The sequence below is a fragment of the Streptomyces sp. SID12501 genome (assembly GCF_010550245.1).
Classification (GTDB): Bacteria; Actinomycetota; Actinomycetes; order Streptomycetales; family Streptomycetaceae; genus Streptomyces.
The window spans coordinates 172,233-228,370 of the sequence record NZ_JAAGLU010000011.1 but is presented as its reverse complement, the minus strand read 5'-3'; the positions used below and the strand labels follow the sequence as shown (position 1 = coordinate 228,370).

General features: G+C 70.0%; 52 protein-coding genes and 6 tRNA genes (2 of these 58 cut by a window edge). 39 read left to right on the top strand and 19 right to left on the bottom strand.

All coding sequences use genetic code 11. From position 1 onward, the window contains the following. From G3I71_RS15830 to G3I71_RS15800, 7 genes are all read left to right on the top strand, one after another. Positions 1 to 2,062, top strand: the 3' portion of a protein-coding gene (locus G3I71_RS15830; protein ID WP_164315189.1) for an alpha-L-arabinofuranosidase C-terminal domain-containing protein. It extends 416 nt beyond the left edge of the window; only the last 2,062 of its 2,478 coding nucleotides appear in the window; its start codon lies off the left edge, out of view; the stop codon is at positions 2,060 to 2,062. 201 nt (positions 2,063 to 2,263) lie between these two features. After that, positions 2,264 to 2,746: a hypothetical protein gene (locus G3I71_RS15825; RefSeq protein ID WP_164315188.1), complete on the top strand. Its 483-nt coding sequence runs from the start codon at positions 2,264 to 2,266 to the stop codon at positions 2,744 to 2,746. 100 nt (positions 2,747 to 2,846) lie between these two features. Then, a complete protein-coding gene (gene argC, locus G3I71_RS15820) occupies positions 2,847 to 3,875 on the top strand; it encodes an N-acetyl-gamma-glutamyl-phosphate reductase (RefSeq protein ID WP_164315186.1) in 1,029 nt (342 codons plus the stop codon). Beyond that, a complete protein-coding gene (gene argJ / locus G3I71_RS15815; protein WP_164315185.1) occupies positions 3,872 to 5,023 on the top strand; it encodes a bifunctional glutamate N-acetyltransferase/amino-acid acetyltransferase ArgJ in 1,152 nt (383 codons plus the stop codon). The genes argC and argJ overlap by 4 nt, the downstream gene beginning before the upstream one ends. Continuing rightward, positions 5,020 to 5,931, top strand: coding sequence for an acetylglutamate kinase (gene argB, locus G3I71_RS15810; RefSeq protein ID WP_164315183.1), 912 nt, complete (start codon positions 5,020 to 5,022; stop codon positions 5,929 to 5,931). The genes argJ and argB overlap by 4 nt, the downstream gene beginning before the upstream one ends. Next, positions 5,928 to 7,166 carry an acetylornithine transaminase gene (locus tag G3I71_RS15805; protein ID WP_164315181.1) on the top strand — a complete coding sequence of 413 codons (1,239 nt, stop codon included), beginning with the start codon at positions 5,928 to 5,930 and terminating at the stop codon, positions 7,164 to 7,166. Before argB ends, G3I71_RS15805 begins: the two co-directional genes overlap by 4 nt. Positions 7,167 to 7,187: 21 nt before the next feature. Beyond that, a complete protein-coding gene (locus G3I71_RS15800) occupies positions 7,188 to 7,724 on the top strand; it encodes an arginine repressor (RefSeq protein ID WP_164315180.1) in 537 nt (178 codons plus the stop codon). Between the two features lie 96 nt (positions 7,725 to 7,820). Here the strand turns inward: G3I71_RS15800 and G3I71_RS15795 are convergent, their stop codons facing one another. From G3I71_RS15795 to G3I71_RS15770, 6 genes are all read right to left on the bottom strand, one after another. Continuing rightward, on the bottom strand, positions 7,821 to 8,558 hold the full coding sequence (locus tag G3I71_RS15795) for an FAD:protein FMN transferase (protein WP_203730383.1): 738 nt from the start codon (positions 8,556 to 8,558) through the stop codon (positions 7,821 to 7,823). Between the two features lie 43 nt (positions 8,559 to 8,601). Then, positions 8,602 to 9,756: an FMN-binding protein gene (locus G3I71_RS15790; RefSeq protein ID WP_164315176.1), complete on the bottom strand. Its 1,155-nt coding sequence runs from the start codon at positions 9,754 to 9,756 to the stop codon at positions 8,602 to 8,604. A gap of 19 nt (positions 9,757 to 9,775) precedes the next feature. Then, positions 9,776 to 11,158 carry a ferredoxin reductase family protein gene (locus G3I71_RS15785; RefSeq protein ID WP_164315174.1) on the bottom strand — a complete coding sequence of 461 codons (1,383 nt, stop codon included), beginning with the start codon at positions 11,156 to 11,158 and terminating at the stop codon, positions 9,776 to 9,778. A gap of 161 nt (positions 11,159 to 11,319) precedes the next feature. Next, the gene (locus tag G3I71_RS15780) at positions 11,320 to 12,024 is read right to left on the bottom strand and encodes a L,D-transpeptidase (protein ID WP_164315172.1); all 705 of its coding nucleotides are present in this window, start codon (positions 12,022 to 12,024) and stop codon (positions 11,320 to 11,322) included. Positions 12,025 to 12,027: 3 nt separating this feature from the next. After that, a complete protein-coding gene (locus G3I71_RS15775) occupies positions 12,028 to 12,615 on the bottom strand; it encodes a pyridoxamine 5'-phosphate oxidase family protein (RefSeq protein ID WP_164315170.1) in 588 nt (195 codons plus the stop codon). A gap of 148 nt (positions 12,616 to 12,763) precedes the next feature. After that, on the bottom strand, positions 12,764 to 13,615 hold the full coding sequence (locus G3I71_RS15770) for a hypothetical protein (protein WP_164315168.1): 852 nt from the start codon (positions 13,613 to 13,615) through the stop codon (positions 12,764 to 12,766). A gap of 208 nt (positions 13,616 to 13,823) precedes the next feature. Here G3I71_RS15770 and G3I71_RS15765 point away from each other — a divergent pair, with 208 nt between their 5' ends. From G3I71_RS15765 to G3I71_RS15745, 5 genes are all read left to right on the top strand, one after another. Next, the gene (locus G3I71_RS15765; protein ID WP_164315166.1) at positions 13,824 to 15,017 is read left to right on the top strand and encodes an argininosuccinate synthase; all 1,194 of its coding nucleotides are present in this window, start codon (positions 13,824 to 13,826) and stop codon (positions 15,015 to 15,017) included. 87 nt (positions 15,018 to 15,104) lie between these two features. Beyond that, complete coding sequence (argH, locus tag G3I71_RS15760) at positions 15,105 to 16,538, top strand: argininosuccinate lyase (RefSeq protein WP_164315164.1); 1,434 nt, start codon at positions 15,105 to 15,107, stop codon at positions 16,536 to 16,538. A gap of 131 nt (positions 16,539 to 16,669) precedes the next feature. Then, positions 16,670 to 17,647 carry an aldo/keto reductase gene (locus tag G3I71_RS15755; protein ID WP_164315161.1) on the top strand — a complete coding sequence of 326 codons (978 nt, stop codon included), beginning with the start codon at positions 16,670 to 16,672 and terminating at the stop codon, positions 17,645 to 17,647. 81 nt (positions 17,648 to 17,728) lie between these two features. Continuing rightward, positions 17,729 to 18,280, top strand: coding sequence for a TetR/AcrR family transcriptional regulator (locus G3I71_RS15750; protein ID WP_164315159.1), 552 nt, complete (start codon positions 17,729 to 17,731; stop codon positions 18,278 to 18,280). Further along, a complete protein-coding gene (locus G3I71_RS15745; RefSeq protein WP_164315157.1) occupies positions 18,277 to 19,809 on the top strand; it encodes an MFS transporter in 1,533 nt (510 codons plus the stop codon). The genes G3I71_RS15750 and G3I71_RS15745 overlap by 4 nt, the downstream gene beginning before the upstream one ends. A 129-nt stretch (positions 19,810 to 19,938) precedes the next feature. On the opposite strand, the gene G3I71_RS15740 is transcribed toward G3I71_RS15745, so the two are convergent. After that, the gene (locus G3I71_RS15740) at positions 19,939 to 20,610 is read right to left on the bottom strand and encodes a 1-acyl-sn-glycerol-3-phosphate acyltransferase (RefSeq protein ID WP_164315264.1); all 672 of its coding nucleotides are present in this window, start codon (positions 20,608 to 20,610) and stop codon (positions 19,939 to 19,941) included. Between the two features lie 337 nt (positions 20,611 to 20,947). On the opposite strand from G3I71_RS15740, the gene G3I71_RS15735 reads away from it, so the two are divergent. From G3I71_RS15735 to G3I71_RS15725, 3 genes are all read left to right on the top strand, one after another. Then, positions 20,948 to 22,156 (top strand): glycerophosphodiester phosphodiesterase, encoded by a 1,209-nt coding sequence (locus G3I71_RS15735; protein WP_164315155.1) that lies wholly within the window; start codon positions 20,948 to 20,950, stop codon positions 22,154 to 22,156. A gap of 121 nt (positions 22,157 to 22,277) precedes the next feature. Then, the gene (locus G3I71_RS15730) at positions 22,278 to 22,784 is read left to right on the top strand and encodes an RNA polymerase sigma factor (RefSeq protein WP_164315153.1); all 507 of its coding nucleotides are present in this window, start codon (positions 22,278 to 22,280) and stop codon (positions 22,782 to 22,784) included. 45 nt (positions 22,785 to 22,829) lie between these two features. Beyond that, positions 22,830 to 23,327 carry a GNAT family N-acetyltransferase gene (locus G3I71_RS15725; protein WP_164315151.1) on the top strand — a complete coding sequence of 166 codons (498 nt, stop codon included), beginning with the start codon at positions 22,830 to 22,832 and terminating at the stop codon, positions 23,325 to 23,327. Positions 23,328 to 23,416: 89 nt separating this feature from the next. On the opposite strand, the gene G3I71_RS15720 is transcribed toward G3I71_RS15725, so the two are convergent. Together G3I71_RS15720 and G3I71_RS15715 are read right to left on the bottom strand one after the other, a co-directional pair. Further along, entirely contained in the window at positions 23,417 to 23,857 is a 441-nt protein-coding gene (locus G3I71_RS15720) for a hypothetical protein (protein WP_164315148.1), read from the bottom strand. Further along, positions 23,838 to 24,197, bottom strand: a complete 360-nt coding sequence (locus G3I71_RS15715) for a hypothetical protein (protein WP_164315146.1) — start codon at positions 24,195 to 24,197, stop codon at positions 23,838 to 23,840. Before G3I71_RS15715 ends, G3I71_RS15720 begins: the two co-directional genes overlap by 20 nt. A 431-nt stretch (positions 24,198 to 24,628) precedes the next feature. Between G3I71_RS15715 and G3I71_RS15710 the strand changes: the two genes are divergently transcribed. The 8 genes from G3I71_RS15710 (at position 24,629) to G3I71_RS15675 (ending at position 35,850) form a co-directional block, all read left to right on the top strand. After that, a complete protein-coding gene (locus G3I71_RS15710; protein WP_164315144.1) occupies positions 24,629 to 25,672 on the top strand; it encodes an ATP-binding cassette domain-containing protein in 1,044 nt (347 codons plus the stop codon). Next, positions 25,669 to 26,430: a methionine ABC transporter permease gene (locus tag G3I71_RS15705; RefSeq protein ID WP_164315142.1), complete on the top strand. Its 762-nt coding sequence runs from the start codon at positions 25,669 to 25,671 to the stop codon at positions 26,428 to 26,430. Before G3I71_RS15710 ends, G3I71_RS15705 begins: the two co-directional genes overlap by 4 nt. A 101-nt stretch (positions 26,431 to 26,531) precedes the next feature. After that, entirely contained in the window at positions 26,532 to 27,359 is an 828-nt protein-coding gene (locus G3I71_RS15700) for a MetQ/NlpA family ABC transporter substrate-binding protein (protein ID WP_164315140.1), read from the top strand. Positions 27,360 to 27,540: 181 nt separating this feature from the next. Then, positions 27,541 to 28,179 (top strand): GNAT family N-acetyltransferase, encoded by a 639-nt coding sequence (locus G3I71_RS15695; protein ID WP_164315138.1) that lies wholly within the window; start codon positions 27,541 to 27,543, stop codon positions 28,177 to 28,179. A 139-nt stretch (positions 28,180 to 28,318) separates the two neighbouring features. Continuing rightward, positions 28,319 to 29,542, top strand: coding sequence for a precorrin-6y C5,15-methyltransferase (decarboxylating) subunit CbiE (cbiE, locus tag G3I71_RS15690; RefSeq protein WP_164315136.1), 1,224 nt, complete (start codon positions 28,319 to 28,321; stop codon positions 29,540 to 29,542). A gap of 435 nt (positions 29,543 to 29,977) precedes the next feature. Continuing rightward, entirely contained in the window at positions 29,978 to 33,574 is a 3,597-nt protein-coding gene (cobT, locus tag G3I71_RS15685; protein WP_164315134.1) for a nicotinate-nucleotide--dimethylbenzimidazole phosphoribosyltransferase, read from the top strand. Positions 33,575 to 33,724: 150 nt separating this feature from the next. Beyond that, positions 33,725 to 34,957, top strand: coding sequence for a uroporphyrinogen-III C-methyltransferase (cobA, locus tag G3I71_RS15680; RefSeq protein ID WP_164315132.1), 1,233 nt, complete (start codon positions 33,725 to 33,727; stop codon positions 34,955 to 34,957). A gap of 65 nt (positions 34,958 to 35,022) precedes the next feature. Then, positions 35,023 to 35,850 (top strand): RNA methyltransferase, encoded by an 828-nt coding sequence (locus G3I71_RS15675; protein WP_164315130.1) that lies wholly within the window; start codon positions 35,023 to 35,025, stop codon positions 35,848 to 35,850. 48 nt (positions 35,851 to 35,898) lie between these two features. On the opposite strand, the gene G3I71_RS15670 is transcribed toward G3I71_RS15675, so the two are convergent. Further along, positions 35,899 to 37,365 (bottom strand): serine/threonine-protein kinase, encoded by a 1,467-nt coding sequence (locus tag G3I71_RS15670; protein ID WP_164315129.1) that lies wholly within the window; start codon positions 37,363 to 37,365, stop codon positions 35,899 to 35,901. Positions 37,366 to 37,561: 196 nt separating this feature from the next. Here G3I71_RS15670 and G3I71_RS15665 point away from each other — a divergent pair, with 196 nt between their 5' ends. The 4 genes from G3I71_RS15665 to G3I71_RS15645 all read left to right on the top strand — a co-directional run bounded on the left by G3I71_RS15665 (position 37,562) and on the right by G3I71_RS15645 (position 39,951). Beyond that, positions 37,562 to 37,795: a hypothetical protein gene (locus G3I71_RS15665; RefSeq protein WP_164315127.1), complete on the top strand. Its 234-nt coding sequence runs from the start codon at positions 37,562 to 37,564 to the stop codon at positions 37,793 to 37,795. 241 nt (positions 37,796 to 38,036) lie between these two features. Continuing rightward, positions 38,037 to 38,246: a hypothetical protein gene (locus G3I71_RS15660; RefSeq protein ID WP_006375967.1), complete on the top strand. Its 210-nt coding sequence runs from the start codon at positions 38,037 to 38,039 to the stop codon at positions 38,244 to 38,246. Between the two features lie 338 nt (positions 38,247 to 38,584). Continuing rightward, positions 38,585 to 39,544 carry an aminoglycoside phosphotransferase family protein gene (locus tag G3I71_RS15650; RefSeq protein ID WP_164315124.1) on the top strand — a complete coding sequence of 320 codons (960 nt, stop codon included), beginning with the start codon at positions 38,585 to 38,587 and terminating at the stop codon, positions 39,542 to 39,544. Between the two features lie 110 nt (positions 39,545 to 39,654). Beyond that, positions 39,655 to 39,951, top strand: coding sequence for a zf-TFIIB domain-containing protein (locus tag G3I71_RS15645; protein WP_164315122.1), 297 nt, complete (start codon positions 39,655 to 39,657; stop codon positions 39,949 to 39,951). A gap of 83 nt (positions 39,952 to 40,034) precedes the next feature. Here the strand turns inward: G3I71_RS15645 and G3I71_RS15640 are convergent. From G3I71_RS15640 to G3I71_RS15620, 5 genes are all read right to left on the bottom strand, one after another. After that, positions 40,035 to 40,106, bottom strand: a tRNA-Val gene (locus G3I71_RS15640). A 41-nt stretch (positions 40,107 to 40,147) separates the two neighbouring features. Next, positions 40,148 to 40,219, bottom strand: a tRNA-Val gene (locus tag G3I71_RS15635). A 35-nt stretch (positions 40,220 to 40,254) separates the two neighbouring features. After that, positions 40,255 to 40,326 (bottom strand) — tRNA-Val (locus tag G3I71_RS15630). 1 nt (position 40,327) lies between these two features. Next, positions 40,328 to 40,401 (bottom strand) — tRNA-Cys (locus tag G3I71_RS15625). Between the two features lie 39 nt (positions 40,402 to 40,440). Further along, positions 40,441 to 40,513, bottom strand: a tRNA-Gly gene (locus G3I71_RS15620). Positions 40,514 to 40,668: 155 nt separating this feature from the next. Here G3I71_RS15620 and G3I71_RS15615 point away from each other — a divergent pair. The 3 genes from G3I71_RS15615 (at position 40,669) to G3I71_RS15605 (ending at position 43,438) form a co-directional block, all read left to right on the top strand. Further along, complete coding sequence (locus G3I71_RS15615) at positions 40,669 to 41,721, top strand: chorismate-binding protein (protein WP_164315120.1); 1,053 nt, start codon at positions 40,669 to 40,671, stop codon at positions 41,719 to 41,721. Further along, on the top strand, positions 41,718 to 42,539 hold the full coding sequence (locus tag G3I71_RS15610) for an aminodeoxychorismate lyase (protein WP_164315118.1): 822 nt from the start codon (positions 41,718 to 41,720) through the stop codon (positions 42,537 to 42,539). Before G3I71_RS15615 ends, G3I71_RS15610 begins: the two co-directional genes overlap by 4 nt. A 74-nt stretch (positions 42,540 to 42,613) precedes the next feature. Continuing rightward, entirely contained in the window at positions 42,614 to 43,438 is an 825-nt protein-coding gene (locus G3I71_RS15605; protein WP_164315116.1) for an N-acetyltransferase, read from the top strand. A gap of 34 nt (positions 43,439 to 43,472) precedes the next feature. Here the strand turns inward: G3I71_RS15605 and G3I71_RS15600 are convergent, their stop codons facing one another. Beyond that, positions 43,473 to 44,015 carry a DsbA family protein gene (locus G3I71_RS15600; protein ID WP_164315114.1) on the bottom strand — a complete coding sequence of 181 codons (543 nt, stop codon included), beginning with the start codon at positions 44,013 to 44,015 and terminating at the stop codon, positions 43,473 to 43,475. 180 nt (positions 44,016 to 44,195) lie between these two features. Here G3I71_RS15600 and G3I71_RS15595 point away from each other — a divergent pair, with 180 nt between their 5' ends. Further along, positions 44,196 to 44,651: a hypothetical protein gene (locus G3I71_RS15595; RefSeq protein ID WP_164315112.1), complete on the top strand. Its 456-nt coding sequence runs from the start codon at positions 44,196 to 44,198 to the stop codon at positions 44,649 to 44,651. A gap of 187 nt (positions 44,652 to 44,838) precedes the next feature. Next, a complete protein-coding gene (locus G3I71_RS50330; RefSeq protein WP_006375961.1) occupies positions 44,839 to 44,991 on the top strand; it encodes a hypothetical protein in 153 nt (50 codons plus the stop codon). Between the two features lie 86 nt (positions 44,992 to 45,077). Here the strand turns inward: G3I71_RS50330 and G3I71_RS15590 are convergent, their stop codons facing one another. Beyond that, the gene (locus G3I71_RS15590) at positions 45,078 to 45,635 is read right to left on the bottom strand and encodes a CGNR zinc finger domain-containing protein (RefSeq protein WP_164315111.1); all 558 of its coding nucleotides are present in this window, start codon (positions 45,633 to 45,635) and stop codon (positions 45,078 to 45,080) included. 255 nt (positions 45,636 to 45,890) lie between these two features. Further along, on the bottom strand, positions 45,891 to 46,304 hold the full coding sequence (locus G3I71_RS15585; protein ID WP_004002642.1) for an SsgA family sporulation/cell division regulator: 414 nt from the start codon (positions 46,302 to 46,304) through the stop codon (positions 45,891 to 45,893). 191 nt (positions 46,305 to 46,495) lie between these two features. Here G3I71_RS15585 and G3I71_RS15580 point away from each other — a divergent pair, with 191 nt between their 5' ends. The 7 genes from G3I71_RS15580 to G3I71_RS15550 all read left to right on the top strand — a co-directional run bounded on the left by G3I71_RS15580 (position 46,496) and on the right by G3I71_RS15550 (position 54,238). Further along, a complete protein-coding gene (locus G3I71_RS15580; RefSeq protein WP_164315109.1) occupies positions 46,496 to 46,948 on the top strand; it encodes a TIGR02611 family protein in 453 nt (150 codons plus the stop codon). A 54-nt stretch (positions 46,949 to 47,002) separates the two neighbouring features. Then, positions 47,003 to 47,074, top strand: a tRNA-Val gene (locus G3I71_RS15575). 540 nt (positions 47,075 to 47,614) lie between these two features. Further along, complete coding sequence (locus tag G3I71_RS15570; protein ID WP_164315108.1) at positions 47,615 to 48,901, top strand: extracellular solute-binding protein; 1,287 nt, start codon at positions 47,615 to 47,617, stop codon at positions 48,899 to 48,901. Positions 48,902 to 48,915: 14 nt separating this feature from the next. Then, entirely contained in the window at positions 48,916 to 49,872 is a 957-nt protein-coding gene (locus G3I71_RS15565; protein WP_164315106.1) for a carbohydrate ABC transporter permease, read from the top strand. Continuing rightward, positions 49,869 to 50,744: a carbohydrate ABC transporter permease gene (locus G3I71_RS15560; protein WP_164315104.1), complete on the top strand. Its 876-nt coding sequence runs from the start codon at positions 49,869 to 49,871 to the stop codon at positions 50,742 to 50,744. Before G3I71_RS15565 ends, G3I71_RS15560 begins: the two co-directional genes overlap by 4 nt. A 10-nt stretch (positions 50,745 to 50,754) precedes the next feature. Then, positions 50,755 to 51,372 (top strand): hypothetical protein, encoded by a 618-nt coding sequence (locus G3I71_RS15555; protein WP_164315102.1) that lies wholly within the window; start codon positions 50,755 to 50,757, stop codon positions 51,370 to 51,372. A 133-nt stretch (positions 51,373 to 51,505) separates the two neighbouring features. After that, entirely contained in the window at positions 51,506 to 54,238 is a 2,733-nt protein-coding gene (locus G3I71_RS15550) for a Tat pathway signal sequence domain protein (protein WP_164315100.1), read from the top strand. A gap of 7 nt (positions 54,239 to 54,245) precedes the next feature. Here the strand turns inward: G3I71_RS15550 and G3I71_RS15545 are convergent, their stop codons facing one another. After that, positions 54,246 to 56,138, bottom strand: partial view of an SCO7613 C-terminal domain-containing membrane protein gene (locus G3I71_RS15545; RefSeq protein WP_164315098.1) — the 3' portion only. 576 nt of this gene lie beyond the right edge of the window; only the last 1,893 of its 2,469 coding nucleotides appear in the window; its start codon lies off the right edge, out of view; its stop codon occupies positions 54,246 to 54,248.

The window sequence follows — 56,138 nt, the reverse complement described above, 5'->3', positions numbered from 1 at the left end:
GAGCGGCAAGAAGTACGACCTCTCCGTCTGGGCGCGCGCCGATCAGGCCACCGCGCTCACCGTGTCCCTCGCCGACGCGGAGGGCTCCCTCGCCGAGGTCCGCCAGGTCGCGGTGAAGGGCGGCTGGGCCAAGTACCGGGCGCGGTTCACCGCGACCCGCTCCAGCACCGGCGGTCGGCTGACTGTCGCGACGGACAACTCCGTTGCCCTGGACATGGTTTCGCTGCTGCCCAGGGACACCTACAAGGGTCATGGGCTGCGCGAGGACCTCGCCAAGAAGATCGCCGCGCTGGACCCCGGCTTCGTCCGCTTCCCGGGCGGCTGCCTGGTCAACACCGGGTCCATGCAGGACTACAGCGAGGCCTCGAACTGGGAGCGCAAGCGCTCGTACCAGTGGAAGGACACCATCGGGCCGGTCGAGCAGCGTGCGACCAACTCCAACGTCTGGGGCTACAACCAGAGTTACGGACTCGGCTACTACGAGTACTTCCAGCTCTCGGAGGACATCGGCGCCATGCCGCTGCCCGTCGTCCCGGCGCTGGTCACCGGCTGCGGGCAGGACAAGGCCGTCGTCGACGAGGCGCTGCTCAAGCGGCACATCCAGGACACCCTGGATCTCATCGAGTTCGCCAATGGCTCGGTGAAGAGCGAGTGGGGCCGCAAGCGGGCGCAGCTGGGCCACCCCAAGCCCTTCCACCTCACCCATATCGAGGTGGGCAACGAGGAGAACCTGCCCAACGAGTTCTTCGCCCGCTTCACGGAGTTCCGCACCGCTATCGAGGCCAAGTACCCGGACATCACGATCATCTCCAACTCGGGCCCGGACGACAGCGGTTCGACCTTCGACACCGCTTGGAAACTCAATCGGGACGCCGACGTCGACATGGTCGACGAGCACTACTACAACAGCACCAACTGGTTCCTCCAGAACAACGACCGCTACGACTCGTACGACAGGAACGGCCCCAAGGTCTTCCTCGGTGAGTACGCCTCCCGCGGCAACACCTTCAAGAACGCCCTCTCCGAGGCCGCGTTCATGACCGGCCTGGAGCGCAACGCGGACGTCGTCAAGCTCGCCTCGTACGCCCCGCTGCTGTCCAACGAGGACTACGTGCAGTGGAGCCCGGACATGATCTGGTTCAACAACCACGCGTCCTGGGGCTCGCCCTCGTACGAGGTGCAGAAGCTGTTCATGAACAACGTCGGGGACCGCGTGGTGCCCACCACCGCCACCGGCACGCCCTCGGTGAGCGGCCCGATCGCGGGCGCCGTCGGCCTGTCGACGTGGGCGACCACGGCGGCGTACGACGATGTGCAGGTCACCGGCGCGGACGGCACGGCGCTGCTGACCGACGACTTCTCGGGTGACGCCTCCCGGTGGACCCATACCGGTGGCGGGAGTTGGGCGGTCCAGGACGGGCAGTACGTCCAGACGGACGTCGCCGCCGAGAACACCATGGTCTCCGCGGGCGACCCCGCCTGGCACGACTACGACCTGCATGTGAAGGCCACCAAGAAGTCCGGCAAGGAGGGCTTCCTCGTCGCCTTCGGTGTCAAGGACACCGGCAACTACTACTGGTGGAACCTGGGCGGCTGGAACAACACCCTGTCCGCCGTCGAACAGGCCACGGACGGCGGCAAGTCGACGCTCGTGTCCAAGGCCGGCTCGATCGAGATGGGCCGCGCGTACGACATCGACGTCAAGGTGCGGGGCCGCCAGGTCACCCTCTACCTGGACGGCCAGGAGTGGGGCAGCTTCACCGACGACAAGCCGGCCGAGCCGTTCCGTCAGATCGTCACCAAGGACGCGAAGACCGGCGACCTGATCGTCAAGGTCGTCAACGCCCAGGCGGCGCAGGCCCGTACGACGATCGACCTCGGCAAGGTGAGGGTCAGGTCCAGGGCCGCGGTGACCACGCTGGCCGCCGCACCGGACGCGGTGAACAGCGAGACGGCAGCGCCGGTGGCGCCGGTGAGGTCGACGTTCACGGGTGTCGCGAGGAAGTTCACGTACACGTTCCCGGCGAACTCGGTCACCTTCCTGCGGATCAAGAAGGGGTGACGGGGAGAGCGGAGAGCGGCTGACCGGACGGGCGGCTCGGGTGCCGGAGGGCGCCTGGGCCGCCCGTACCGGGTTCAGCTGATCGCCTCTCCCGTCATCGCCACGATCACCCCGTCGGCTCACCGCTGCTCTCGCGTAGCGTGCATGCCGAACGAATGTGGGAGGCAGTGATGACCTGCGCGTATGGGAGGGCGGAGCGGCATGAGTGACCGTGTGGAGTGGCCGGCGGGGCGGGACAGGGACGCCGCGCTGATCATCAGGACGGACTTCGGCGATGAGCCTGCGTGGGCGGCGGTGAAGGCGGCACTGCTGACGACCTGGGGCGAGGATGACGACGTCGAGCCGTACGTCCACATCGTCGATGATCCGAAGTGGGCCGGAATCACGCCCGCCGAGGCGCTCTCCGAGGCATCCCCGCACTCGGAGAGCGGCAATGTCGCCTACCTCGCCGACCACACCTCGATGCGGGACACCCCTGTCACCCTGCTCGCGCTGTCCCTGCTGACCAGGGAGCAGTGTGAGGACGACGAGGAGTTCGCGGCGTACGGTGGCGCGTTCCGCGTGGCGCCGTACGGGATCCACGAGATGAACGCGAACCTGATGATCGCCAACCTGGACTTCGGTGATTTCGCGGACGCGGCCAAGGGTGATCCCGACGGAGTCTTCCGCGGCTTCGCCGGCTGAAGCGCTCGGTCACACCCGCCCCGGCTCCGCATATTGATCCACCGTATTGCATAAACGTGCATTGAAACGTATAGTCATGCCATCAAGGAGGAGGGTTTCCATGGCGGTACGTGTGGCGGTGGCCGGAGCGAGTGGGTACGCGGGCGGGGAACTGCTGCGTCTGCTCCTCGTCCACCCCGAGGTCGAGATCGGCGCCCTGACCGGCAACTCCAACGCCGGACAGCGGCTCGGCGCCCTGCAGCCGCATCTGCTGCCGCTGGCCGGCCGTGTCCTCCAGGAGACCACTCCCGATGTGCTCGCCGGGCACGATGTCGTCTTCCTCGCGCTGCCGCACGGGCAGTCCGCCGCCGTCGCCGAGCAGCTCGGGCCTGACGTCCTCGTCGTCGACATGGGCGCCGACTTCCGGCTCCACGACGCGGCCGACTGGGAGAGGTTCTACGGCTCCGCGCACGCCGGGACCTGGCCCTACGGCCTCCCCGAACTGCCGGGTGCCCGCGCCGCGCTGGAGGGGTCCAGGCGTGTCGCGGTGCCCGGTTGCTATCCGACCGCCGTCTCGCTCGCTCTCTTCCCGGCGTACGCGGCCGGCCTCGCCGAGAGCGAGGCCGTGATCGTCGCCGCCTCCGGGACCTCCGGCGCCGGCAAGGCGGCCAGGACGAACCTGCTGGGCAGCGAGGTCATGGGGTCGATGTCCCCGTACGGGGTCGGCGGCGGCCACCGGCACACGCCCGAGATCGTCCAGAACCTCAGCGGCGCGGCGGGCTCGCCCGTCGCCGTCTCGTTCACGCCGACCCTCGCCCCCATGTCCCGCGGCATCCTCGCCACCTGCACGGCCGCCGCCCGGCCCGGCGTCACCGCCGAGTCCGTGCGCGCCGCCTACGAGAAGGCGTTCGCCGACGAGCCGTTCGTGCACCTCCTCCCGGAGGGGCAGTGGCCCGCCACGGCGTCCGTCTACGGTTCCAACGCCGTTCAGGTGCAGGTCGCGTACGACGAGTCCGTGCGCCGCATCATCGCGATCAGCGCCATCGACAACCTGACCAAGGGCACCGCGGGCGGTGCCGTCCAGAGCATGAACATCGCCCTCGGGCTCGACGAGACCACCGGGCTTTCCACGATCGGAGTAGCACCGTGAGTGTCACGGCAGCCAAGGGGTTCACGGCGGCGGGCATCGCCGCCGGGATCAAGGAGAACGGCAACCCGGACCTGGCCCTCGTGGTCAACAACGGGCCCCGCCTCTCCGCCGCCGGCGTCTTCACCTCCAACCGCGTCAAGGCCGCACCGGTGCTGTGGTCCGAGCAGGTACTGAAGGGCGGCATCGTCTCCGCCGTCGTCCTCAACTCCGGTGGCGCCAACGCCTGTACGGGTCCGAAGGGCTTCCAGGACACCCACGCCACCGCCGAGAAGGTCGCGGGCACCCTCGGTCTGAACGCCGGGGAGGTCGCGGTCGCCTCCACCGGGCTCATCGGCCTGTTGCTGCCGATGGACAAGCTGCTGGCGGGAGTCGAGACCGTGGCCGGTCAACTCTCCGAGCACGGCGGCGAGAAGGCCGCCATCGCCATCAAGACCACCGACTCCGTCCACAAGACGGCCGTCGTCAGCAGGGGCGGCTGGACCGTGGGCGGCATGGCCAAGGGTGCGGGCATGCTCGCCCCCGGCCTCGCCACCATGCTCGTCGTCCTGACGACGGACGCGGATGTCGAAAGCGAGGGCCTGGACAGCGCGCTCCGCGCCGCCACCCGCACCACCTTCGACCGCGTCGACTCGGACGGCTGCATGTCCACCAACGACACCGTGCTGCTGCTCGCCTCCGGCGCCTCCCAGGTCGCCCCGGAACAGGCCGAGTTCGCGGAGGCCGTACGGGCCGTCTGTGACGACCTCGGGCAGCAGCTCATCCGGGACGCCGAGGGCGCCAGCAAGGACATCAAGGTCGAGGTCGTGGGCGCGGCCAGCGAGGACGACGCAGTCGAGGTGGGGCGCTCCATCGCCCGCAACAACCTCCTCAAGTGCGCCATCCACGGCGAGGACCCCAACTGGGGCCGCGTCCTCTCCGCGATCGGCACGACGCGGGCCGCCTTCGAGCCGGACCGGCTCAACGTCGCCATCAACGGCGTCTGGGTCTGCAAGAACGGCGGCGTCGGCGAGGACCGCGACAAGGTCGACATGCGCTACCGCGAGGTCCACATCGTCGCCGACCTCGCCGCCGGCACCGAGACCGCCACCATCTGGACCAACGACCTGACCGCGGACTACGTCCACGAGAACAGCGCGTACTCTTCATGAGCACCACGCGGAAGCACACCGCCCTGCCCAAGGCCAGGATCCTCATCGAAGCGCTGCCCTGGCTGACCCGTCACAACGGCAAGGTCGTCGTCATCAAGTTCGGCGGAAACGCCATGGTGAACGACGAGTTGAAGGGTGCGTTCGCCCAGGACGTCGTCTTCCTGCGTCAGGCCGGCCTCAAGCCCGTCGTCGTGCACGGCGGCGGCCCGCAGATCAGCGCCGCCCTCGACAGGCACGGCATCGTCAGCGAGTTCAAGGCGGGCCTCCGGGTCACCACCGAGGACGCCATGGACGTCGTACGCATGGTGCTGGCCGGGCAGGTCCAGCGGGAGCTGGTCGGGCTGCTGAACCAACACGGGCCGCTCGCCGTCGGGTTGACCGGCGAGGACGCGCACACCATCACCGCCACCAAGCATCTGCCCGAGATCGACGGGGAGTTGGTCGACATCGGGCGGGTGGGCGAGATCACCGCGATCGACACGGGCGCGATCGAGGCACTGCTCGCCGACGGCCGTATCCCGGTCGTCTCGTCGATCGCCCGTAGCCAGGACGACGGACATGTCTACAACGTCAATGCTGATACGGCGGCTGCGGCACTCGCTGCTGCGCTGGGCGCCGAAACCCTCATGGTCCTCACGGACGTCGAGGGCCTCTACGAGGACTGGCCCAACTCCGACGAGGTGATCAGCCGCCTCACCGCTTCCCAACTGGAGAAGCTGCTCCCGGAGTTGAGCTCCGGCATGGTGCCGAAGATGGAGGGCTGCCTGCACGCCGTACGCAACGGCGTGAACACCGCCCGCGTCATCGACGGCCGCGTCCAGCACTCGATCCTGCTGGAGATCTTCACCGACGAGGGCATCGGCACGATGGTCGTGCCCGATGCGGAAGAAGAAGGGGATGCCGCATGAACGCCGGCCAGGAGCTGGACGCCAGTCAGGAACTGGGCGCCGACAGCGCCAATCAGGAACTGACCGCGCGCTGGCAGGGCGCACTCATGAACAACTACGGCACCCCCCGGCTTCCCCTCGTCCGCGGCGCGGGCAGCACGGTGTGGGACGCCGACGGCAAGGCGTACGTCGACTTCGTGGGCGGCATCGCGGTCAACGCGCTCGGCCACGCCCACCCGGCGATCATCGAGGCCGTCTCCACCCAGATCGCCTCCCTCGGCCATGTCTCCAACCTGTTCGTCGCCGAACCGCCCGTCGCGCTCGCCGAACAGTTGCTGCGGCGCTTCGGCCGGGACGGCAAGGTGTTCTTCTGCAACTCGGGCGCAGAGGCCAACGAGGGCGCGTTCAAGATCGGCCGGCTGACCGGACGCGGTCACATGGTGTCCACCGAGGGCGGCTTCCACGGGCGCACCATGGGCGCCCTCGCGCTCACCGGCCAGCCCGGAAAGCGGGAGCCCTTCGTGCCGCTGCCCGGTGACGTCACGTTCGTCCCGTACGGCGACGCGCAGGCGCTGGCCGCCGCCGTCACCGATGAGACAGCCCTCGTCATCATCGAGCCCGTCCAGGGTGAGAACGGTGTCGTGGTCCCGCCCGCCGGCTATCTGAAGGCCGCGCGCGCGATCACCGCCGCGACCGGCGCGCTGCTCGTCCTCGACGAGGTGCAGACCGGCATCGGCCGTACCGGGAACTGGTTCGAGTACCAGGCCCACGAGGGCGTTCTGCCCGACGTCGTCACCCTCGCGAAGGGCCTCGGCGGCGGACTGCCCCTCGGCGCGACCGTCGCCTTCGGCCGCGCCGCCGACCTGCTCCAGCCCGGCCAGCACGGTACGACGTTCGGCGGCAACCCGGTCGCCTGCGCGGCCGGACTCGCCGTACTCGACACCATCGACAACGAGGGGCTGCTGGCGAACGTCAAGCGGCAGAGCGAGAAGTTGCGGGACGGAATCGAGGGTGCGGGCCACCCGTTGATCGATTATGTCCGGGGCGCGGGACTTCTCCTGGGTATCGTGCTCAGCGAGCCCCTCGCGCCCCAGGTGCAGCGGGCGGCTCAGGACGCCGGGTTCCTGGTGAACGCGCCCGCTCCCGATGTCGTACGGCTGATGCCGCCGCTGAACATCGGTGACGCCGAAGTGGACGCGTTCCTCCAGGCACTTCCCGGAGTTCTCGACGCGGTTGCCGTTGACGGGAAGGACTAGCCGGGGAATGAGACGACGACGATGACGCAGGCGCAGGAACACGAGCACGCGGGGCCTGCCGTACCGCAGACCCGCACCGCACGCCACCGCCGGATCGTGGACATCCTCAACCGGCAACCGGTGCGGTCGCAGAGTCAGTTGGCGAAGCTGCTCGCGGACGACGGGCTCACCGTCACGCAGGCGACGCTCTCCAGGGACCTGGACGAACTGAACGCGGTGAAGATCCGTAACAACGACGGCGATCTCATCTACGCGGTGCCGAGCGAGGGCGGGTTCCGTACGCCTCGCGCTCCGCTGGGGGAGTCGGCGAAGGAGGAGCGGATGCGGCGACTGTCCGCGGAGTTGCTGATCTCCGCGGAGGCTTCCGCGAATCTCGTGGTCCTGCGGACCCCTCCGGGGGCCGCGCAGTTCTTGGCGTCGGCGATCGATCAGGCCGAACTGCACGATATCCTCGGGACGATCGCCGGGGACGACACGTTGATGCTGATCAGTCGGGATCCTGCGGGGGGTCAGGCGTTGGCTGATCATTTGTTGGGGTTGGCTCAGAAGGGGCATTGAGCGGTTGAGTTTTGGGTGCGGGTCCGCTGTGGCTTGTCGCGCCCACGCGGCGGAGCCGCAAATTGATACAGCCCCGCGCCTCTGAAAGCACTCCCCTCACCCCAAGCGTCTAGCCAGGCCCCCCGTGCATCTCACCTCGTCGCCCGCCGTGATCAGCAGCGCCTCTACGTCCGGCAGCGACTCCAGCCAGCTCAGCGCCTGTCTTGACCCCATCGCGAACGCCGCCGTCGCCCAGGCGTCCGCCCAGGTCAGCTTCGGGGCGACCACCGTCACCGCCACCAGGTCCGTCACCGCGGACTTGCCGGTGCGGGGGTCGACGATGTGGGTGCCGCGTTCCGCCGTGCCGGAGGTGGCCACCGCCAGTTCGTCGGCGCCCGCCGCCGAGACCACCGCCGCCAGGCCGCCCGGGCGGAGCGGGTCCGACACGCCTACCCGCCAAGGGCGTTGAGGGCCCGGCGCGCCGCACAGCTGGACGTCTCCGGCGCCGTTGACGCTGACGCCGCTCGCCCCGGCCGCCATCAGGGTTCTGGCCGCGCGTTCAGCCGCCCAACCCTTGACCAGGCCGGTCGGGTCGATCTGCCCCTGGTAGGTGTGGCTGAACCAGCCCTCGCTCACCCGCTCCGCCTCGGCGCACAGGTCGAGTACCTCGGCGACCTCCGGGTCGCAGTCGGCGAGGGAGATCTCACCGCGGGCGAGCCGGGAGATCTGGCTGTTCTCGCGATAGGTGCTGAACACCTCGTTGACCTTGTGCAGTCCGGCGATCGCCGCTGCCAGCGCCACCTGGACCGCACGGGGGTCCCCGCCGCGGACGTCGAAAGAGAAGACGGTCCCCATGACCTCCTCCGCATGACGTACCGCTACGGGAGCTTCCGCGGGATCAACCACCGGCCTGGTCCAGGGCCGACTGGAGAGACTTCTTGTAGCCCGCGCTGGTGTAACTGGCGCCCGACACCGCGTCGATGTCGCCGTCGCCCGCCGTCACCGCTTCCTGGTTGAGCTTGGGGATCGCGTCCGCGGAGACCTGGTCGCTCCGGCCGCCGCTGGGCGCCTGGACCGCGGACGCAGAGGTGATTTTGCCCTTGGTCAGCGTGACCCGGACCTGCACCGGGCCGTACTCCGTCTGGACCACGCTCCCGGTGTACGTGCCGCCCCCGTTGGAGGTCGCCCCGCCTGCCGCCGCCCCGCCTGAGCCCGCTGCCGAACTGGGTGTCGGGCTGGGTGTCGGGTCGGCCGGAGCCGCGCCCGCGCCCGTCCCCTTGTCCGCTTCCGCGGCGGGAACCTTGTCCAGGGCCGACTGCAGCGACTTCTTGTAGCCCGCGCTGGTGTAGCTGGCGCCCGAGATCGCGTCGATGTCCGAGGTGCCGGCGGCGACCGCTTCCTGGTTGAGCTTGGGTACGGCGTTGCCGGAGATCGTGGTGCTCTGGCCACCGCTCGGGGCCTTGACGGCCTCCGCCTTGGTGATCTTGCCGCCGCTCACCGTGATCCGGACCTGGACCTGGCCGTACTGGGTGTCGACCGCGTCGCCGGTGACCGTGGCGGCCTGGGCCGCACCGCCGCCGGTGGCGCCCGTACCCGTACCCGCACTGGCCTTGTCCAGGGCGGACTGGAGCGACTTCCCGTAGCCCGCGCTGGTGTAGCTGGCGCCGGAGATCGCGTCGATACTGCCGTCGAGGCCGGCGGTGACCGCTTCCTGGTTGAGCTTGGGGATCGCGTTGCCGGAGATCTGGTCGCTCTGGCCGCCCTTGGGCTGCTGGAGCGCCTCCGCCTTGGTGATCTTGCCGCCGCTCACGGTGACGCGGACCTGGACCGGGCCGTACTGGGTCTGGACGGTGTCGCCGGTGAAGGTGCCGTCCTTGGCGGCGGCGCCGCCCTGGGCCGACTCCTGTGCCGCCGCCGTCTGCTGCGGCAGAGCGCCGGCAGCCTGCGCGGACCCGGGGTCCGACGACGGCTTCAGCGTCAGCAGCAGCACGATTCCGGAAACTGTGGCGGCACTCGCCAGCATGACGCGCCGAAAGGGGTGACTCTTCTTCATCGCTCCTGGCTCCCGTCGCTCACATCTCGAACGACTCGTGGTGGATACGGCGCGCCGGAACACCCGCGCCGCGCAAAGCCTCGTACACACCCTGCGCGAAGCCGGGAGGCCCGCACAGGAAGACGTCGTGGTCGTCGATGTCCGGCAGCTTCCGGCGCAGCGACTCCGGCGAGATGTCCGGGCGCTCTCCGTCGGGGCTGTTCACCGCGTACATGAGACGGGCGCCGCGCTCGTTGGCGATGATCGCCAGCTCGTCCCACAGGGCCAGGTCCTGGGTGCTGTTGGCCCGGTAGAGAAGGGTCAGGTCGCCCGCCGCGCCGGGCAGGGTCTCGAACAGGGCGCGCATCGGGGTGATACCGACACCGCCGGCCACCAGCAGCACCTTGCCCTGGCTGCGCTTGGCGGCGGTCAGGGCGCCGTACGGGCCCTCGGCCCACACCCGGGTTCCGGGCTCCAGCTCGCGCAGGGCCGAGCTGTGGTCGCCGATCGCCTTCACGGTGATGCGCAGCATGTTGGGGCGGGGGGCCGCCGACAGGGAGTACGGGTGCGAGCTGAACCGCATACCGGGGGCCAGGAAGCGCCAGCGGAAGAACTGGCCCGCCTCGGCGCCCATCCGGTGCAGCTTCCGGCCGCTCATCAGGACGGACACGATGCCCGGGGTCTCCTCGATGACCGCCTCGACCCGCAGCCGGTGGCGCATGTTCAGCCGGATCGGCGTGACGATGCGGTACCAGAGGACCAGCGCGGTCACCGAGCCGTACAGCGCGTACCAGGCGGTCTTCGCGGCCGGCTCCACGACGAACTCGTTGCCCGTGGAGAGCTGGTGCCAGAACGTCAGGAACGTGGCCGCGTACGTCAGCAGGTGCACGTGGTACCAGAGGTCGTACGGGATCATCCGCCGTACCGGGCCGATGGAGCTGAGCCCGATGACCACCAGCAGGCCCGTGCCGATGGCAGCCTTGCCCATGTCGGGCAGCTGGTTCACCGAGTCGACCGTCTGCTGGACGATGTCGCCGAACGTCTTCCCGGCCTGGAGGGCGTACCCGTACATGATCAGGACGACGTGCGCCACGACCAGGCAGAGCGTGTACCGGCCGCTCATCGAGTGCCAGCGTGCCACCCGGTCCGAGCCGACCCGGCGCTCCAGCGCGGGCACCCGGGCCATCTGGAGCACCACCAGCGCCATCAGGTAACCGGCGAGCAGACCGGTGATCCGGCCCGCCGCGATGATCTGGGCGGTGGTGTCGGCCAGGGAGGCGGTGTTGTTCCACCACAGCCAGATCACTCCGGCCGCACCCGCCGCCACGACGAGCAGCAGCGGGACGGCGGGCGAGCGGCGAGGTCGGATGCGACGCATCGTCTGGCGCCGCGCGGCACGTCCGCCTTGGATCGTGGTGGTCACGGTTCCTCCGTGGGACGGGGTCTAGTCGAGAGGCTTGGCCCCTTGGCCCTCAGATACGTGCCACGACCGCCGAGTGTTCAGAGACCCGACAAGTCCAGAGTTAAATGCCAGTTAAATGGGGTGACGGCCGGTAACACCCACCGGGCGGCAGTCGGTGGTGCTCAGTAGCGGACGATGGCCGTCGGCCCGCGCGACGTACCGATCGCGATGTGCGGCCGACGGTCCGGATCGGCCCACGCCAGGATCGCCCGCATCGCGTCCGCCGGCACCGACACACAGCCGGCCGTCGCCGCCCGCCCGTTGACGTGCAGGAAGATGCCCGCACCGCGCTGCCGTACCGGCGTGGCGTAGTTGAAGCCGATGACGTACGCCTGCGCGTACTGCTGCGGGTACGCGATCAGGTGCTCGGACTCGGTGGCCCGGCAGTCGGCGGGGCGGGGCTCGGTCCAGCGGTTGTAGGAGCGCGAGTCGTTGTCCTCGCACCACCAGGAGTTCTGCAGCACGGGCCGGTACGTGACCTTGGTGCCGGCCGGCGCCTCCTTGATGCCGAAGGCGTACGGCAGGTCGTACAGCCCGGCGGGAGTGGTGTTCGTGCCCTGTCTGCGGTGGTCACCCTGGACGAGCCCGTTCGCACCGAAGCGCGCGGGCGCGGAACCGGCCTTCGTCCACGTCCCGTCGCGCAGGTCCCACCAGGTCAGCGTGCCCGAGGTCGCCTTGGCGCGCGGCGCCTGAGCCGTGATCAGCTGGGTGCCGCCGCCGGTGTCGGCCAACAGGGCGGGCAGCGGCGGCGCGGCCGTGGCAGGGGCACCGGGGGCGAGCATGAGAAGGGACGCGGACGCGAGGACGACGGCGGCTCCGGGACGCATGGCTCAGAGGGTACTGGGCGGTAGCGGCAACGGCAGCCCCGGGAGTCCGTCCAGGCTCGTCGCGATGTGGTCCTTCTTCTCGAAGTAGGCGCTGAGCGAGGCGTCGTCCTCGCGCGCGAAGCGCCTGCCGTGCAGATCGCGGTCGCTGTCGTACGACATGAGGGGCACCGCGTATCCGCAGCTGTCCCGGACGAGTTCGGCGCGTACGACGATGATCGCGCGCAGACCGTGCGCGGTGGCGTCGATGTCCGGGAAGCGGGCGAGGAGTTCCGGGAAGCGCGGGCCGTCCCGGAAGACGGGCTCACCGCGGCCGTGCACCCGGACGATGTTCGGCGGACCCTCGAAGGCACACCACATGAGAGTGATCCGGCCGTTCTCGCGCAGATGCGCGACGGTCTCGGCGGTGCTCCCCGCGAAGTCGAGATAGGCCACGGTTCGCTCGTCGAGGATCACGAAGGAACCCTTGAGGCCCTTGGGGGAGAGGTTTACCGTTCCGTCGCCGGCCAGTGGGGCGGTCGCGGTGAAGAAGAGGGGCTGCGCCTCGATGAAGGTACGCAGGCGGCCGTCGATGCGCTCGTAGGTTTTTCCCATGACCGGTCATTGTCCGGGAAAGTCGTTCGCCCGTCTAAGGTTTTTGGTGACGCCTCTGCGGCTGTGGAGCTACAGCGCTTCAGGTCTGTACAGGCCCGTGGCCGCCCCGGCCGGCGCTTGCGTCGGGGCGGCCACAGTGCCTGTCACGTCACTTGGTGAACGTGCAGGCGGCCAGCGAGCCCAGGTTGGTCGGCTTGGCAGCGGTGCGGCCGATGGCGATGGCGATGCGGTCGATGGTCGACTCACGCTTGCCGTTGAGCGGGCCGACGATCGCGTTCTGGACGAAGTTCGCACCACCCTGACCCTGGGTGTTCACGAGCCGCGTGTTGGCCTCCGCGATCTGCGTGTTCAGCAGCGCGAGGTTGCGGGTGACCTCGGCCTGCGCCGACGCCGGGATCGCGGGCAGCTGCGAGGCCACGTCCGGGCAGCTGATGGTGCCGGCGCCGGTGTTGCCCGCATTGCCGGTGTTCCCCGTGTTACCGGTGTTCCCCGCGTTGCCGCCCGCCTGCTGGGTCGCCGTCGCGCTCGGTGTGGCGGCAGGCACGACACCGGCCGCGTTCAGGGTGCAGGGCGCCAGCGCGTCGAGGCCGACCGGCTTGGCGGCCGTGCGGCCGATGGCGGTGGCGATGCGGTTGATGGTCGCCACGCGCTTGTCCTTGAGCGGGCCGACGATCGCGTTCTGGATGAAGTTGGGGCCACCCTGACCCTGGGTGTCGACGATGCGCTTGTTGGCCTCGGCGATCTGCGTGTTGAGCAGGGCGAGGTTGCGGGTGACCTCGGCCTGCGCCGACGCCGGGATCGCGGGCAGTCTGTTCGCGACCGCCGGGCAGTTCACCGTCGCGACCGCGGCCTTGGTGGTCGCCTGGGTGGTGGTCTTGTTGTTGGACGTTTCCCCGGCAAGGGCGGAGCCGGCGACGATCGCACCGGACAGAGCCACTGCGGCGGCGCCGCCGATGATGCCCACGCGACGCTTGTTGTACTTCGGAAGAGCCCTGGACATGCGGATGCCTCACTCGGGTCAGGGGTGGCTGTGTGGTTCAACTCGCTGTACAGACGCGGCGCCTGCGTCTGGCGTGAGGTACGGGTAAGCGGTTTCGCGTGTTCAAAGACTCGTCAAACATCCGTAAGAAATTTTCCCGAGATTGACGAATCATGCAGAGTTCTGCATACTCATGCATGTCAGCGAATGCAGTGTGAGGAGAGAATCCGTGACCGAGCGCGTCGTACTCGCCTACTCAGGCGGTCTGGACACCTCCGTCGCCATCGGCTGGATCGCCGAGGAGACGGGCGCCGAGGTCATCGCCGTCGCGGTCGACGTCGGCCAGGGTGGCGAGGACCTGGACGTCATCCGCAAGCGCGCGCTCGCCTGCGGCGCTGTCGAGGCCGAGGTCGCGGACGCCAAGGACGAGTTCGCCGAGGAGTACTGCCTCCCGGCGATCAAGGCCAACGCCCTCTACATGGACCGCTACCCGCTGGTCTCCGCCCTCTCCCGGCCGACGATCGTCAAGCACCTCGTGGCCGCCGCCCAGAAGCACGGCGCCACCACGGTCGCCCACGGCTGCACCGGCAAGGGCAACGACCAGGTGCGGTTCGAGGCCGGCATCGTCGCCCTCGCCCCCGACCTCAAGTGCATCGCCCCGGTCCGTGACTACGCGATGACCCGCGACAAGGCGATCGCCTTCTGCGAGGAGAAGCAGCTCCCGATCGCCACCACCAAGAAGTCCCCGTACTCCATCGACCAGAACGTCTTCGGGCGCGCGGTCGAGACGGGCTTCCTGGAGGACATCTGGAACGCCCCGATCGAGGACATCTACGAGTACACCTCGAACCCGGCCACCCCGCGCGAGGCCGACGAGGTCGTCGTCTCCTTCAAGGAGGGCGTCCCGGTCGCCATCGACGGCAGGCCGGTCTCCGTCCTCCAGGCGATCCAGCAGCTCAACGAGCGCGCCGGCGCCCAGGGCATCGGCCGGATCGACATGGTCGAGGACCGTCTCGTCGGCATCAAGTCCCGTGAGGTGTACGAGGCTCCGGGCGCGATCGCCCTGATCACGGCCCACCAGGAGCTGGAGAGCGTCACGGTCGAGCGTGAACTCGCCCGCTACAAGCGCCAGGTCGAGCAGCGCTGGGGCGAACTGGTCTACGACGGCCAGTGGTTCTCCCCGCTCAAGCGTGCCCTGGACGGTTTCATCAACGAGGCCAACCAGCACGTCAACGGCGACGTCCGGATGACCCTGCACGGTGGTCGCGCGGTCGTCACGGGTCGGCGTTCCGACACCTCGCTGTACGACTTCAACCTCGCCACGTACGACACGGGCGACACCTTCGACCAGGCCGCGGCCAAGGGCTTCATCGACATCTACAGCCTGTCGTCGAAGATCGCGGCCAAGCGCGACCAGGCGTAACCGATACCGTTGCCACCGCCTCCCCTCCCGGGTACGGGCGGGGAGGCGGTCGCACATCAACCCCCTGCTTTTCGAGGAGCAACGCAAGTGAGCAGCAACAGCGGTGACGTACGGCTCTGGGGCGGCCGGTTCGCCGACGGTCCCGCCGAGGCCCTGGCCAAGCTGTCCGCGTCCGTCCACTTCGACTGGCGGCTCGCGCCCTACGACATCGCCGGCTCGCGTGCCCACGCGCGCGTGCTGCACAAGGCGGGCCTGCTCACGGACGACGAGCTGACGCGCATGCTGGGCGGCCTCGACCAGCTCGAAGCGAACCTCGCCGACGGCACCCTTGCCCCCACGATGGCCGACGAGGACATCCACACGGCCCTGGAACGCGGCCTGTTGGAGATCCTCGGCCCCGACCTCGGCGGCAAGCTCCGCGCCGGCCGCTCACGCAACGACCAGGTAGCCACGCTCTTCCGCATGTACCTGAGGGACCACGCCCGGACGATCGGCGGTCTGATCGCCGACCTCCAGGACGCGCTGATCGGCCTCGCGGAAGCCCACCCGGACGTGGCGATGCCCGGGCGCACCCACCTCCAGCACGCCCAGCCGGTCCTGTTCGCCCACCACGTCCTGGCCCACGTCCAGCCCCTGTCGCGGGACGCGGAGCGGCTGCGCCAGTGGGACGAGCGCACGGCGGTCTCCCCGTACGGCTCGGGCGCGCTCGCGGGCAGCAGCCTCGGCCTGGACCCGGAGTCGGTCGCCAAGGACCTCGGCTTCGAGCACGGCAGCGTGGGCAACTCCATTGACGGCACGGCCTCGCGCGACTTCGTCGCCGAGTTCGCCTTCATCACGGCGATGATCGGGATCAACCTCTCCCGGATCGCCGAGGAGATCATCATCTGGAACACGAAGGAGTTCTCCTTCGTGACCCTGCACGACGCCTTCTCCACGGGCTCGTCGATCATGCCGCAGAAGAAGAACCCGGACATCGCGGAGCTGGCGCGCGGCAAGAGCGGCCGTCTGATCGGCAACCTGACGGGCCTCCTGGCCACCCTCAAGGCCCTGCCTCTCGCCTACAACCGCGATCTCCAGGAGGACAAGGAGCCGGTCTTCGACTCCTGCGACCAGCTGGAGGTCCTGCTCCCCGCCTTCACCGGCATGATGGCCACGCTCACCGTCCACCGCGAGCGCATGGAGGAACTGGCCCCGGCCGGCTTCTCCCTCGCGACCGACATCGCCGAGTGGCTGGTCAAGCAGGGCGTCCCCTTCCGGGTCGCCCACGAGGTCGCCGGCGAGTGCGTGAAGGCCGCCGAGGCGGACGGGGTGGAGCTGGACGGCCTCACCGACGACCAGTTCGCGAAGATCAGCGCCCACCTCACCCCCGAGGTCCGCACGGTCCTGAACGTCCACGGCGCCCTGGCCTCCCGCAACGGCCGCGGCGGCACGGCCCCGAGCGCGGTGGCGATCCAGCTGGCAGAGGTCAAGCAGAACGTGGCCGACCAGCACGCTTGGGCAACGGCTCGGCAGCAGGCCTAAAGGGGCGCGGGGCTGTATCGATTTGCGGCTCCGCCGCGTGGGCGCGACCAGCCACGACGGCGCCGCACCCGCCAAAGAATCCGCACAACCCACTCCCGGAGGCGAAGGGCATCCCGCGCTACGTTGTCGGCATGCCCTTCGCCCGACTCGCCACCGCCACCACCCCCACCTGTCACATCGGCCTCGGCCTCGCCGCAGTCGGCCGCCCCGGCTATATCAACCTGGGCCGAGACCACGACCTCGGCCTCGCAGAGCACCGCACGGCAGACGCACTCCGCACCCGAACCCACGAACTCCTCGACGCCGCCTACGCCCAAGGCGTCCGCTACTTCGACGCGGCCCGCTCCTACGGCCGCTCAGAGGAGTTCCTCGCGGACTGGCTCAACAAGACCCCCGGCCGAAACGACGTGGTCATCGGCAGCAAGTGGGGCTACACCTACACCGCCGGCTGGACCACCGACGCCGAGCGGCACGAGGTCAAGGACCACAGTCTCCCGACGTACGAGCGTCAGCGCGCCGAGACCGATCAACTGCTCGGCGCCCGACTGGACCTCTACCAGATCCACTCGCTGACTCCCGACAGCCCGGCCCTGTCGGACAAGCAACTCCACGCCCGTCTCGCCGAGGCCGCCGCGGAGGGCCTGACCGTGGGCTTCTCCACCAGCGGCCCGGCCCAGGCCGACACCGTCCGCGCCGCCCTCGCCGTCACGGTCGACGGCGAGCCCCTCTTCCGTACCGTCCAGTCGACGTACAACGTCCTGGAGACGTCCGCCGGGCCCGCGCTGGCCGAGGCCCACGACGCCGGACTGACGGTGATCGTCAAGGAGGGCATGGCCAACGGCCGCCTCGCCGCCGGGCAGGCGCCGGACGGCGTACGGGCGGTCGCCGAGGAGACGGGCCTCGGCGCGGACGCCGTCGCCCTCGCGGTGGTGCTACGGCAGCCCTGGGCGGGGGTCGTGCTGTCCGGCGCGGCCACGCTGGGCCAGCTCGCCTCGAATCTGCACGCGGCGGCCGTCGACCTCGACGAGGACCACCTGTCGGGCCTGGCCGCGCTGGTGGAGGAGCCGCACGTCTACTGGGAACGCCGAGCGCGGCTGCCCTGGCACTGAGGCACTTCGCTGAACGAGCAGCCCTGATACGCACGTGCCTTGGATGAGACAATCATGTCTCATATGGTCTAGTGTTGTCTCATGGCTGTCGATCGTGAACACGTGCTGCGCAGCGCAGCCGCCCTCCTCACCCGGAAATCCACGTCCACCATGGACGAGGTCGCCAGAACATCCGGGATAAGCCGGGCCACGCTGCACCGCCTCTTCGCCGGGCGTGACGCGCTTGTGCGGGCACTGGAGTCGCTCGGCATCAAGGAGTGCGAGGCGGCGCTCGATGCCGCCCGCCTGGAAGAGGGGGCGGCGAGCGATGCCGTACGGCGCCTCGTGCGTGAGATCGAGCCTGCCGCGGGGCTGCTCAGCTTTCTCTACACGGAGAACCAACTGTTCGAGGGCGAGGAACAGAACGACGGCTGGGCCCGGACCGACGCCCGGATCTCCGCGTTGTTCCGGCGCGGACAGCAGAACGGCGAGTTCCGTATCGACCTGACACCCGCCTGGCTCACTGAAGCCCTGTTCGGCCTGTTGGCCTCCGGGGCCTGGATGGTGCAGAGCGGCAAGGGTGCCCCCAAGGACTTCAACCACATGATCGTCGAGCTGTTGCTCGGCGGCGCGCTACGGAGAGAGGAATCATGACCAGCACCCTGCAGCCGGCCCACGCGACGGAGGAAGGAAAGCGTCCGGGCCGCTGGCTCGCGCTGTCCGTCCTCGTGCTGGCCGTGCTGCTGGTGGCCGTCGACGCGACCGTTCTCGGTCTCGCGACCCCCTACATCAGCGAGGACCTGAAGCCGTCCGGCAACCAGTTGCTGTGGATAGGCGACGTCTACTCGTTCGTCATCGCGGGCCTGCTCGTCTCCATGGGCAGTCTCGGCGACCGCATCGGCCGCAAGCGGCTGCTGCTGTTCGGCGCGACCGCGTTCGGCGCGCTGTCGGTGCTCAACGCCTATGCGACGACACCGGAGTTGCTGATTCTGGCGCGGGCGCTGCTCGGTGTCGCGGGTGCGACCCTGATGCCGGCCACGCTCGCCCTGATCCGCAACCTCTTCCACGACCCGCGCGAACGCAGCCTCGCCATCGGTATCTGGGGCGCGACCGCCTCCGCCGGTACCGCGGTCGGCCCGGTCGTCGGCGGCTTCCTGCTCGAACACTTCTGGTGGGGCTCGGTCTTCCTGATCAACCTGCCCGTGATGGTGGTCCTCGTCCTCGTCGGCATCAAGCTGCTCCCCGAGTCGCGCAACCCGGCGCCGGGCCCGTGGGACCTGCGAAGCGTCGTGCTGTCGCTCGTCGGCATGATCGGCATCGTGTACGGCATCAAGGAGGCGGCGTCACACGGCATCTCGTGGCCGGCGCTGGGCGCGGCAGCCCTGGGCGGCGCGGCTCTGTACGGCTTCGTGCGCCGTCAACTCACGCTCCCCATACCCCTCCTGGACATGCGGCTGTTCCGCGACCGGGGGTTCAGCGGGGCCGTACTCGCCGACCTGTTGACCATCCTCGGACTGTCCGGGCTGGTGTTCTTCCTCTCGCAGTATCTGCAACTGGTGCAGGGCCGGGGGCCGTTGGAAGCGGGCCTCGCCGAACTGCCCGCTGCGATCGGCGCGGTGGTGGCGGGTCTGCTCGCCGGTGCGGCGGCCCGACGCTACTCGGTACGGGCCGTGGTCTCGGGCGGCCTCGCGGCGATCGGCCTGGCCCTGGCGGCGCTCACCGTGGTCGACCGGTCGACCGGCTATCCGCTGCTCGGCACCGCGCTGCTGGTCGTGGGTGTGGGCGCGGGCCTCTCGTTCACCGTGACCTCCGACGTCATCCTGGGCAGCGTTCCCAAGGAGCAGGCGGGTGCTGCGGCGGCGGTGTCGGAGACGGCGTACGAACTGGGCGCCGCCCTCGGCATCGCCCTGCTCGGCTCGATCGTCACCGGCGCCTACCGGAACTTCGACGCCCCGCCGGGCACCCCGCCCGAGGCCCACGAATCACTGGGCGGCGCGGTGGAGACAGCGGCAGGCCTGCCGACGCACACCGCAGAGGCCCTGCTGAACGCGGCCCGCGAGGCCTTCACCGACGGAATCGCCCTGGCAGCGGGCGCGGGCGCGGTGGTCCTCCTGGCAGCGGCGGGCGCGGCCTGGGTACTGCTGAAGGGACAACGGCTGGAGGGCCGGGGCGACCACCCCTGACGGGGCGTTGGTCACGAGGGGCGCCTGGGGCGCCCCTTAGGGGCGCGGGGCTGTATCTATCTGCGGCTCCGCGGCGGGGCGCGACAAGCCACAGCGGACCCGCACCCGACGAACAACCCGCAGCCCCCGTTACGCGGCCTTCGCCTTCGTCGCGTACATATCCACGTACTCCTGCCCGGACAGCAACATGACCTCGGTCATCACCGAGTCGGTCACGGCCCGCAGCACATACCGGTCCCGATCCATCCCCTCGTACCGAGAGAACTCCATCGCCTCACCGAACCGCACCGTGACCCGCCCCGGCCGGGGCATCCCCGCCCCGCCGGGCTGCAGCTTGTCCGTGCCGATCATCGCGAACGGCACGACAGGCGCGCCCGTCATCAGCGTCAGCCGGGCGATGCCGGTGCGGCCCCGGTAGAGGCGGCCGTCGGGGGAGCGCGTGCCCTCGGGGTAGATCCCGAACATGCGGCCCTCCTCCAGCACCCGGCGACCGGTCATCAGCGCCGCGACACCGCCGTTGGCCCCGTCCCGGTCGACCGGGATCATGCCGACACCGGTGAAGAACCAGGCCATGAGGCGACCCTTGAGCCCCGCGCCGGTGACGTACTCGTCCTTGCCGATGAACACGACCTGCCGGTCGCAGACCAGGGGAAGGATCATCGAGTCGATGAAAGTGAGGTGGTTGCCGGCGAGGATCACCGGGCCGTCTCCGGGGATGTGCTCCATGCCCTCCACCCGTGGGCGGAACATCAGGCGCATGATCGGTCCGAGCAGTGCCTTGATGAGCGCGAAGCGGGACAACAGGCCCTCCGGTGTCAAGGGATAGGTATAAGTCTGTGCAGGTGAGGACGATACTCGCGCCTCGGGGGGTAACGCACATCGGGTTCACCGACTGCTTACGTACTGTTGACCCGCGTTTACCTGCGGTGGCGCGGTGTTGCGGGCAGGTGACGGTCCGCCACGAATGTGACGGAGATCGCGCGAGTCGACAGGACACACCGACCGGGTACCCACCGCGCCCGAGTCGATGCGGACATCCAGCGTGACCCGCGTGTTCCGTCCCAGGTCTCCCTGTCGACATGTACACGCACCTACGATCGGTCCGTTTGGACAGATCGGTGCGGCAGGAGAGGCGCTCATGGGCACGCTGGAGTCGAACGGACATACGCAGGGGGAGTCGGCGGGGACGGGGCGGCGGACGCTGCTCGGAGCCGCGATGCTCGGTGCGGGCGGCGCGGTCGTCGGGTTGCCCGGCGCGGCGAGAGCCGACGCCCAGGACGCCGGGCAGGCCGTGCACCGGGACGCGAAGCATGGAGGCGGTGGCTTGAAGAGCCTGCCCGTACCGACGATCATCGGCCACCGGGGTGCCAGCGGTTACCGCCCGGAGCACACCTTCGGGTCGTACCAACTCGCCCTCGACCTGGGCGCGGACATCGTCGAGGCCGGTGACCTGGTCCCCACCAAGGACGGTCACCTCGTCTGCCGCCACGAACCCGAGATCGGCGGGACGACGAACGTCGCCGACCACCCCGAGTTCGCGAGCCGCAGGACCACCAAGGTTCTGGACGGCGTCTCCCTCACCGGCTGGTTCACCGAGGACTTCACGCTCGCCGAGCTGAAGACACTGCGCGCGATCGAGCGCATTCCGGCCAACCGCCCGCACAACAGCCTCTACGACGGCCGCTGGGAGATCCCCACCTTCGAAGAGGTCCTCCGCTGGCAGGACGAGCAGACCCGCAAGCGCGGCAAGCAGGTCTGGATCTACCCCGAGACCAAGCACCCCACCTACTTCCGGGCCCTCGGCCTGGGCCTGGAGGAGCGGGTCGCGAAGGTGCTGCGCAAGCACGGCAAGGACCAGAAGAACTCGCCGGTCATCATCCAGTCCTTCGAGCCGACCGGCATCCAGCGGCTGAACCGGCTGGTGGGCAACCCGCTCGTCGTGCTCCTCTCGGCCGCGAACAGCCGCCCCTGGGACTTCGTGACGGCCGGCGACCCCCGTACGGTCGCCGACCTGATCAAGCCGGCCGGTCTGAAGGAGATCGCCTCGTACGCGCAGGGCATCGGCCCGACCCTCGACCTTGTCATCCCCAAGGACTCGACGGGCGCGCTCACCTCACCGACCACCCTGGTCGCGGACGCGCACAAGGCGGGCCTGATCCTGCACCCGTACACCATGCGCAACGAGAACCCCTTCCTGCCGGCGAACTTCCGCAAGGGCACGGACGTGGACGCCTACGGGGACGTCTTCGGGGCGTACCGGACGTACTTCGCGACGGGTATCGACGGAGTCTTCACGGACAACGCGGACACGGGTGTGCTGGCCCGCGCGGACTTCCTGAACGACTGAGACGGCTGAGGCGACCGAGACGACCGAGGGGCCTCGTCAACGGCTGAACGCCCGGCCCCGGTTGGGGTGACAACCGGCCGTTCCGGCAACCTCCCGCCGGGGCGGTCGCGTCGTGCCGCATATGACCCATGACTTGGTTTCCGACCTGCGTCCCCTGCTCGCCGCCGAGGCCTCGGCGGAGGCATATGCCTACGGCGCGGAGCCGAGCGACCTGGAACAGGCTGTCCTGCTCCGCCTCCTGGAACGTCTCGACTCGGACGGCCCGCCGGCCGATCCGCGGAACTGGCTCCGCCGGGCCGTCCGCTCCGAGGCCCGCCGCAGTCGCCGTACCGCCCGCATCGAACGGCCTTACGGCGACCCGCCGGCGGCCGACGAGGGACCGGGCCCCGAGCAGCTCGCCCTCACGGCCGCCCGGCACCGTGCCCTGCGTGACGCGGTACGCAGGCTGCCCGGCCGCTGCCCGAGCCTGCTGGAGGCGCTGCTGTCGCCCAAGGACCTCACCTACCGGGAAATCGCGGGGGAGTTGGGTATCTCACAGGGAAGTCTTGGTCCGGAACGTTCCAGATGCCTGGGATGTCTCCGTCGTTTGCTGACGCCGGAGGTTGCGGCCCGCGAAGCACGGGGATAGGAGTGAGGACATACGACTGAGCAGGTGAGCGGGAGGCGTGCACACATGGGCATGAGCGTGACCATCTCCGTGGCGACGGAACGGGACGTCGAACAGATCTTCCGGTTGCAGTACCTGTGCTTCCAGAGCGAGGCCGCTCTGTACGGCAACTACCGGATCGATCCGCTCGTCCAGACCCTGGACTCCGTGCGGGAGGAAGTCGGCACGGACTGCGTCTTCGTGGCCCGCCTGGGCGAAGAGGTGGTCGGCTCGGTGCGCGGCACGCCGAACCCCGACGGCACGGCGGCCATCGGCAAGCTCTGCGTCCACCCACGCCTCCAGGGCCACGGCATCGGCGCCCGCCTCCTGCGCGCGGCCGAGTCGGCACTCGCGGAGGAACGCGGTGCCAAGAGGTTCCGCCTCAGCACGGGCCACCGCAGCGACAAGGGCCTGCGCCTGTACCGCCGCGTCGGCTACGAAACGGTGGGCACGGACAAGGGCACCGACGGCGTACCGATGATCGTCCTGGAAAAGCCGGCGGGGACGTACGCGGCAACGGCCTGATGCTGTGAGGAGCGCGGGGCTGTGTTGAATGTGCGGCTCCGCCGCGTGGGCGCGACCAGCCACAAGTGGCCTGCGGTCGCGCAACAACCTCAGCCAACCTCCCCCTGAGGCGCACGCGCGTGGCGCAACCAGTACATGGCGGAGATGGGCAGCAGTACCGGAATGAACAGGTACCCCATCCCGTAGTCGGACCACACGGTCGAGTCGGGAAACGCGGACGGCTCGACCAAGGTCCACGTACCCACGACCAACACCCCGACAAGCTCCCCGGCGCAACAGACCAGCGCAGCGCGACGTGCTCTCTCCCCACCCCGCACCAGCGAGTACGTGATGAACCCGTACACCACACCGGCGACAGCCGACAGCGAGTAGGCGAGCGGCGCATGGCCGAACTCGGTCGAGATCTGCACGGCGGACCGCGACACCGCGCCGACGACCATCACGCCGTACAGCCAGACCAGCAGCGTGCCCGGCCCGCTGATGAGCCGTGTCTTCTCGGTCGTGGCCATCTCACCCTCCCCAGATGTCATAGAGCCGCACTTCCAGCACGGCCAGCACCACACCGCCGGCGGCAACCGTCACCGAACCCCAACGGGTGCGCTCCGCCAGCGACATGAACCCCGTCACCGGCACGCATGCCAACGCGCCCAGCAGATACGCCACGAAGATCGTCGTACCCTGCTCCGGCTTCTCGCCTCGTGCGAGCTGGACGATGCCGACCACCAGCTGGACCACGGTGAGCACGGTCACCACGCCCATGCCGATGAAGTGCCAGTCCTTGGTGGGCTGATCGCGAGAGGCGGCCCAGCCGCACCAGGCGGCGAGCGCGAGAGCGGCGACGGCGGTAGCGACCGTCAGGGCATCAAGCATGCCGCGACCCTATTACGGCTCAAAATGCCTGGTGCGGTCGGCCCCGTGGAGTCGCGCCTCGAGATCACTGCCGTGGAGCGGGCCTGTCCGGAATATGGACAGACATGAGACGGGCATTCTTGGCCTCGCCCATACGTCTGCTTTACTGATCGCATGACCACGACGCGCAGCCGCACTCCTGCGACCGAGGCGACCCTGACGCCCGGTGCTCGTTGTACGTGTCGAATGTGCGCCTTCTAGAGGGCCCTCGCACCACCCCTGAGCCTCGCGCCCCGAAGCGAGCCGCCGTGGCATGTCCGTGCGCCGCAGCCGTATGACTCCTCCGACTCATACACCGGCATTCGCGTACGTGACCGGTCCGTGCCGCGCACATCCTCTTCCCGCGTCCGGGCACACCCACGCCCGCGCACTCGACAGTGACGGAAACCCCTGTGATCACCACGTCCGGCCTCACGAAGGTCTACCGCTCGCGCGGTCGTGAAGTCACCGCCCTCGACGGCGTCGACCTGCACGTCCGCGAAGGGGAGGTGTACGGCGTCATCGGCCAGTCCGGCGCCGGCAAGTCCTCGCTCATCCGCTGCGTCAACCTCCTGGAACGCCCCACCGCGGGCACGGTCACCGTCGCCGGGCAGGACCTCACCGCCCTGGCCGGGAGCGGAGCCAGGGCGGGCCGGGAACTGCGCCGGGCGCGCAGCCGTATCGGCATGGTCTTCCAGCACTTCAACCTGCTCTCCACCCGTACCGTCCAGGACAACGTCGAGCTGCCGCTCGAAATCCTCGGTACGTCGGGCAGGGAGCGGTCCCGCAAGGCGCTGGAGCTGCTCGACCTCGTCGGCCTCTCCGACAAGGCCAGGGCCTATCCGGCCCAGCTCTCCGGCGGCCAGAAGCAGCGCGTCGGCATCGCCCGCGCCCTGGCAGGTGACCCCAAGGTGCTGCTCTCCGACGAGGCCACCAGCGCCCTCGACCCGGAGACCACGCGCTCCGTCCTCCAGTTGCTGCGCGACCTGAACCGGCAGTTGGGGCTCACCGTGCTGCTCATCACGCACGAGATGGACGTCGTCAAGTCCATCTGCGACTCGGCGGCCCTCATGGAGAACGGGCGGATCACCGAGTCCGGCACCGTCAGCGAGCTGCTCGCCACCCCCGGCTCCGAACTGGCCGCCTCGCTCTTCCCGGTCGGCGGCGACGTCTCCGGGGACGACCGCACGGTCATCGACGTCACCTTCCACGGCGACGCGACGGCCAGGCCCGTCATCTCGCAGCTCTCGCGCACGTACAACATCGACATCTCGATCCTCGGCGCCGCGATGGACACCGTCGGAGGCAGGCAGGTAGGCCGGATGCGCATCGCACTGCCGGGCGGTTACGAGGAGAACGTCGTGCCGGTCGGCTTCCTGCGCGAGCAGGGTCTGCAGATCGATGTCGTCGAGCGGGCGGACCACGAGTCCGTGCTGGTGAAGGACGGTGCCAAGTGACCTGGTCCGAAATGCGGCCCCTGCTGGAGCAGGCGTGTTGGGACACCCTCTACATGGTCGGCTGGTCCACGCTGATCGCCGTCGTCGCCGGGCTTCCGCTGGGCATCCTGCTGGTCCTGACCGACCGTGGCGGGCTCCTTCGGAACGTCCTCGCCAACAAGGTCATCGGGCAGGTCGTGAACGTCGCCCGCTCCATGCCGTTCATCATCCTGATGGTCGCGCTGATGGGCTTCACACGGGCCGTCGTCGGCACGACGATCGGTCGTGAGGCCGCCATCGTGCCGCTCGCCATCGGCGCGATCCCGTTCTTCGCCCGCCTCGTCGAGACAGCTGTCCGCGAAGTGGACCACGGGCTCGTCGAGGCCGTGCAGGCCATGGGCGGCAACACCTGGACCGTCGTCCGCCGGGTCCTCGTACCTGAGTCGCTGCCCTCGCTGATCTCGTCGGCCACCACGACCGTCGTCGCTCTCATCGGCTACTCCGCCATGGCCGGCACGGTCGGTGCGGGCGGCCTCGGCGACATCGCCATCCGCTACGGCTACCAGCGCTTCGAGACCGGCCTGATGTGGATCACCGTGGCGATCCTCGCGGTCGTCATCTCGGTCATCCAGTTCGCCGGCGACCTCGCGGCCCGCAGGCTGTACCGGCGCGGCGGCGGTTACGGCTCCGCGCCCGCGTTCCGGCTGCTGAAGGCGAGGCCCGAAGTGAGCTCGACGACCGAGGAATCGGCTGCCGCGGACGTCGGCAAGGCTGCCTGAGAGCCGCCGAACACCCGCTCCGTACCACTCCCACCCACCCGCAGATTTCCCCGTACCACCCATCACGGGGACAGCCACACCCAATTGGAAAGGCACTTTTCGTGCGTAACGCCATAAAGTTCACCGCTGCCGCCCTCGCCACCGGAGCCCTCACCCTGGGTCTGACCGCGTGCGGCTCGGACAAGGACTCCGCCTCCGACACCAGCGGCCCACTGGTCGTCGGTGCGAGCACCGTCCCGCACGCCGAGATCCTCACCTACATCAAGGACAACCTGGCCGAGAAGGCGGGCCTCGACCTGGACGTCAGGGAGTTTACCGACTACACCACGCTGAACCCGGCGACCGAGGACGGGTCCGTGGACGCCAACTACTTCCAGAACCAGCCGTATCTCGACGAGTTCAACCAGAAGAACGGCACCGACATCGTGCCCGTCGTCACCGTGCACCTGGAGCCGCTCGGCCTCTACTCGAAGAAGCTGAAGTCGGCCGACGAGCTGAAGAGCGGCGCCACCATCGCCGTCCCGAACGACACGGTCAACGAGGCGCGGGCCCTCAAGCTCCTCGACGCCAACGGGATCATCACCCTCAAGGACGGCGTGGGCAACGACGCGACCCCCAAGGACATCGCCGAGAACCCCAAGAACATCGAGTTCAAGGAGCTGGAGGCGGCCCAGACCCCGCGCTCCCTGGACGACGTGGACGCCGCGGTGATCAACGGCAACTACGCCCTCGAAGCCGATCTCTCGCCCGCGAAGGACGCCCTCGTCTCGGAGTCCCCCAAGGACAACCCGTACGGCAACTTCCTCGCCGTCAGGAAGACCGACGAGGGCGACCCCCGGGTCGCGAAGCTGGCGAAGCTGCTCACCTCCGCCGAGGTCAGGAAGTTCATCGAGGACAAGTACGAGGGCTCCGTGATCCCGTCCTTCTGATGCCCTCCTTCTGATCCGGCCACCGTCCGGTATCCGCCACCTCGGTACGTACCGACACGTACGGGGTCCGCTCCCTCACCGGGTGTGGACCCCGTGATGCGGTTGCGCGGCCGCATGCTGCATGCTGGGCAGTTCATCAGGCCTTGCAGGTTCGAAGGTTTCGAAGGTTACGGAGTGGCGCATGTCGAGCACCTTCCCCAACATCTCCATCAGCACGGAGCGGTTGGTACTGCGCCCCCTTGACGAGGACGACATCCCCGCGCTGGCCGAGATGATGAACGACGAACAGGTCGCCGCCTGGACCGACGTCCCCCAGCCCTTCACCGAGGACGCGGCCCACACCTGGATCACCGAGTACGCGCCCGCCGAACGCACCGAAGGCCGTGGCCTCGACTTCGCCGTCACCGAGTTCCTCACCCAACGCCTCGTCGGCATCGTCCAGTTGTCCAAGACGGACTGGCACATCCGGTCCACCGAGCTGTCGTACATCATCGCCCCCTGGGCGCGCGGCGAGGGCTACGCCTCCGAGGCCGCGCTGGCCACCTCCCAATGGGTGCTGGGCGACCAGAAGTTCGAGCGCGTCGAACTGCGCACGGCCGCCGACAACACCGCCTCCCAGCAGGTCGCCCAGAAGATCGGCTGTATCAGCGAGGGCGTCCTGCGGAGCGCCTGCATAGCCCACGTCCGTACCGAGGACGACACCTGGACCGACGTACGCACCGACTTCATCATCTGGAGTCTGCTCCCCGAGGACCTCGAAGGAGCCGGCGAGGAACTGGCCGACACCGGCGGTTTCACGTCGTACTCGGACTGGAACTGAACCGAGGGGTACGCGACCGGACACCACGGGAACACCCGATACCCTCACGGAGCCCCGACACGGCCGACTCCCTACGGGATCACCCCTGGTTCCCCCAGCCGCCCGCCGACCGCGCCGAACCCTCTGGAGACTGACGACGATGGCCGACCGGGTCACGGTGATCGGCTGGGACGGCTCGCCGCTGAGCTCCACGGCGCGCGCCGCCCTCGGCGCCGCCACGCTGGTGGCCGGCTCCGCCCACCACCTCGCACTCCCCGAAGTGCCCCCGGCCGCCGAACGCGTCCGCCTCGGCAGCGTCGACCTCGCGGCCCCCCGCATCGCCGGCCATCGCGGCACCGCCGTCGTCCTCGCCGACGGGGACCCCGGCTTCTTCGGTGTCGTACGCACCCTGCGCAACCCCGAGTTCGGCCTGGAGGTCGAGGTCGTCCCCGCCGTGTCCTCGGTGGCCACCGCCTTCGCCCGCGCCGGCATGCCCTGGGACGACGCCCAGATCGTCGTCGCCCACCGTCGCACCCTGCGCCGCGCGGTCAACGTGTGCCGGGCCCACACCAAGGTCGCCGTCCTCACCTCGCCCGGCGCGGGCCCCGCCGAACTCGGCCTGCTCCTCGACGGAGTCCACCGCACCTTCGTCATCTGCGAGGAACTGGGCACCGCGCGCGAAAAGATCTCGATCCTCACCTCCGACAAGGCCGCCGACCGCGCCTGGCGCAACCCCAACGTCGTCATCGTCATGGGCGGCCCGGTCGCCGGCACCGACAGCGACTGGATCGCCGGCCGCGACCCGGCGGTGGGTCCACGCGGCTGGACCCTGCCCACCGAGGCGTACGGGCACGGCTCCACCGGGTACGCCGAGGGTGAGACGGAGCTGCTGCGGGCCGCCCAACTCGCCCGCCTGGGACCGCGCGTGGGCGACCTCGTCTGGGACATCGGCTGCGGCAGCGGAGCCTTCGCCACCGACGCGGCCCGTAGTGGCGCCGCCGTCATCGCCGTCGACCGGGACGTGGACGCCTGCGCCCGCACCGACTTCGCCGCCCGCCGCTTCGGCGTCCAGCTCCAGATCGTGCGCGGCGAGGCCCCCCACGTCCTGGAGGACCTCCCCGAGCCCGACGTCGTCCGTGTCGGCGGCGGGGGAGCGGCGGTGGTCTCCGCGGTCGCCGACCGGCGCCCGCAGCGCATCGTGACGCACGCGGCGACCCGTGACGCGGCCGAACTCGTCGGCCGCGATCTGACCGAGCACGGCTACCAGGTCGAGTGCGCCCTCCTCCAGTCCGTCGAGCTCGACATCCGGGCCTGGACGGAGAAGGAACGGAGCGTCGCGTTCCTGCTCACCGGAGAATTGCTGCGGCGCGAAGCGCCTCGTTGAGGGGTGGTGGTCGGGCGACGGGCGGGCCCTGCCCGACCGCGCCCCCTGAGGCCGGTTGCAGTCCCGTGATCCTGTTGTCGTACTGCGCGCGGTAGGCTGGCCGACCGTTGCACCGCACTCGGCAGCCCGGCACTTCGTAGCCCAATGTCCGGAAAGCGCGCCCGTTTTGGGGTGAGTGTGGTACGGCGGAACCGTTGGGGCGCGCAACGTGGCGCAGTCCACAGCGGTCCGTGGCGGATCAAGGTGCCGCTATGGCGGAACGACCGCAAGAATGCCAGTTGATGGCGACAATGCCAGTTAGTGGCTTTGTCGTCTTTCTGGGACGGGTCGTTCGTGCCGCTGGGCGCGCATGCTCGTTCTTCACTACGGGGCGATCGGTGAGCCGTGACGGGTGAGCTGGTCGTAGAAGCACTAACCGATGGGCGAGGGGTACGCATGACCGACACCGGCCAGGTCCCGGCCGAGGGGCTGCCGGAGAACGCAGGCATGGTGGAACAGCCGGGCGTTCCCACGCACGGTGCGTACACCTACCTCTCCGAAACCACCGCCGAGGACGAAGACCTGCTGCTGCTCCCGGGCGCCCAGAGCGCGTGGGGCAACGAGGTCGCTCCACCCGTCCCGGCGCCCGTCGTCGAGGCCGTGCACGAGCCCGGCCCGCACGAGACCGGTGGCCGCGACAGCGGCTCGGTCGACCTGAGCGCCGTCCGGCTGGCGACCCAGACCGCCGTCTCCCCGGCGCCGACGCCGATCACGCCCCGCCGCCCGCTGCACCTCGGCCCGCCGACCCCCGACGCCTCCGCGAGCCCGGTCCGCTCCCTCGCCGACCGCGGCCCGGCGGGCATGCCCGCACCGGTACGCCAGTTCGGAACGCCCGCGCAGACCGCCGGCCCCGAATACCTCGACGCGCCTCCTCTGCTCGCCGAAGCGGCCCCTCAGGGCGCATCTCCGTGGGGCGCCCAGGCTCCGGCTCGGACAGCGGTGCAGGCCGCGCCGGCCCAGCCGCTGGTGAGCGAGGCGGCGCACCCCGCGGAAACGGTTGCTCCACTTCTGGCGGAGACCCCGACACCGGAACCGGAGTCCGAGACGGCCGAGGTCCCGGAGTCGACGGAGCCCGAGCCGGTGTTCCAGGAAGCGACTCCGGAAGCCTCGTACGAGGAGCCGCAGAACACCTACGAGACGCCCGAGCCCGCCGCTCCCTCAGCGGCTCACTCGCCGGAGAACGCGTACACCTTCGAGGCCCCCCGGATCCCGGACCCCGCCGTGGAGTTCCCCGCAGCCGGGGGCCCCGAGGCCGGCGCCGTGGGTTTCCCGGCGGCCCCCGAGCCGCCGCACGCTCAGCAGGAGACCGAGGGCGCTGTCACGCAGCCCGAGGACGCCCCGATCGTCGTACCGGAGGCGGAACCCCTGCTTCCGGAGGCGGAGCCCGTACTGGCCGCGACGGTCGTTCCGGAAGAGTCGGTCGTACCGGACGAGCAGTTCGTGCCGGACGTCCCGATGGCGCCGGAGGCTCAGTTCGCCCCCGAGGCCTACGAGGAGGCCGCCACGCACATGGCCCCGCAGGCCGTCCCCGAGAGCGACCCGCAGATGGTGGACCCCGGCGCGCAGGTCGAGGCTCCGGGTGTCCCCGTAGGGGAGTTCCCGGCCCCGCCCGCCGAGGAGGAGCCCCCGGTTGCCCAGCTCGCGGACCCGGCGTCCCAACTGGCGGACACGGCTGCCCAGGTGACCGAGGCCGCCACGCTCGCGGAACCCCTGTACGAGGCAGTACCGGCGGAGGCGTTTGCCCCGGAACCCGTTGTCGCCGCAACCCCCGTCGCCGAGCAGTACGCGCAGCCCGCCGAGGAACCCGCCCTGTTCGCCGAGCCGGCCGACCAGACCCACCTGCCGGCCGAGCAGCCGTTCGCCGAGCCGTTCGTCGAGCAGGTCGGCGAGTTCGTCCCGGTGGACGGCGCGGTGCTCCCCGCCCCGTACCTGGCCCCGACGCCCCCGCACGCGCTCGTCCTTCCCCCGGAGGAGGAACCCGTGCCCGCACCGGCGCTCACCCTCCGGACTCCGCAACCGGAGCCGGAAGCGGCGGAAACCGAGGACCCGGCCCTGCAGGAGGAGGAAGCGACCCCCGAACCAGTGGCTGCGGCCCTGGCCGAGGAGCCCGAACCCGCCCTCGCCCCCAACCCTGACGTCGTGGAGATGGCACAGCAGGCGGAGGACCTGGACACGAGGGCCGCCGACCAGGACGACCAGGAAGGGAGCGAAGGGAGCGAAGAGAGCACGGCGCCGTTGGAAGACGTACGACAGTCCACCGGCCCCGCCGCCCCCGGTTACGACGACGTCGAGCGCGAGGCCGTGCTCAGGGTGATGCGTGAGCGCCGGGACATCCGCAACGGCTTCCGCAGCGACCCGATCCCGCACGACGTACTGCTGCGCGTGCTGGAGGCGGCCCATACGGCACCGTCCGTCGGCCACTCGCAGCCCTGGGACTTCGTCGTGATCCGCTCGGCGGAGACACGCGGCACGATGCACGAACTGGCCGCGCGACAGCGGGAGGCGTACGCCAGGTCGCTGCCCAAGGGCCGGGCGAAGCAGTTCAAGGAACTGAAGATCGAGGCCATCCTCGACACCCCGGTGAACATCGTCGTGACCGCCGACCCGACCCGCGGCGGTCGTCACACCCTCGGCCGGCACACCCAGCCGCAGATGGCCCCCTACTCCTCCGCGCTCGCGGTCGAGAACCTGTGGCTCGCCGCCCGCGCGGAGGGCCTCGGTGTCGGCTGGGTCAGCTTCTTCGACGAGCGCGAGATGGTCCGGGCGCTTGGCCTGCCCGAGCACCTGGAGGTCGTGGCATACCTGTGCGTCGGCTACGTCGACGAGTTCCCGGAGGAGCCCGAGCTGATGCAGGCGGGCTGGTCCAAGCGCCGCCCGCTGTCATGGGTCGTGCACGAGGAGACGTATGGCCGTCGGGCGCTGCCCGGTGAGGAGCCGCACGACCTGCTCGCCGAGACCGTCGCCAACATCCGCCCGCTGGACGCCAAGGCGCTCGGCGAGGCGTGGGAGCGCCAGAAGCGCATGACGAAGCCGGCGGGCGCGCTCGGCATGCTGGAGATCATCTCCGCGCAGCTGTCGGGGCTGTCCCGGATGTGCCCGCCCCCGATCCCTGAACCCGCCGCGGTCGCGATCTTCGCGGGCGACCACGGAGTGCACGCCCAGGGAGTCACCCCCTGGCCGCAGGAGGTGACGGCCCAGATGGTCGCCAACTTCCTCGGTGGCGGCGCGGTCTGCAACGCCTTCGCGAACCAGGTGGGCGCCGAGGTCTGCGTCATCGACGTGGGCGTCGCCTCGGACCTGCCCGCCACCCCCGGTCTGCTGCCGCGCAAGATCCGCGCGGGCACGTCCGACATGACGACCGGCCCCGCGATGACCCGTGAGGAGGCCAAGGCGGCCATCGAGGTGGGCATCGAGACGGCCCGCGACCTGGTGGCGGCCGGCAACAAGGCCCTGCTCACGGGCGAGATGGGCATCGCGAACACCACGGCGTCGGCGGCCCTGATCTCGGTCTTCACGGACACGGACCCCGCCGAGGTCACCGGCCGGGGCACCGGCATCAACGACGAGACCCTCGCCCGCAAGACCGAGGTCGTCCGCCGTGCCATCGACTTCCACCAGCCGGACCCGACCGACCCGATCGGCGTCCTGGCGGCGATCGGCGGCTTCGAACACGCAGCCATCGTCGGCCTGCTCCTCGGCGGCGCCTCACTCCGTACGCCGGTGATCCTGGACGGCGTCAGCGCCGGCGCCGCTGCCCTGGTGGCCCGCGCGATCGCCCCCGAGGTCCTGGCCGCGTGCATCGCGGGCCACCGCAGCGCGGAACCGGGCCATGTGGCGGCCCTGAACAAGCTGGGCCTGCGCCCCCTGATCGACCTGGACCTCCGCCTGGGCGAGGGCACGGGCGCGCTACTGGCCCTCCCGATGGTCCAGAGCACGGCGAGGGCGATGCACGAGGTGGCGACGTTCGACTCGGCGGGAGTGACGGAGAAGTAGCCGCACGCGGGCCCGCCGGCATCGGGAAGGGGCGGGCCCGGAGGAAGAAGAACTCCCACCCGCACCGTAAAATGCGCACGTCAGGAACCGTGCCCGAGACAAAGACACAGGGCTCCGATCAGAACCGCCGCACGAGGGAGCCGCACCCCCATGGCCGAACACCCCGCCTACCCCGTAGGCCTCCGCCTCACCGGCCGCCGAGTGGTGGTCCTGGGCGCCGGGCAGGTCGCCCAGCGCCGCCTGCCCGCCCTCATCGCTGCGGGCGCGGACATCCTCCTCGTATCGCCGGAGGCAACCCCCTCGGTGGAGGCGATGGCGGACGCGGGCGAACTCGCCTGGGAGCGCCGCCCCTACGCGGACGGTGACCTGGCGGACGCCTGGTACGCCCTGATCGCGACCAGCGACGCGCAGGCCAACGCCCAGGCCTCCGCCGAGGGCGAACGCCACCGCGTCTGGTGCGTCCGCTCCGACGACGCCGACGCGGCGACGGCCTGGACACCGGCCACCGGCCACAGCGAGGGCGTCACGGTCGCCGTCCTCACCACGGACGTCAAGGGGCGCGACCCCCGCCACACCGCCGCCATCCGTGACGCGGTCGTCGAGGGCCTGCGCGACGGCACGCTCGTCGCGCCCCACCACCGCACCCGCGCCCCCGGTGTCGCCCTGGTCGGCGGCGGCCCCGGCGACCCGGACCTGATCACGGTCCGGGGCCGCCGCCTGCTCGCCGAGGCGGACGTGGTGATCGCGGACCGGCTCGGCCCGCGCGACCTCCTCGCCGAACTGCCCCCGCACGTCGAGGTGATCGACGCCGCGAAGATCCCGTACGGCCGTTACATGGCCCAGGAGGCCATCAACAACGCGCTGATCGAACACGCGAAGCTGGGCAAGCGGGTCGTACGGCTGAAGGGCGGCGACCCGTACGTCTACGGCCGCGGCATGGAGGAGGTCCAGGCGCTGGCCGAGGCGGGCATCGCCTGCACGGTCGTCCCCGGTGTCTCCAGCTCGATCTCGGTCCCGGGCGCCGCCGGTATCCCGGTCACGCACCGCGGGGTCGCCCACGAGTTCACGGTGGTCAGCGGCCATGTCGCCCCCGACGACGAACGCTCCCTCGTCGACTGGCCGTCCCTCGCGAAGCTGACCGGCACGCTGGTCGTCCTCATGGGCGTCGACAAGATCGGCCGGATCGCGGAGACCCTGGTCGCGCACGGCAAGTCCGCGGACACGCCGGTCGCCCTGATCCAGGAGGGCACGACAGCGGCCCAGCGCCGCGTCGACGCGACCCTCGCGACGGTCGCGGAGACGGTCCGTACGCAGGACGTGAAGCCCCCCGCGGTGATCGTGATCGGCGCCGTCGTGAACGTAGGCCCGGAGGCATCGGTGTAACCCCGGGTAACACAATCCGTTCCCAACCGTTGGCACCGCACCCAGGACAAGGCAGTATCACCCCTGTGGCCGATCTCATCACCGTCGAGGACCCCGACGACCCGCGCCTGCACGACTACACGGGCCTGACCGACGTCGAACTGCGCCGCAAACGCGAGCCCGCTGAAGGCCTTTTCATCGCCGAGGGCGAAAAGGTCATCAGACGGGCCAAGGACGCCGGTTACGAGATGCGCTCGATGCTTCTGTCCGCGAAGTGGGTCGACGTCATGCGCGACGTCATCGACGAACTCCCGGCCCCGGTGTACGCGGTCAGCCCGGAGCTCGCCGAACGCGTCACCGGCTACCACGTGCACCGTGGCGCCCTCGCCTCCATGCAGCGCAAACCGCTCCCGACGGCGGACGAACTCCTGCAGACCGCACGCCGGGTGGTGGTCATGGAGTCGGTCAACGACCACACCAACATCGGCGCGATCTTCCGAAGCGCCGCCGCCCTCGGCATGGACGCGGTCCTGCTCTCCCCGGACTGCGCGGACCCCCTGTACCGACGCAGCGTCAAGGTCTCGATGGGCGCGGTCTTCTCCGTCCCGTACGCCCGTCTGGACACCTGGCCCAAGAGCCTGGACTCGGTCCGCGAGGCGGGTTTCACGCTCCTGGCCCTCACCCCGGACGAGAAGGCCAAGACCCTCGACGAGACAGCCCCGCACAAGATGCACCGCGTCGCCCTGATGCTCGGCGCGGAGGGCGACGGCCTCTCCACCCAGGCCCTGGTGGCAGCCGACGAATGGGTCCGCATCCCGATGGCCCACGGCGTCGACTCCCTCAACGTGGGCGCGGCGGCTGCGGTCGCCTTCTACGCGGTGGCGACGGGCCGGCCCACCCCTGGGCCGAGTTAGCCGGGTGGGCCGACGGGCAGGGCTCCGAATCCGAAGCCCCGGTGGACGTCAGTCGGAGTTCGCGTCCGAGCTGGACCGGGGCGGAGCGGATACCAACGGCCCCCCGGCACCACCGGGTTTGTCGTCCGGCCGCACCTGCACCTGCCGCTGCTGCCCGCCTCCGCCACGGCCGCTGTCGTCCCCGAGCCCACGGCTGGGCCCCTGGCACCCCTGAGCCGCCGCGATCCCCAGGGCCACCAACAGAGTCACCACGACGAACACGAACAGCCGCTGGCGCAGCAGCCGCGGATTGGCGGGCCGCCGCCCGGTCCCCGTGCCACGCGGCGCCGGACGCCCGGTGCCACTGCGCGGACCGGGACGGTTCGTGTTCCGCGCCCCGGGAACCGGCCGTGCCCCGGAACGCGACGACGCGGTACCACCGCGCGAGGCCCCGCCACCCCGCGACGGACTGTCCCCCCGCGAAGCACCGCCGCCACCCCGTGACGGCACGCCGCCGCGCGACCCGGATGCCCCTGAGGCCGGCCCCTGCGGACGTCGCTGGGACTGTGACGGGGAAGGGGACTGCGAGTGGTGCTGGGTCTGGGAGTGATAGGGCGGCCGCTGGTCCGGATAGCTCTCGGTGAGCCGCCCCGTCGGCCGCTCCGCCTCGGCCGCACGCGGCCCGGGCGGCCGTGAGTCCGCCATGCCCTGTGCCTCGCGCGCCGCGATCTCCTTGAGCCGCAGCGACAGTTGGAGCGTGCTGGGCCGCTCCTCCGGATCCTTCGCCAGACACGCCCGTACGAGGGGTGCCAGCGCGTCCGGAACGCCCTGCAGGTGGGCCTCTTCATGCACCACCCGATACAGCATCACCTCGGAACTGCCGTGCCCGAAGGGCGAGTCGGCCATCGAGGCGTACGCGAGGGTGGCGCCGAGCGAGAACACGTCCGTGGCCGGTGTGACCGCCGCGCCGCGCACCTGTTCGGGTGCGAGGAAGCCGGGCGAGCCGACCGCCGTACCGACATGGGTGAGTGTTGAGGCCCCGGTCGCCCAGGCGATGCCGAAGTCGATGATCCGCGGCCCCTTCGGGGACAGCAGGATGTTGGACGGCTTCAGGTCCCGGTGCACGACACCGGCCTCGTGCACCGCGACCAGCCCCTCGGCGAGGGCGGCGCCGATGGAGGCGACGTCGGCTGCGGTGAGCGATCCCTCGTCGACGACCTTGTCGTGCAGGGAGGGCCCGGGCACGTACTGCGTGGCGAACCACGGCCGTTCCGCGTCCAGATCCGCGGCGACGAGCCGCGCCGTGCACCCGCCCCTGATCCGCCGGGCCGCCGAGACCTCGCGCGCGAACCGGGAACGGAACTCTTGATCCTCCGCCAGATCGGGCCGGATCACCTTCAGCGCGACCCGCTGCCCCCGCTTGTCGGAGCCCAGGTAGACGACGCCCATCCCGCCCGCGCCGAGCCGTCTGTGAAGCCTGAACGAGCCGACGACGCGCGGGTCCTCGCGCCTCAGGCGCATCATCGCCATGTTCATCCCCGCTGCCCGGTCCGTTTGACGAGCGACAGCTTACGTTTCCATGGCCGGGTGCGCGCAGAGGCCGCGCCCTCTCGTCCCGATGGATTGTCAGTGCCGGGTGGGAGACTTGAAAGGTGGTCAGGGAACGCGCGAACAGGGCGGCTTGACGGCGCGTGTGATCCCAACCACCCGTCGCAGAAGGGGGATTGGACCCGTGGAGGGTGACCGCGTGGAGATAGTGGTGGATGCCGGGGACACGACACGTACATATGAGGTGGTGGCCAGCAGGGCGGGCCGCAGGGTGGAGACGGCGGTACGCCGAGGTGTCGTGGAAGTGAGCGAAGTCACCAGGAACGGAACAGTTGTCCGCACTGCCCGCTTCATGGCGAACCGTGTCCTGGCGCTGGTCGAGCAGCCCGTGCCGAGGGAGGACAGCTCGGAACACTAGGGACACACCGGGCGCCCCTTCCGGGAAGACCCTGAGACCTGGGACCCCGTCTCCACCCAGGGGAGTACTCCGCAGGTCACAGGTCATCCTCCGGGAGGCCCGGCAATCGGTACGAGGGCATGACGACCGGTACGCGTCGGCAGCCTAGATTTGAGGTCAAGCGGCGGGTGGCAGCACTCGTCCCCCGAGGTCAGACACCCGCCGCTGCCAACCAACAGAAGAACGGTCAGGAGAGGGACCAATGGCCCACACGGCATCGCGGACGGCGCTCCGCACACAGGGACGCAAGGCGTACATCGCCGCGTTCCGTCCGCGCCGACAGGGCCAACGCCACCCGTTGGTGGCGACGGCCATGGTCCTCCCCCTGGCAGCCCTGCTCGTGGTCGTCTTCGGCGGCTGGGAAGCAGTGGTCACACAAGCGTCGTCCGTGGGAGTGATGCTGGGGCGCTGAGCGGCGACCCCAGGCCCGGAAGAGCGGTCCGGGCGGGGACATCCACCCATGAAACCCCGTGGGGACGGGGGTGCGGCGGACGGCAAAAAATGCCCGCGCAGCTGGGGAGCTGCGCGGGCATTGCCTTGCCCTTCTCAGCCCTGGCCCAGGCATATCAGCCTGTCCGGCGTTTGAGGACGAGGCCGTTCAGGCCGAAGGGGGTCCGGGGCGCAGCCCCCGGCGGGGTCGAAGGGGCGGAGCCCCTGGGGACGGGACGGGTAGGGGCGGCGGGGGCGAAACACCCACCGCAACCGGCCCGTACCCTCGCGACCAGACCCACCCACGCTTCAGGGAGCCCCGTGACCGCCACCCCCTTGCTCTCCGACCTCACCACCCGAGCCAAGGCCAAGGCCCACTCACGCAGCCACCCCCGCCCCTGCCCTTGCGGCGCAGCCACCCTCACCGACCGCCCCGACGGCACCGTCGTCCGCCACGCGGACACCGTCGCGAAAGCACATGCCCCGGACACCGCCCCCATCGAACTCGCCGCCCGCCTCACCCTCGCCGCCCGCCTCCCCGGCGTACTCCTGCCCCCGCTCAGCCCGACGCCCGTCGACCTGCACGGCAGACTCGTGACGTTCTGGCCGTACGGCGACCCGGTCGACCCGGAGGACCCGGACGCGGCCCCCTGGGAAGAGGCCGCCACCCTCCTCGCCCGCCTCCACCGGACCCCCGCCCCGCCCGGCCTGCCGCCCATGCGTGGCCCGGCCAAGGCGGCCCGCGCCATCGCCCGCCTCCGGGCCACCACCCCGCAGCCGGCCACCGAGCCCGTCCTGCGCGCCTGGGCGAGCCTCCCGGCCTGGGCCAGAGCCGAGGCCCCCGCCCCCGACCTCCCCGGCCGAGGAGCCCCCACGACCCTCTGCCACGGCGACCTCCACCTCGGCCAGCTCGTGCGCCACCCCACCCCGGACGGGCCCTGGCTGCTCATCGACGTGGACGACCTCGGCGTAGGTGCCCCCGCCTGGGACCTGGCCCGCCCGGCCGCCTGGTACGCCTGCGGACTGCTCCCGCCCGACGAGTGGACCCGCTTCCTGACCGCCTACCGCACAGCGGGCGGCCCGGCGGTCCCCGCCGACGGTGACCCCTGGCCGGCCCTGGACATCGCCGCCCGCGCCCTCACCGTGCAGACGGCCGCCCTGGCGATCGTCAAGGCGACGGCGGCGGACCGCCCGCTGGACGACGTACAGCAGGCCGTGGTCGACGCCTGTGCCCGAATGGGTTCGGTACCACCCGAGTTGGCCCACGAAAACACGAAGTAGGGTGCAACCGACCGGAGCCGGACCGAGTCTGTCCTGGCGAGAAGCAAAACCGGATCAAGAAGCAGTATCTGATCAAGAAGCAGTACCGACGGCGAGGAGTTGAGCCGAGCATGCAGTGTCCGAAGTGCCATGCGCCGATGCACACGTACAACCGCAACGGAGTCCAGATCGAGCAGTGCAGCGGTTGCCGGGGGATCTTCCTCGACTACGGCGAGCTGGAGGCGCTGACCCGCGTGGAGACCCAGTGGGCGGGGCCCGCCGCGCCGCCGCCCCAGGCCCCGCAGGCCTACCCGTCCGCTCCCGCCCCCGCCTGGGGTGCCCCGCAGGGCGGCCACTACGGCGGCCATGGCGGTCACCACGGCAACAAGCGCCACAAGAGCTTCGGCCACATGCTGTTCTCCAGCTGACCGGAACGACTGGCCAGAACAACTGGCTTGAACCACGAAGAAGCCCCCGGCCGTACGAGACGGCCGGGGGCTTCTTCGGTGTGTGGACGATACTGGGATTGAACCAGTGACCTCTTCCGTGTCAGGGAAGCGCTCTCCCGCTGAGCTAATCGTCCTCGGGGCCACGACCCGAAGGCCGTGGTTCGTGCTTACCGCGTGCGCGATACTGGGATTGAACCAGTGACCTCTTCCGTGTCAGGGAAGCGCTCTCCCGCTGAGCTAATCGCGCGGGGACCCTTGCGGATCAAGGTCCTTGCGGACCAGTGGACGATACTGGGATTGAACCAGTGACCTCTTCCGTGTCAGGGAAGCGCTCTCCCGCTGAGCTAATCGTCCTTGGAGGTGGAGACGGGATTTGAACCCGTGTAGACGGCTTTGCAGGCCGTTGCCTCGCCTCTCGGCCACTCCACCAGGAGTGCGGGGGTTCGGGAAGATCCCCCTCTTCCTGCGAGCGGACGACCAGGTTCGAACTGGCGACCTCAACCTTGGCAAGGTTGCGCTCTACCAACTGAGCTACGTCCGCATATCGTTTCGGTGCGCTCTCGCGACCCGGCGACGAGTTGAACTCTAGCGGATTCCGGTGCCAGCACAAAAACGCGTTTGTGCAGCGTGCTGCGCTGTGCCCGCTCGAAGCAATGGTCAGGGCACCCGCAGGACACCCGCCATAGACTCGGCGGTGTGTCCGATCTCGCTCCTCTCGCCCGCTTCGGCGGTCTCGTCGCCACCGGTCTCCTCGATGTCACCAGCGATCCCGCTGCCCTCGACTCCACCGGTTTCTGGGCAGTGTCGGCGGACTACGGCGGCCGTCTGACCTGCGCCCGCTTCCGGGACGTACGAGCGGAACCGGTGCCCGCGCCGAAGCCGGGACCGGGGGAGTGGCGGGGTCCGGCCGCCGGTGACTGGACGTCATCCCTCGACCGCGCCGCGTACACGGCGGGGGTGCGCCGGATCCGGGAGCACATCGCGACCGGCGAGGTCTATCAGGCGAACCTCTGCCGGGTACTGTCCGCGCCCGTCGCGCCCGGCGCGGATGTGGACGCACTGACCTCACTGCTGGCGTACGGCAACCCGGCACCGTATGCAGGAACGATCCGCCTGCCCGCGCAGGGCGTCGAGATCGCCACCGCGTCCCCCGAACTCTTCCTCCGCCGCGCCGGCCGAACCGTCGAATCGGGCCCGATCAAGGGCACCGGACGCACCGAGGCGGACCTCCTGGAGAAGGACTACGCCGAGAACGTGATGATCGTGGACCTGGTCCGCAACGACATCGGGCGTGTCTGCGCGACGGGTTCGGTGACCGTCCCCGAACTGTGCGTCGTCGAGAAGCACCCGGGGCTGGTCCATCTCGTGTCGACGGTACGGGGCGAGCTGCGCCCGCACACCGGCTGGCCTGAACTGCTGGCGGCGGCCTTTCCGCCCGGCTCGGTCACCGGCGCGCCCAAGTCGAGCGCCCTGCGGATCATCGACGCCCTGGAGACGGCACCCCGGGGGCCGTACTGCGGAGGCATCGGCTGGGTCGACGCGGACCGGGGCACGGGCGAACTGGCGGTCGGTATCCGCACGTTCTGGATCGACCGGGCCGAGGGCATGCTGCGCTTCGGCACCGGAGCGGGCATCACCTGGGGTTCGGACCCCGAGGCGGAGTGGCGGGAGACCGAGCTCAAGGCTTCCCGGCTGCTCGCGGTAGCGTCGGGGGCGTATGCGGCCAGTGGAGAGGGATCGTTGACGTGAAGCTATGGCTCGACGGCGGGTTGCAGGACATCGAGACCGCCCGTGTCTCCGTGTTCGACCACGGACTGACCGTGGGCGACGGCATTTTCGAGACGGTGAAGGCCGTCGAGAGCCGGCCGTTCGCGCTCACCCGGCACCTGGACAGGCTGACCCGCTCGGCCCGCGGCCTCGGCCTGCCCGACCCCGACCTCGACGAGGTCCGCCGCGCCTGTACGGCCGTACTCGACGCCAATCCGATGCCACTGGGCCGCCTGCGCATCACGTACACCGGCGGTCACGGCCCCCTCGGCTCCGACCGCGGGGAGCACGGCCCGACCCTGGTCGTCGCCGTCGGTGAGTCCGCCCGGTGGCCCGACTCGACCGCAGTGATCACGGTCCCCTGGACGCGCAACGAACGCGGCGCCGTCACCGGCCTGAAGACCACGTCGTACGCCGAGAACGTCGTCGCTCTCGCCAGGGCGCGCGAACAGGGCTCGTCCGAGGCGCTGTTCGGCAACACGGTCGGCCGGCTGTGCGAGGGGACGGGGTCGAACGTCTTCGTCGTCCTGGACGGCGAGATCCACACCCCGCCGCTCGCCTCCGGCTGCCTCGCCGGTGTCACGCGTGCCCTCGTCGTCGAGTGGACGGGCGCCAAGGAGACCGACCTGCCGCTCGCCGTCCTCGAAGACGCCGACGAGATCTTCCTGACGTCCACCCTGAGGGACGTGCAGGCCGTGCGGCGCGTCGACGACCGCCAACTCCCGGACGCACCGGGCCCGGTGACGGCCAAGGCGATGCGGGTCTTCGACGAGCGGGCCGCGGACGACCTCGACCCCTGATCGACGGGGAGGCTTGGGGAAAGCCGCATGTAAAGAAGCTGACACCGGACTCCGCAGCGGGTAGAACACCCCTGATGACCACCACCCTGCGGCCGACCGAGCCGCTGCAGCGCGAGGCCGACGGGGGGTGTTCACGCCGCTACCAGGTGTGCGTGAACAGCCGTCCCGCCGGCTCGATCCACCTCGCCACCAACCCCACCTTCGGCGACTCGGTGGCGAAGATCCTGGATCTCCACATCGACGAACGCGACCGACGGCGCGGCCGGGCCACAGTGGCCGCGCTCGCCGCGGAGGAGGTGGCGCGCGGCTGGGGATGCCGGCGCCTCGAGGTGGCCGTCCCGGGCGACGCACCGGCGGCCCTGCGGCTCGCGACCGCGCTCGGCTACGTGCTGCGCAACCGCCACATGGAAAAGGCGCTCGGCGCCGGCCCGCCCGAACTGCCCGCCGGTAGCCGCGGTCGGCCCATGACACAGGCCGAGTTCGTGGTGTGGGACGCGGCGGGCCGGCTGAGCTACGCGCAGAGCTGGATCGAGCGGGGCATGCCGCCGGCGGAGGCACACGCCAAGGCGGCACGGGACCACGAGCAACTGCTGCCGCGGGGCGTGGCCAGCGAGGGCATGACACTCAGCGTCCTGGAACACGAGGGCACCCGGGTCGGCACCCTGTGGCTGGGCTCCCGCGAGAACGTGAGCTTCGTCTACGACGTCTTGATCGACGAAGACCACCGGGGCAGAGGTCACGGCCGCACCCTCATGCTCCTGGCGGAGGCCCAGTCGATCGCCGGCGGCCGGCCGGACATCTTCCTGAACGTCTTCGCGGGCAACAGCCCGGCGGAACGCCTCTACGAGTCGTTGGGGTACGCGACGGTGACCCACCACATGTACAAGGACCTGCTGTAGGCCCACGGTCGCCCACCTCCGGGCGTGGGCAGCGTCAGGCGTCCTGCCCGGCCAGCAGGCGGTCCACGATCCCCTCGATCCGCTCCCGCAGCCCTTCCTGGCTCTTGCCGCCGTCGAGAAGCTCACCTGCGATGACGTACGTCGGTGTGCCGGTCACGCCGATGGCCTTGCCCTCGGCCTGGTCGGCGTCGACGATCAGGATGTGCCGGCCGTCGATCAGCGCGGTGTCGAACTCCTCGGCATCCAGGCCGAGTTCACCGGCCACCGCGACCAGGAAGGGTTCGCCCTTACGGTCCAGCTCCTCGACCCGGCCGAGCACGGCCTCGACGTACGGCCACGCCTGCCCCTGCTCCGCCGCCTCCTCGGCGGCCTGCGCGGCGGCGAAGGCGTGCTTGTGCCGCTCCAGCGGGAAGTGCCGCAGCCGCAGCTCCAGCCGGTCGCCGTAGCGGGCACGCAGCGCGCGTACGTCGTCCAGGGCGGTGTGGCAGTCCGGGCACTGGAGCTCGCACCAGATGTCCAGGACGGGGACGGAGGCCGGGGCAGGAGTGCCGGTGGGCGCGGGGGATGAGTCGCTCATGGACACCAGTTTCCCAGCCGCGGCCGGGTCCGTCGTACGAGGGGCACAGGGACCTGTGGAGGAGCCGACCCGGAGATGTCCCTGATGTCGGGCCGGAGCATGGCATCCGGAGGACCGGGAGGTGCAGGATGGAAGGGACGAAGCGCACCCTGCGCGACCGAACCCTGCCTGGAGGACCGGATGATTGCCGAGACCGTCTGTTCCGCCGTCTCCGCGGCCGGCCTGGGCATCGCGGTGGTCACGGCGTACCGCAAGCGTTTTCTCGCGGCTGCCCGTATCGCCGCGTACTCGCTGGTTCCCGTCGGCCTGGTGATGACCGGCGTGGTCGGTTGGGCGGCCGACACCGCCTTCAGCCCCTCCGCCTGGGCGGGCTTCGGCGTGCTCGGCGGCGCCTGGCTGCTCTTCACGACCACCCGCGCGGTGGAGCGGCGAAGGGGCGGCATCCGGCAGGAGCACGGAGAGATACAGGCCGCGCGGCGCGAGGCGGTGGCTCCGGCGGCCTCCGCGCCCTCGTTGGGGCAGGAGCGGGGCAAGGCCTCCCGCCCGGCGGCCCGGCCCGCGGCCAAGCCGCGCGGTGGTGGTGCCGGGGACGACTTCAGTGACCTTGAGGCGATCCTGAAGAAGCACGGGATATGAAGAATTGCCGCGTATGACGGGGTACGACAGGTGACGTACTGAAACGACACAAACGGCCGGGAGGCGACGGAGGCCGCTCGGAAGCGATCATGACTCGCTGCGGACATTGCGGAATTCGGCGAACTACCGCGCATTCCGGGCGTGTTGATCGCGTAGAGGGTGTCGGCTGCGTCATCATCGCGGCGAGATGCTGGACACAACACAGAGCGAGGCCGTGCCGCCGAAGGACGAGCCGCGCGGGTGCCTCTTCGCCCTTTCCCAGCCACCGCTGATGATCTTCCTTGCGGTGATCGGGTGTCTGCTGCTCATGGCTTCGTTGCATGATCTGCTGTTGCTATGAGCTGTACACGCCAGTCCCCGGCGCCACCCGCCGGGGGCTGCGTCAGCACCTGGGTCAGGTCTCCTGCCCGTCCGCTCTCCCTCTCGTCAGCCCGCCGACTCCTTGCGGCGCGCCCGGTAGGCCGCCACGTGGAGCCGGTTTCCGCAGGTCCGGCTGTCGCAGTAGCGCCGCGACCGGTTGCGGGAGACGTCGACGAAGGCGTGCCGGCAGTCCGGGGCCTCGCAGCGCCGCAACCGTTCCTGTTCGCCGGCGACCACGAAGAACGCGAGCGCCATTCCGCAGTCGGCGGCGAGGTGGTCGGCGATGGACGCGCCGGGGGCGAAGTAGTGCACGTGCCAGTCGTAGCCGTCGTGGTCGGTGAGCCGGGGCGTGGTGCCCGCGGCGGCGACCAGCTCGTTGATGACAGCGGCGGCGGTCCGGGCCTCCTGGGTCGCGAACACCCCGGCGAACCGTCCGCGGATCCTGCGCACGGCGGCGAGATCGAACTCCGACAGCACACCGATGTCACTGATGTTGTGGTTTCGTACGAAATCTTCGAGCGCGTCGACATCGGGCAGCCCGTCCGCCGAGTCGTCCTCCGGCGCGGTGTTCACCAGATCGACCACGGTGTCGAGGGCGCACCGGGTGTCGTGGGTGATCAGCACGTTGCTCTCCCTGGCCTGCCTGGGCGGTCGGGCGGGCGCCCGCCGCCGATGCTGGCCGATGGTAGTGGCTCACAGCGACGGAGGTGGGCGCCGACGGCCGGCGAGGGTGGGGGCAGTGGCCCGGGAAGGACATGCGGACGCACCGCCGCCGCCCCGCGGGAACCCGCGGGGCGGCGGCGGTGTGCATATGCGGTTGTCACCCGAGCCGTCTCCCCGAGTGGACGGCGCCGGGCGGCTCAGTGGGGGACCCTCGTCCTAGCTTTCCGCCAGGATGTGTGACAGTTCCTGGTCGAGATCGAAGTGGCGGTGTTCCGTGCCGGGTGGCACGGCGGCGTCCGTTCGCTTCAGAAAGGACTCCAGGGCTCGTGCGGGGGCTTCGAGCAGGGCCTCGCCCTCTGGGGAGCTGAGGGCGATGCAGACAACACCCTGACCGTGGCTCCGGGACGGCCAGACTCGGACGTCACCGGTGCCGGTGGGCCGGTGGAGGCCCTCCGCGAGCAGGTCGCGGGCGAACACCCACTCGACGGTTTCCTCGGCTCCGGTGTGGAAGGTGGCGTGCACGGCGTAGGGATCGGCCGTGTCATACCGCAGTCCTGCGGGAACGGGCAGTGAGGACTCGCTCGACACAACGAGGCGCAGGTGCAGCTCGCAGCTGACCGTGGTGTTCATAAGCGCCAAGGCCTTTCGCTCAGTGTGCGCTCGGGGATTCGCACGTCGGCGAAATCGACATGCCACCTACGGTGCCGTTGTAAACCCCTCTGAGTGTTTTGCGTGCCTTTACGTAACTCTTCCGGCCGAGGTCCGGTTCGTCGGCTTCGACCATTCCGGTGACCGGTTTCTGTCCGGTAGGGTTTGGCTGTATGAATACGGGGAGTGACAAGCCGGTCGAGGCTGTCGTGACACCAGATGAGGCCGGGGCCGGTGAGGCCGCGGGTGAGCGTGAGCTCGGGTCGAGAGCGCCGGAATTCATCAAGGCGCGCCGCATGCTGCATGTGAGCTGGCAGGTCTGCGTCTTCGTCGTGGGCCTCGCGGTGGTGGGCGCCGGCATCGTGATGCTGCCGCTGCCCGGGCCCGGCTGGCTGGTGATCTTCGGCGGTATGGCGATCTGGGCGACCGAGTTCGTCTGGGCCCAGTTGGTACTGCGCTGGACGAAGCGCAAGGTCACCGAGGCGACACAGCGCGCACTCGATCCCAGGGTGCGCCGCCGCAACATCATTCTGACGACGGTCGGCCTGGTGATCGTGTCGGTCCTCGTCGGGATCTACGTGTGGAAGTTCGGGCTGGAAATGCCCTGGAAGATCAAGGATCAGTGATCCGGCGCATGTCCGGGGCACCCCCTGACATGGGGTAATGTTCTCCCTGCGTCCGGGCGATTAGCTCAGTGGGAGAGCGCTTCGTTCACACCGAAGAGGTCACTGGTTCGAACCCAGTATCGCCCACCGGATCGAGTACGGCCCGTATCCACGGAAACGTGGACACGGGCCGTATTTGTCGTTCGGTGTCGCCTGTTCGGCGCAGACCGGTCGAGCCCTGTACGACCCGGCCCGGCGACTCCGCCCCGTATACCCTCGCGGCCCTCCCGCATGTTCCCCGGGGCCGCGTCGCGAGACCCCGCGGAACCGCCGTGAGCCTTCCGGCGAGTGCCCTCCCGTTGCCGTCGATCCCGGCATCGTCCTGTTCGAGCGCACACCCTGCCCGGCGTCAACTTTCCATCCAGCAGGCGCATTCCGGCCCCGTTCCAAATAAACACCGGCGGCCCGCCGATGTTCGACCAGCCGACCCCAGGCGCCTCACCTGCAACGTCAACCTCCTTTCTGGAGGCCCGAGTCGACCTGCGCACCGCCCACGCCCAGCCCGCTCACAGAAAAATCCTGTCCGAATCATTGACGCATTCCGAGGCCCTCCGTAGCTTGTGCCAGCAAGCGCTTACTTGAAACGATTCACGCAGGCGCCAACGACGTCGCGGGGAGGGCCCTACTGTGCCTAAGAACGGGAATGTTGAGAGGCGAACCATCCTCAAGGCGGCCGGAGCCTCGGCGGCCGCGCTGGGGCTGGCGACGACGACCGGATGTGGTGGTGACAGCGCCGCCGGGGACGGTTCGGTGACGCTCCGTTATGCGTGGTGGGGTGGCGAACCGCGCACCATCGCCATCAAGAAGTCGATCGCGCTCTTCGAGAAGAAGTACCCGAAGATCAAGATCAAGCCGGAATTCACCGACTACGCGGCGTTCTGGGAGAAGTTCCAGACGCAGGCCTCCGGTGGTAATCCGCCGGACGTTTTCCAGAATGCTGTCGGCTTTTTGCGCAAGTACGACAAGCGCGGCGTTCTTTTGGATCTCAAGGCGCAGGCTGACGCCGGGAATCTGAGCCTGGAGAACTTCCGCAACGGCGTTCTGGCGAACGGTCAGGTCGACGGCAAGCAGCTCGGCATACCCGTCGGCGCCAACACCATGGCGCTCGTCATCGACCTCAAGGCCTTCGAGAAGGCGGGCGTGGAGGCGAAGTTCGGCTGGACCTGGGACGAGTACTTCGCCGCCCTCCAGACGATCCAGGACAAGCTGAAGATCGCCGGTGACACGGGCTATTTCGGCATCATGTACCTCTACGACCTGTACCTGCGCCAGAACGGCAAGGCCTTCTTCACCGACACCGGTCTCGGCTTCACCGAGGACGATGTGACGCAGTGGTGGGCGGACGGCTACAAGCGCGTGAAGTCCGGTCTGGTCGCCGACCCCAAGAAGATCGAGCAGGTCGCGCCCAAGTCCGGTCTGTCGGCGGGGCTCGCCGCGTCCGAATTCACCTGGGACAACTTCTCCATCCGTTACCAGGGCGAGGGAGAGTCCGACTACGGGCTCGCGCCGATCCCCACCACGGACGGCAAGGACACCGGCCAGTACCTCGGTTCGCTGATGCTCAGCGCCTTCTCCGGGACGAAGCACCCCAAGGAGGTCGCCCAGTTCATCAGCTTCATGGTCCACGACCCCGAGGTCGGCAAGATCATGGGCTACGACCGCGGCATCCTCGCCACGACCGAGCAGTACGACGCCTTCAAGCCGACCGACCCCAACAACAAGGGTGTCTCGGCCTACGAGGACGAGGTCGCCAAGGCCGGCGTGCTCGGGAAGATCACCCCGCACCCGTCCGGCGCGGACGTCGTCGAGTCGGCCTTCCTGCGTATCGGCGCCGAGATCGCCCAGGGCAAGACCAAGCCGGCCGACGGCGCGAAGGCGCTGTTCAGTGAGGCCAAGGCCGCGTTCGCGGGCTGAGGGGACGTACCACCATGACGCTCGTCAAAGAAGCGCCCGCGCGCCCGGCGCAGAAGCGGTCCGCCGCTCCTGTCGCCGGGCGGCGCGGGCGGCGCCGCGAGAACCTCGCCGGTTATCTCTTCATGTCGCCGTGGATCGCGGGGTTCCTGCTGCTCACGGCGGGGCCGATGATCGCGTCGCTCTACTACGCGTTCACCAGCTACAACCTGTTCACGCCGCCCAAGTGGGTGGGGCTGGACAACTTCACGACGATGTTCCAGGACCCGCGCTGGCAGAAGTCGGTCGAGGTCACGCTGAAGTACGTCGTCGTGGCCACCCCGCTGAAGCTGCTCCTCGCGCTCGGCGTGGCGCTGCTGCTCGCGCAGAGCCGACGTGGACAGGCCCTGTACCGGGCCGCGTTCTACCTGCCGTCGCTCATCGGCGCCAGTGTGTCCGTGGGCTTCGTCTGGCGGGCGCTGTTCTCCGACGACGCCGTCGTGGACCGTACGCAGAAGATCTTCGGGCTCGATGTCGGCGGCTGGATCGGCAACCCGGACTACGTCCTGTACGCCCTGGTGGCGCTGAGCATCTGGCAGTTCGGCGCGCCGATGGTCATCTTCCTGGCCGGGCTCAAGCAGGTGCCGCAGGAACTGTACGAGGCCGCCGAGATGGACGGAGCCGGTCCCTTCCGGCGGTTCTGGAACATCACGCTGCCGATGATCTCCCCGGTGCTGTTCTTCAACGTGCTGCTGGAGTCCATCCACGCGTTCCAGGTGTTCGGCTCCGCCTATGTCGTCTCCGACACCCGGTGCGGGCCTGCCGACGCCACCCTCGTCTACACCTGCTACCTCTACCAGAAGGGCTTCAAGGAGGCCCAGATGGGCTTCGCCTCCGCGATGGCCTGGACGCTGGTGATCGCGGTGGCGCTCGTCACGGCGGTCCTGTTCTGGTCGCAGAAGAAGTGGGTGCACTACGAGGAGGCCGCCAAGTGACCAGTGCCACCAGCCCTGTCGCACACGCCCCGCACGAGCGGCGGCGCGTCGGATCCCTCGTCTGGCACGGGGGAGCGCTCCTCGTGCTCGCGGTCGTTCTCTACCCGGTGATCTGGGTGCTCGGTGCCTCGTTCAAGCCGAGCAAGGACATCGTCGCCAGCCTCGACCTGCTGCCCACCAAGCCGGTCTGGGCCAACTTCTCCGGGCTCGCCGACGGCATCTCGGGCATCTCCATCGGCAGCTTCTTCAGCAACTCGCTGATGTACGCGGGCCTGGCCGTGGTCGGTGTGGTGATCTCCAGTTCGCTGACCGCGTACGCCTTCGCCAAGATCCGGTTCGCCGGACGGAACCTGCTGTTCACGCTGATGATCGGCACCCTGCTGCTGCCGTACCACGTGCTGCTCATCCCGCAGTACGTGCTGTTCCGCAACCTCGGTTACATCGACACGCTCGTGCCGCTCGTCGCGGGCAAGTTCCTCGCCACGGAGGCGTTCTTCGTCTTCCTGATGGTCCAGTTCATGCGCGGGCTGCCGCGCGAGCTGGACGAGGCCGCCAAGCTCGACGGGTGCGGACACCTGCGGACCTACTGGTCCATCGTGCTGCCGCTCAGCCGGCCCGCCATCATCACCAGCGCCATCTTCACGTTCATCAACGCGTGGAACGACTTCATGGGGCCGTTGATCTACCTCAACACCCCCTCCAAGTACACCGTTTCACTCGGCCTGATGATGTTCCGCGACCAGGAGGGCATCTCCAACTACGGCAGCATGATCGCCATGTCGCTGGTGGCGCTCGTGCCGGTCGTCGCCTTCTTCATGGCCTTCCAGCGCTATCTCATCGACGGTATGGCGACCTCCGGACTGAAGGGCTGAGGCGGCCACCATGGCCCAAACACGTGTGAAGGCCCGCTCCCCGCACAGGGAGCGCAAGGAGCGCAAGGAGTCCGTGTTCGGCGAGCGCTTCGCGCTCTTCGCCGAGTGTCTGCTCACCGGGGTGTGGATCGCCGTGGCCTGTCTCGGGGTCGTCACCTACCCCGCGGCCTTCGCCGCCGGCGCACGGCATCTGCGGCGTCGTACGACCCATGAGGGCGGCGGCTGGCGGGAGTTCGTCGCGGACTTCCGGGCGGCCGTGCGCGGCGGGTGGGCCGTCGGGCTCGTCGGCTGGGCGGTGGCCGCCGCGGTCTGGGTGGACGTCCTGGCCGCGCGGGCCGGGATTCCCGGTGGGCGGTTCGTCGGGGCCGTCGGCATCTTCGCGCTGATCGGGCTCGCCGTGGCCCTGCTCCGGGCGGCGGCCGTCTGGACACCGGGCGCCCCCTGGCGGGCGCTGCTCGTGGACGCCGGTCGCCGGACGCTGCGCGATCCCGCCGGATCCTTCCTGGTCGTCTGCGGGCTGGCCGTGGTGGCGCTGTCCGCAGGGTTCCTTCCGCCGCTGGCGGTTCCCGTCCTCGGGGCCGTCGCGGCGGCGGCCGTCGCCGTGGAAGAGCGGTACCGGCGCCGCTGACGGGCGGTGCCCTCGCACAAGGTCGGCGCCCCGGGCGCCGCACCTCTCTCTGTCATGCCCCTGACCGTCACCCTTGACCACCACCCCTGACCATCAACCCTGCATCCGCACGGAAAGGAAAGGCTGGTCCCTCATGTCTCCCATCCCCCGCAGGTCACTCCTCAAGGCCGCCGCAGTCGCCGGAGCCGCCGCCCAGTTCAGCTGGGCCCTCGGCTCGACCGCGCAGGCCGCGCCCACAGCCGCCGAGGCCGACTCCGATCCCGTGACCCTGGACTGGCTGGAGGACGGCGGCCTCGGCGCCGCACCCGGCTCCACGGTCGGCGTGCCCTGGCCGAAGGGCACCTACGACGCGGGCCAGACCTTCGCGCTCACGGACGCCACCGGCACGTCCGTACCCGTACAGTCCTGGCCGCTCGCCTACTGGCCCGACGGCTCCCTCAAGTGGACCGCGCACGCCGTGAGTTCGGGCTCCGGCAAGCTGACGCTCGCCGCCGGGGCGCCCACGGCCCCCGCAGCGAAGGTCACCGTCGACAGGAGCGGCGGGACCATCGACATATCGACCGGAGTCATCACCGCGCGCATCGGCAAGTCCGGTTCCACGCTGGTGAAGTCGGTGAGACGCGGCTCCACCGAGATCGCGAAGAACGGGCGGCTCGTCCTCATCCGCCAGCCCGAGATCGAGGACGAGGACCAGGGCACCACCAAGTTCGAGCGCTTCGAGAGCGCCATCGGCAAGGTCGAGGTCGAACAGGACGGCCCCGTAAGGGCAGTTGTCCGCATCGACGGCAAGCACCGCAAGGGCAGCCGCAGTTGGCTCCCCTTCTCGGTCCGCCTCTACTTCTACGCCGGCGCCGACTCCTTCCGCATGGTCCACACCATCACGTTCGACGGCACCCAGGAGCCCGGCAAGGCCAGCGGCGACTTCATCCGCGGCATCGGGGTCCGCTTCACCGTGCCGATGCGGGACGCCTCGTACGACCGGCACATCCGGATCGGCGGCGACGGCACCGGACTGCTGCGCGAGGCCGTCAAGGGCATCACCGGGCAGCGGCGCGACCCCGGCGCGACCGTCCAGGCCGCCCAGTTCGCGGGGGAGAAGCTGGCCGACCCGTCGACCTGGGACCAGCGCGTCACCACCCGCCTCCAGTACATCCCCGAGTGGGGCGACTACACCCTCTCCCAGCTCTCCGCCGACGGCTTCACCCTCCGCAAGCGCACCAAGAAGGGGCACGGCTGGATCGGTGCCGGCGGCGGCAAACGCGCCTCCGGGTTCGGCTACGTCGGCGGGGCGAGCGGAGGATTCTCCTTCGGCCTGCGGGACTTCTGGGAGAAGCACCCCGCCCAGCTCGACATCCGCGACGCCCAGACCGACGAGGCCGAGGTCACCCTCTGGCTCTGGTCGCCCGAGGCCCAGCCCATGGACCTGCGCTTCTACCACGACGGCATGGGCCAGGACACGTACGCGAAGCAGCTCGAAGGCCTCAACATCACCTACGAGGACTACGAACCCGGCTTCGGCACCCCCTACGGCATCGCCCGCACCTCCGAGCTCCTCTTCTGGGCCAACGAGTCGACCCCGACCGCCGAGAAACTCGCCGAACAGGTCGAAGCCGTACGGGTGCTGCCGCAGCTCGCCGCCCCGCCCAGGCAGCTCATCAAGGCCCAGGTCTTCGGCCCGGGACTGTACTCCGAGCCCGACCGCTCCACCCCGGCCAAGGCCAAGATCGAGGACCACCTCGACTTCCTCTTCACCTACTACAAGGATCAGGTGGAGATGCGTCGTTGGTACGGCTTCTGGGACTACGGCGACATCATGCACTCGTACGACCCCGTCAGGCACCAGTGGCGGTACGACGTCGGCGGCTACGCGTGGGACAACTCTGAGCTGTCGCCCGACCTCTGGCTCTGGTTCGCGTACCTGCGCTCCGGCCGCGCCGACATCTTCCGCTTCGCCGAGGCGATGACCCGGCACACCGGGGAGGTCGACGTCTACCATCTCGGGCAGTGGGCCGGCCTCGGCACCCGGCACGGCGTCCAGCACTACGCCGACAGCGCCAAGCAGCAGCGCATCGCCAACACCACCTACCGCCGCTACTACTACTTCCTCACCGGCGACGAACGCGTCGGCGACCTCATGCACGCCAACGTCGACAGCGACGAGACCTTCCTCATCCTCGACCCCATCCGCAAGATCCGCACCGAGCCGTACACCCCCGACCGGCACGCCCTGTCGATCGGCTTCGGCACCGACTGGAGCGGGCTCGTGTCGGCCTGGCTGACCGAGTGGGAGCGCAAGGGCCCCAAGTGGGAGAAGGCCAAGGCGCGGGTGCTGTCCACCATGGAGACCATCGCCGCCCAGCCCAACGGGTTCGTGCAGGGCAGCGGCCTGTACGACCTCGACACCGGGAAGTTCGCCGTCGCCGCGGCGCCCGTCGTCGGCGTCTCGCACCTCTCCGCGGTCTTCGGGCTCAACGAACTGTGCGCCGAACTGATCGACCTGGTCGAGATGCCGAGGTTCAAGGAGGCGTACCTCGACTACTGCCGCTACTTCAACGCCACCAAGGCCGAACAGGCGGCCCGCTACGGCTCCAACTTCGGCACGCTGCTCCTCTTCCAGGGCCACTCGCGGCTCGACGCGTACGCGGCCGTACAGACCGGTGACGCGAAGCTCGTCACGCGCGCGTGGGACAAGTTCTACAACTCCGACGGCTACAAGGAGTCGGCCCCCTGGAAGACCGAACCGGTGAGCGGCCCGGTCACCCTGGTCCCGGGCAGCGAGGCCAACTGGGTGTACACCAACGACACCGCCCTCTATGGCCTCGCCGCCATCGAGAACCTGGCACTGCTGGGCGGCAAGATGCCGTAGCGGACGGCTAGTTCATCCCTCCCAGGACCTCCCGCACCCGCCGGACATCGCGGATCCGACGCTCGTACGTCGCTCCGAGTGAGAGCAGCAGCAGTCCGGCGAGGGCGGGAGGGACCCAGCGGGGGAGGGCGTCGGTGACCTGGATGAGGTAGGGCGCGAGTTCGTGCAGCGTGTCCAGGGCCAGCACCGAACCGCCGAGCAGGAGGGGGGCCTGGAGGTGGTGCCGGGCGCCCATCAGGGTGACCAGCAGTGCCGCCAGGCCCAGCAGCAGGGGGCGGGTCCAGTGCGCGTCGCCCCAGGCCGCGACCAGGCTCGGCACGAGGGTGGCGGCCAGGCCGGGGCCGTACGCCGTCCAGGAGGACGCCTGTGGGTCGTGGCGCCGGCGCAGGGCACCGAGCAGCAGCGCAGGGACGGTGACCGGAAGCGTGTACGCCTCGGGCGTCCCGACGTCCCAGGCCGCCAGGCGTACCCAGGTGGCCAGCACGAACAGGGCGGCGGCCAGGTAGCCCACGGGGCGGCGGTCCGGGCGGATCGCCGTGCCCCCGGAGATCACTGCGCACAGGGCCAGCACCAGGGCCAGCAGCGGTGGGTCGGTGAGCGCGAGCCCGACCGCGAGCAGCCCGCCGACCGCGCCCGCGACCTCGACCGGCACGACGGCCCGGGCGTTGCCCAGGCGTGCGGCCGACAGGGCCGCGGCCGCGGGGACGGTGAGCACGAGCAGCGCGGTGTGCGAGGGCTGCCAGTCCAGGGCGGCGCCGGTCGCGCAGGCGAGTGCGGCGGCGTACCCGAGTGCGGCCGGCGCTGTGACAGGGGCCAGGCGCGGGTGCCACGAGGCCGCCGTGAACAGCACGGTCAGGGCGGACAGCACGGCGAGGGTCGCCGACTGCGAGGCGAGGGAGAGGAAGGCGAGGCTGAGGGAGCCGGCCAGGGCGAGGACGAGGGCGGTGAGCCGAGGCGGAGTGAACGGACGGGTCGGTGCTTCCTCTGGCGGGGCGTGCGTGCCCCGGCGTACGTAAACCGTCGCCGTGAGCGCCCCGGCTGTCATGACGCCCTGGGTCGACAGAGCGACCGCATAAGGGAGTTCGAGTACCGCCGGAAGCGCGAACAGCGTCGCCCACAGCAGGGCCGGCGCGCCGCACCGCGCCTGAGGCCGCCAGATGCCGGCCCGGGCGGTCAGGAGGAGCACGGCCGCGACGGCGGCCAGGGCGACGGGAGCCGCCTCCGTGTGCTGCGGCCAGGGCGTGCCGAGCGTCACCGCGGCACGGGCGTCCGACGGGGCGCCCGTCCATGCGCGTTCCGCCCAGCCGACCGGCCCGAGCAGCGCCAGACCGACGACGGGCAGCGCCCACAGCACGGCCAGCGCTTGTACGGTGCCCGAGGCCCACGCGAAGCCGTGCCGGACCGTCGCAGGCAGCCGCCCGGCCCGCAGCGTTGCCAACAGGGCGATCCCGCACGCCAGATGGACCGGAACGGTCCACGCCTCCGGCAGCGCCGGGCGCACCGCACCGCCGAGGGCCGCGACGACGAGCAGTCCTGCGGCCACCGCGAGGCCGAGGGAGTCCTTCCGGCCGGGGCCGTGCTCGTCGGTGCGCGCCTCCCGGATGCCGTCGTGCCAGGCGGCGCCCAGCGCTGTCGCCGCCGCGAGGAGGAGGAGCGCCGCCGCACGGGCGACGGCGCTCGGGCCGGTGGCCGTCCAGGACAGCCAGCCGGCGGCCAGTACGCCCCAGCCACCCATTCCGTACCCGCCGATCGCCGCGACGACCCGTACGGACCGGGCCGTCACCCGGAGCGCCACAACCGTGTTGAACACAGCCGTGAGCAGGAGTGAGGACGTGACCCCGTAGGGCACCGCGGCGGCGGCCAGCGCCCAGAGCAGCAGAGGGAGTTGGGCCGCGGCCAG

What these genes read in the sequence shown, in the direction of transcription:
- cbiE (WP_164315136.1), top strand. Translation starts at nt 28,319, where the DNA reads ATGGCCGACCGGGTCACGGTGATCGGCTGGGACGGCTCGCCGCTGAGC.
- G3I71_RS15755 (WP_164315161.1), top strand. Translation starts at nt 16,670, where the DNA reads ATGCCCTTCGCCCGACTCGCCACCGCCACCACCCCCACCTGTCACATC.
- G3I71_RS15725 (WP_164315151.1), top strand. Translation starts at nt 22,830, where the DNA reads ATGGGCATGAGCGTGACCATCTCCGTGGCGACGGAACGGGACGTCGAA.
- G3I71_RS15660 (WP_006375967.1), top strand. Translation starts at nt 38,037, where the DNA reads ATGGCCCACACGGCATCGCGGACGGCGCTCCGCACACAGGGACGCAAG.
- G3I71_RS15555 (WP_164315102.1), top strand. Translation starts at nt 50,755, where the DNA reads ATGGCCCAAACACGTGTGAAGGCCCGCTCCCCGCACAGGGAGCGCAAG.
- G3I71_RS50330 (WP_006375961.1), top strand. Translation starts at nt 44,839, where the DNA reads ATGCTGGACACAACACAGAGCGAGGCCGTGCCGCCGAAGGACGAGCCG.
- G3I71_RS15595 (WP_164315112.1), top strand. Translation starts at nt 44,196, where the DNA reads ATGATTGCCGAGACCGTCTGTTCCGCCGTCTCCGCGGCCGGCCTGGGC.
- G3I71_RS15670 (WP_164315129.1), bottom strand. Translation starts at nt 37,365, where the DNA reads ATGAACATGGCGATGATGCGCCTGAGGCGCGAGGACCCGCGCGTCGTC.
- G3I71_RS15695 (WP_164315138.1), top strand. Translation starts at nt 27,541, where the DNA reads ATGTCGAGCACCTTCCCCAACATCTCCATCAGCACGGAGCGGTTGGTA.
- G3I71_RS15730 (WP_164315153.1), top strand. Translation starts at nt 22,278, where the DNA reads ATGACCCATGACTTGGTTTCCGACCTGCGTCCCCTGCTCGCCGCCGAG.
- G3I71_RS15825 (WP_164315188.1), top strand. Translation starts at nt 2,264, where the DNA reads ATGAGTGACCGTGTGGAGTGGCCGGCGGGGCGGGACAGGGACGCCGCG.
- G3I71_RS15565 (WP_164315106.1), top strand. Translation starts at nt 48,916, where the DNA reads ATGACGCTCGTCAAAGAAGCGCCCGCGCGCCCGGCGCAGAAGCGGTCC.
- G3I71_RS15585 (WP_004002642.1), bottom strand. Translation starts at nt 46,304, where the DNA reads ATGAACACCACGGTCAGCTGCGAGCTGCACCTGCGCCTCGTTGTGTCG.
- G3I71_RS15645 (WP_164315122.1), top strand. Translation starts at nt 39,655, where the DNA reads ATGCAGTGTCCGAAGTGCCATGCGCCGATGCACACGTACAACCGCAAC.
- G3I71_RS15715 (WP_164315146.1), bottom strand. Translation starts at nt 24,197, where the DNA reads ATGCTTGATGCCCTGACGGTCGCTACCGCCGTCGCCGCTCTCGCGCTC.
- G3I71_RS15770 (WP_164315168.1), bottom strand. Translation starts at nt 13,615, where the DNA reads ATGTCCAGGGCTCTTCCGAAGTACAACAAGCGTCGCGTGGGCATCATC.
- G3I71_RS15745 (WP_164315157.1), top strand. Translation starts at nt 18,277, where the DNA reads ATGACCAGCACCCTGCAGCCGGCCCACGCGACGGAGGAAGGAAAGCGT.
- G3I71_RS15750 (WP_164315159.1), top strand. Translation starts at nt 17,729, where the DNA reads ATGGCTGTCGATCGTGAACACGTGCTGCGCAGCGCAGCCGCCCTCCTC.
- G3I71_RS15600 (WP_164315114.1), bottom strand. Translation starts at nt 44,015, where the DNA reads ATGAGCGACTCATCCCCCGCGCCCACCGGCACTCCTGCCCCGGCCTCC.
- G3I71_RS15780 (WP_164315172.1), bottom strand. Translation starts at nt 12,024, where the DNA reads ATGCGTCCCGGAGCCGCCGTCGTCCTCGCGTCCGCGTCCCTTCTCATG.
- G3I71_RS15735 (WP_164315155.1), top strand. Translation starts at nt 20,948, where the DNA reads ATGGGCACGCTGGAGTCGAACGGACATACGCAGGGGGAGTCGGCGGGG.
- G3I71_RS15805 (WP_164315181.1), top strand. Translation starts at nt 5,928, where the DNA reads ATGAACGCCGGCCAGGAGCTGGACGCCAGTCAGGAACTGGGCGCCGAC.
- cobA (WP_164315132.1), top strand. Translation starts at nt 33,725, where the DNA reads ATGGCCGAACACCCCGCCTACCCCGTAGGCCTCCGCCTCACCGGCCGC.
- argB (WP_164315183.1), top strand. Translation starts at nt 5,020, where the DNA reads ATGAGCACCACGCGGAAGCACACCGCCCTGCCCAAGGCCAGGATCCTC.
- G3I71_RS15720 (WP_164315148.1), bottom strand. Translation starts at nt 23,857, where the DNA reads ATGACATCTGGGGAGGGTGAGATGGCCACGACCGAGAAGACACGGCTC.
- G3I71_RS15580 (WP_164315109.1), top strand. Translation starts at nt 46,496, where the DNA reads ATGAATACGGGGAGTGACAAGCCGGTCGAGGCTGTCGTGACACCAGAT.
- G3I71_RS15795 (WP_203730383.1), bottom strand. Translation starts at nt 8,558, where the DNA reads ATGGGGACCGTCTTCTCTTTCGACGTCCGCGGCGGGGACCCCCGTGCG.
- G3I71_RS15790 (WP_164315176.1), bottom strand. Translation starts at nt 9,756, where the DNA reads ATGAAGAAGAGTCACCCCTTTCGGCGCGTCATGCTGGCGAGTGCCGCC.
- argC (WP_164315186.1), top strand. Translation starts at nt 2,847, where the DNA reads ATGGCGGTACGTGTGGCGGTGGCCGGAGCGAGTGGGTACGCGGGCGGG.
- cobT (WP_164315134.1), top strand. Translation starts at nt 29,978, where the DNA reads ATGACCGACACCGGCCAGGTCCCGGCCGAGGGGCTGCCGGAGAACGCA.
- G3I71_RS15775 (WP_164315170.1), bottom strand. Translation starts at nt 12,615, where the DNA reads ATGGGAAAAACCTACGAGCGCATCGACGGCCGCCTGCGTACCTTCATC.
- G3I71_RS15800 (WP_164315180.1), top strand. Translation starts at nt 7,188, where the DNA reads ATGACGCAGGCGCAGGAACACGAGCACGCGGGGCCTGCCGTACCGCAG.
- G3I71_RS15550 (WP_164315100.1), top strand. Translation starts at nt 51,506, where the DNA reads ATGTCTCCCATCCCCCGCAGGTCACTCCTCAAGGCCGCCGCAGTCGCC.
- G3I71_RS15605 (WP_164315116.1), top strand. Translation starts at nt 42,614, where the DNA reads ATGACCACCACCCTGCGGCCGACCGAGCCGCTGCAGCGCGAGGCCGAC.